Genomic DNA, 44078 nt, shown 5'->3' on the forward strand with positions numbered 1-44078 from the left:
AATATGGATGGAAGATTACAATAAGTATCGTCCCCATGACTCACTGGGCAAAATAGCACCAGTGCAATACGCAAAACTTCATTCTCTTGGGGCTAGCCCCAAGAGAATGAATAACAATAATTTTAAACCAGTTTTGGAAAATTAAGCAGTTCTAACCGGGGGAAGCTTACACGTCTACAACAAATTTCTGCTCTTTTGTAAGTCCAGTATTTACATTTTTGACATTCGAAGACATCAAAAAATTCAAAATCTCTTATTATTTTAATACTTTTTGACTTACACTCTTTATTGAAACATTCTATCATTTAAACTTTTTTTATATATAATTTTGAGATCACAAATAAATAAATTTGATAGATCCAAATTGAAAATCTAAAAAAGTGTAATCTTCAAAATTTAAACTCTATAAAAGACAATAAACATTACTCGTCTCGGTTTTTGTACCAGACAATAGGATTGAAATGATTTTTTTTTTAATAAATCAAACACTAATTGTTAGCCCACCGCCACAAACTGGCGACTTTAGAGGTCCTTAAAACCGGAATATTCAGTTATGAATTTTAAATACTATTTTATCGAGATAAAAGCTCTATATAATCAGGTAAATCATTTGGAACGCAATTAACTGTAAACAAGTAAGTCCCTCCTTGGGGAAACGGGTCGTAATCTGTATGCCTTATACCTAGCACCTTCATTTGCCCAAGTGGAGATATTTTAACTCCGGCCTCCGTAGCTCTTTTTTCGTAGTATTTGAGAATCATCTATTCTAATTTTATATCAGTAACAAAATTTAATTCAATAAATCGGACATATTTTTTTCAGTCACCAGTCACAGACTGGCGGGAGCGGGGTACCGTGGGCATATGCTCACGGCCGCCTACTCGATTAGCGATTGTTATTTTATACATTCTGGTGCGTATTGATAGAATAATTCGGTGCATTCACATCTTCCTTTCTTAGGATAAGTAGCACTTTTTGATAATGATGATTTGTTAATCAGTTCAAACCAATTTGCAATAATTTCTGCTTCTCCATCATATTTTTCGTTTTGAGAACCTTGGCAAAGTTCCATATGCCGTCGTAGGAAATAACAAATAAAATCTGCTAATTGAATAAGTCCAACATCTCTACTATCAACAAAATGTGGTACATCTATTAATTGGTTAAATTTTTCTTGTTTTTTTTCATTCCTGTTGTAATAACTATCCGTCCAATCTGGTGAATTAAGTAGTAAGTCCGTAAATCTCTTTTCTTCTCTTTCCTCGTTATCAAAAATCATTAAGAAATTCCCTTTGTTTTTCTTCTGTTTTTGATATTCTTTTTGCATTGATAATGCTAAATGCGTTGCCATAAATCTCCAAAGAGTAGAAATATCAACTGCTCTTTTGTCTTCTTTAAATTCATTGTGAAACTTTTCCTTATCAACTCCTACAAATACAATCGGGTGTTTTCGTTCTTGAAGCCAATTAAAAATTAATTCTATGATTTCTTTTCTTTGATTACCGTCCATTCCTCTAAAAGCACCATTACCTGCATAAAAATCTCTAGTGTGAATTTCTGCAATTTCTTTTCCGATAATCTTTTCGATATCATTTATAAGTTTAGACCAATGTTCTTTGGTCAAACGCATTCGATAAGAGTCAGCAATTACTCCTACCATTACAGCAAATGGTTCATCTCCTGTTCCGCTTTCATCTATGTAACAGAATTTCATTGTTTGTAGTTGTTTTTCATAATAAATGCTAACTGATTATATCAACATAAAAAGTACAGATATCCCCTCAAAATCTACAGGATATCAAACCTTTAGCGTTGCATTTATAAAAATAGAACTTTGTCTTAAAAAAAGTTTACTGAATCCTGTAATCCCTGATTTAAACTAAAAAAAGGGGATAAATCCCCTTAAAACACCCTTTTGTTCGAGTGTACTTCCAGTTTTCTTCGGATGTTGTTCGAGAAACACCCCCTTTTACCGAAGCGCTCTCGAAGGATCCCCGAACAAGACTCGAAGCAAACCCTCTAAAAACCGAATCTCCATGCCGGAGTAGTCTATAGTATGTAAAGGGATGCTGCAGTATGCGAGACCGTGCAAGTTCCTGCAAGTACAGCCATTTAAAGCAGCTTATTATATTGGGAATTTTAGGAATTGTGTTTCTTGAAAAGGTTGAACTGCATCCATAACTAGTGCTTGCGAACCGCTACCCTGTCGTTCCCATAGTGTTAGTATACCGTTACCCTGCCTTTGCTATGCGCTATCCCCGGGTGAACCGTGGGTGAACCTCGGGTGAACTGCGGATGAACCTTGGGTGAAAGTGGTTCTGGAATATTTAAAATGGAATACTTGCAGCACGAAATGCTCGGAAAAGGTAATTGACTAGGCTTCTCTTAAAGAATTAACCTGCCAACTGTAAAAGAGCCTTTCCCCTATCCTATTATGTGCTGGTTTGGCGAAAGACATCTTTACCTTACCTTAGTAAACATAAAGTATTTATAAGGCTTTGTCAAGAGGTATAGCCCATAGGCTAAATATATTTTTAACTATCAGCGTTAACTCAAACGCTGCAACTCTGCCGGAGCGTTAGGGTTCCCGTTATGCAACGGGACCGGCTGTACCGACCGCACGAACGCTAGTTATTACCCAACGTTTTTTATTTCGCCATATCTTCTATCAACATCTTTAATTAGCTTATTGAAAAAAGTTTTAATTAAATTCAAAATTTCAGTCACATACTCATCATTATTTATTTCAAGAATATTATCATTTCCGAATTTTCTTATTGATAGTCCATTTGTCTGTTCAACAAATTGTAATTTATTTTTATCAATTTCGGAATTGCTGTGAGCAATTTTATTCCGAACGTATTTGTGCTGTCTTATCAGATTATATTCGTCTTGAACATTCGCTGGATTTAATTCGAAAACCTTTGTCAGATATAACCAATATTTATGAATATAATCACCTCCCGTAATATGTTTTGTTTTTACCCTGAAATCAAATTCATCTTCAACTAATTTTGAAATAAGCTTTAACTGTCCTTCCAAAATTGAAAAAATAGAAAGCAATGACGCTTTTCTATAATTCTGTAGTATTTGATTATTTATCTTTTCAGTATCACCGTAATAATGCCCATAGTATTGTGCTTGTCTTGAGCCTTCCTCATAATTTTTAGGCTTAGCTTGTAATTCAGCATCATTTGCAACTTTAGCTCGAAACTCTGCAATCAATGTTTTACTATATTTTTCGGAATTTGATATAAGTTTCTTTTCCGCTATTAGCAGATTGTCAAGGTCATCATCATAGTAGTATAATATTCCCCAATGATTAATTTTAAAATCATCACTATTTAAGTTTATCATTTTTTTTGGTCAAATGTTGGGTAATGTCAGTCGGTCTCAAAACTACCTGTTTATGTTTTTAAAAGTAGTAGAAGTGGCTGCGATATCCAACATAAATATCATAAGAGGTATTTTAAGTTGTGAGGTTATTACTTGAGGTTTGAGGCTTTCTAAGCTCTATAATAGCTTTAAAATGGGCAAGAAGCTGTGTTTTGTTCTGTTTTTATCTGATACCTTAAGCCTGAACAACTTTTAAAATTAAATACCCTAAAGTAATAACAGCTCTCCGCCATTGCCTACAACCTCAAAACCTGCCTGCGGCAGGCAGGAATACCTTAAGTTCACCCAAAAACGAGTGAAAAGCGGAGCAGGAATGCTCGCTTCCTTTTTTTTGCTGAAAAACAGACTAACAAACATCGATACATCGGTTTTAAGAGTTCTGAATTTGGTCTAAAACCAAGTTAATCAAAAAAAGAAAAACCGCTTAGAGCGGCTTATTTATGTTCATAATATTGCGTTTTACAGTCTTGTGCAACGGTTATCATTGTTGTGCGCTGGCTTTTATTTGTTCAAATTATAAAAGAAATCTTTAGTCTTTTCGTCATCAACAAGCAATTCTAAAAACTCTTTCGTATCATCTCTGATTTCAGGTTTGTTTAGAAGAATATTTGCTAAACTTCTTAATCTATTCAGTTGATTTTTATAAGTTATTCTTTGTTTTAGTTTTGCGTCAGTTTTGATTGCTTTTACAAAAGATTCAGCAGAATTATTGTCAAAATCCTCAAACATTTCTGAAATTCTTGGTGCAGCAGAATTTGAGTAAAATTCAGTTCTTGAATAATAATGACTACCACCTTTATAACCAACATAAGTTTTAGTCAGTGCGCAAACATATCTGTCAATTATGTCTTCTGGAATGTTTGAACCTAACCTTTGTAATTTTTTTACAACAACTCCCTCTTCAGACCATTTATCTAAGCTATCCTCAAGTTCTGTTACTAGTGGTTCATAAATTATACGTCTGCTTGCTAAAGAAACATATCGGAAACCATCAATAAGTGAAAAAATATCACTGGCTTTTTCTATTACTGTTGAATTCCCAGCAACCATTAATTTGTCAAATCTTTTTCCAATTTCCTGTCTTATCTCTTTGGAAATAACTTTCCATAAAACAGGATAACTAAATTCAATATTACTTTTAAGTCTTGTTGAAGCACTATCTCCAGTATATAGAGTAAAAAGTCTGTTTGCTGTCTCTTTCTTATATATATCTGGTAAATCTGAAAATGCTTGCTCCACAGCAATATCACTTTTACTAAAATCATCACTATCCATAGTCAAGATGTATTCATTTACATCTATGATTGGAATTGGATAAGGTTGTGATAGAACATAACGATTACAATCGGAAATCATATCAAATACCTTAAATAATGTTGGGTCTGAACTGTCTGGATGACCATCAAAAATATTCCTTGTTTCTCTTGCCTGATGAAGAAGTTTTTTTGCTTCCCAGCCAATAGCTCCTATTTGATAAGCACCATCTATCAATTCAAAATCTGTTAAGTAGTTTTGAAAATCTTCGTAAGTTTTTATTGTCTTTTTGGGTGAAACTTCTTTGTTGAATAAATCAACACTTCTATGAATTACTTTTCTTCTTAAATCATCTACAACAGCATTCCAATAACTACCAATTGTACTTCGAAGTCCGCCAGCGGCAAGAACTTTTCTTGCTTCAATGATGTACTTGTTATCAGCAAATTCATCTCGAACATTGGTCAATTCCTTTTGTAAGTAATCGATTTTGTCTAAAGGAATTAGAACTTCGGCATTTGTTTTTGATGGTAAATTATCTCCCATATTCGGTTTTTTTCAGCTTGCGCACAACGGCTCGGGTATGAAACGTAGGGCATTTCGAAGCACTTAACTGTCCGCCCGAAACCAAGCTAACTAAGAACCCGAAACTTGCGGAAACCACTGTCCGCCCTATGTTTTATACCCATTGTTGCCTTCAGTACTTTTCTTTCTACGCGAAAAGTTTGTCGAAAAATGCACTATGTCTATTTTGGGCTATATCTAATAATTTTCTAAATGTCATAACTTCAATATGCATATTCAATTCAGACTGAATTTTGTAATAAGTACCAAATGGCGTTTTCTTCCATCCTTTTCCTTCGTTGAATTTCGCTAAAAGTGGCGGAATTACGTCTAAAACTATGAATCCGAATTTTGGGGTATTTTCCGTTATTATAACGTGATTTCCTTTATAATTTTTTTTGTCTTGCTTGTAAAGAAATTCATCAAAATAGGGTTCCACTAAATCAGAGAATTGCCATCTATAATCTCCTTTGTTTTTCTGATGAGCAATTTCTCCTGGACGCTTAAACTCAAAAATCACCATTGAATTGACTTCTCCTGCACTTCTATTTCCAAAACTAATTGGATTGTCAAACATTTCAGGGTTATCTGTTAAAAGTAAATCAGGTTCTTTACTACTTTTCTTTTGTGAAAATGATGTTATAGATTTATCTGAAGCGATAAACTTATAATTAATAAACCTTTCGTCCAATAACCATAGATTATGGTTCTCGTATGAGATTTGGTCTTTAGTTAAACCCATAGGGAAAATTATATTGTGAACATCTTCCTCTAATTTATATCTACCTTCTTCATCAGCATCTAAAAATTTCTCAAACAATTGGATTATTGCTTTACGTCTTGTCATATAATCCGCTAAACTGTCAATGTCGTATGCAGTTTTTTCTCTTATGTCATCTTTTATTTCCTCAATTGATTCTTCACTAATATGTTTTTCCGAAATGAATTTTTCAATATGATTTTCAACCTTTTTACGTGCCGAATATGAAATCTTATATAGATGTTCCTCTAGTTTATCTTCCGAAAGATTTGGTGGAATAGAATCTAAAATTGCAGGATTTTTTAAAAAACTCCTGTATCTAGGCGCATTATTAATTATGTAGTTTTCTATTTGCTTTTGACTTTTAATTTTAGAGTCTTTTACAAATTGGTCATATTCATCTTCTAAAACATCTGTTAGTTTTTCTTCAATATCTTGAAATGTAACCTGTTCTGAATTGTTAAAAAGTAGATTTTCGTTTTCTTTTGGAATATTAAATCCGTTTCTAGTGCTAAATGCTTTTTGATTTAAAAATTCCGACACTACATAAACATCTAAAAAATATAAATTTCCGTTTTTAGAAATAGGATAATTGAATAGGCTATTGAAATTCTTAATGTTTTTTGGATTACCAACTACTCGTGAATTTGCACAATAATAAACGTAATTGTTCTTTCTGTTTCCTTCTTTTGGTGTTTTAGTAATGTAAATTTTAAAAGGATGATTTTTTACAGTAAATGTTCTTTCTTTTTCTTTTGATACTCTTGCAAAAAGGTCATTTATATATTCTGCTTCTTTGCCTTCTTCATCATAAACGACAATACTTGGTAAGGAATCATTGAGGTAATAAATTAAACAATGTTCCATAATTTTTTCTGAAATCTGAATTAATGATAAGGCAGATTTTTCTTTAATAATTTCATTAAAGCAATTACTTAATTCAACAGTTGTTTTTGATTCTGGTTTGTCAGAAATCTCAAATTTTATTGGTTTGAGTTCGTCATTTGGGTTAAATTCAAATTCTCTATAATGCCAATCTCCATTTTCAAAATAGTTACTTCTTGCTTTTAAATTTTCAAATGCGGCTAAAACTGTAAATCTACCAATGCCTTTACATCCGAATTCTTTATTTATTTTTGAGAAAGGTGTTTCAAATGATTTGTAATTTTTCTCGTTGAATCCAATTCCATTATCAGTAATGACAATGCTATCAATAGTTCTTATATTGTCGAAGTTTGCTTGCTTGGGTGAACTACCTCGAATGATTTTTACTTGAATAATTTTTTCATCATTTGGCTTGTCCGATTGTTGTAAGCTAATAACAGAATTTACTATACATTCCATCATTGGTAATAAAACATCATCAGCTGTTAAATCAACAGTTTCAACAATATTTTCGACAGGTACAATCATTCTTTATAGTTCGTTTTTCAGTATTGTAGGCAACTCGTTATATCAGGATAAATATACCTATTATCCCTTTATAAGTATCGGGATAACAGGAACTATTGTTCCGGTTTATCAATAAATGAAATCAAGTTATTCTTTTCTATATATATCTGTACACAGAAAACTACAAGCTCTTTGCATAAGGTAGGTAATTAAGGATTTATTAAACTGTATAGCTAATTTAGGACGGGTCAACAGGATAGGATCCTCTAGGCAAAGCCCAGGCAAAGGCCATGTTAGAATATGAAGAATTATAAATTATCTAGAGTTTAATTAATTGATTTTAAAAAAGTAATCGTCTGTTAAGAATTTGGAATATTTACTTTCAACAATTTTAAAAAAATCAGAAAGTTTAATTCCGTGATTAAAACACATAGTAGTTAAAGTAGATAGCGGTAAGTTATATCCATCTTCTTGTTGGATTTTTTCAATTACGTGATAGTTAACTCCATACTTTTTACCATACTTTCTGGAGCTTATATCTTCATCTACTAACCATTCATCATTTATATACTTGCAGACATATTTATCTACTGTATAGATCTTCTTTTTTTTTATAGTGCTACCATCCGCCATTAGCACAAATGAAAAAAATGTATATATTTTTATTGAGAGCGTACGCTCTCATATTGAATTTTTATTTATATTTACTTCATAATTATATATTTGCGAAACTTCTGTAAATAACATAATAGAAGCATTCGCTTTGAATCTTGGTTCGAAAACTGGTAATTTTAGACAACAAGAGGATAAGCAAGGATGTTCACGACCCGGGCGTGGCATCTCTCTTATCATTGTCAGGTATACCAGTACCCCGAACAGGTAAGCAGAGGCCCGCCCTTTTTTGTATTTAGGGTTTTGTAATCTTCAACCTACTTTTCAAAGTCGTTTTCTTCTCTTTATAAAGCTTCGCATCCCTTTTTCCCCCTAAACTTCAATACGACCATCATGGTCAACATCCCGCACGGGGTGAGGTGTTTAATTTTTAAAGTGATTTTTGCCTATGGTGTATATACGGCTTTCTTTTTCTTGATCGAGCATATTTCTTTAAAAGGATTTGAGAGTAGAGTAAACCCTTTGGGTTTGAATGCTTAGAGGTTCTATTGGATGTTCTTTACTTTTCTTTGCTCGTCCAAAGAAAAGTAACAAAAGAAAGGACACTTTTTCTTAGGTATTTTTCGCCTCAGGGCGAAAACCACAAGAAGTACCCTAAATTTTCTCCAAGGCTTCGAAAATTTTTAACGGGATCTTCTTGCTATACTGAAGAAAAAGAGGGCTAAAGAACAGTATATATTGATCTTAAAGCTACTATATCGCTAAGAACGAGATTTCTCAAATCAGTCAGTTTGATAACTCCTGAATCACAGAGCTTCCTGCGGCTATTCTGAACCGAGGGAAGACAATGGTTTAACCCTTTGGCTATGAGAGCTAAGAATTTAGATTTTAAAATTTATAAAGTAAAAATGTATTAATAATTTAAAAACAAAGAGCATATGACAAACGTGCGAACGGGAGCACACCATCTTGCTAAAGCACCCGTGGGTTACCGGTCATTCCCTAAGTTTAATCGGTAGTTGGGTTGGGGTTGCATGCTACGCGTGCAGCACGGGCTTATACAGTTCCTGTACAAGCACAGGTGAATTAGCCATAAAAAATGCCTATGAAAAAGTAAGAAACACGCGTTAATACGGGTGTTAAGCAAAAGAGCCTTCCCGGTGAGATTGGAGTCCGGCGGGAAGGCGTGAGCTTAAATAAAACTATTGTTTCATTTTAACACGACGAAGTTATGAAAATTTTGACTACGCGCCTTACGGGGGCCGCGTGGATACTTGTTTGCCTATTTTGGGCAACAGGAAATCTACTTTGGGCCACGCCCCAACAAACAGTATCCGGTACCGTTACCGATACACAAGACAATCCCATCCCGGGTGTAAGCATTCGCCTGTTGAACAGCAACACGGGTACGCAAACCGATCTGGACGGGGCCTTTAGCATTCAAGCACAACCTGGCGATACTTTAAGTATCAGCTATCTTGGGTTTAAAACGCTACGCATACCGATAGGGAATCAAACCACGTTTACTATAGCATTGCAACAAGACGTTACCGCTTTAGGCGAAGTGACCATCAACGCGGGCTATTACAACACCACCCGCCGCAAGCAGACGGGTAGTATCGCCCGGGTCACCGCCGACGAGATCGAGCGCCAACCGGTGACCAATCCTTTAGCCGCTTTACAGGGCAGAATGCCGGGGGTGTTTATTACCCAAAATACAGGAGTTCCCGGAGGGGGTTTTCAAATACAAATACGCGGGCAAAATAGTTTGCGGGATGACGGAAACCAACCCTTATATATCATTGATGGAGTGCCCTACTCCTCTGAAAGCATTGGAGATGCCTCAACAAACGCAGCGATTGCGGGCGGCATTAGTCCTTTAAATACGATAGACCCCGCCAGTATAGCCAGTATTGTGGTGCTTAAAGATGCCGATGCAACGGCTATATACGGGTCACGAGGCGCTAATGGTGTGGTTCTTATTACTACCAAAAAAGGAAGTGCAGGAGACACCCGCTTTCAGGTAGGTTATCGATATGGAGTTGCACAGGTGACCAGCCATCTTGATTTGCTCAATACCCAGCAGTATCTCGAAGTACGCCGAGAGGCTTTTGCCAATGATGGCATTACCGATTATCCTGCCAATGCTTATGATATAAACGGTACTTGGGATGAAAACCGGTATACTGATTGGCAGAAGGTATTTATAGGGGGGAGTGCTGCTTACACCGATGTAGATGCTTCTGTTTCCGGAGGTTCAGAACAAACCCGGTTTAGGCTGGGAGGAAATTACCATCGAGAAACTACCGTATATCCGGGAGATTTTGCATATCAAAAACTAGGCATTCAATCGCATGTGGGCCACACAGGTTTAGATGGTAAGTTCAGCTTAGATCTCAGCAACAGCTTTAGTTATCAACGTAATAGTCTGCCCGGTACCAGTCTGCTCAGCAACATTCTCCGGTTGGCTCCTAATGCTCCGCAGTTATACACTGAAGAGGGGAATTTAAACTGGGAAAATTCCACTTGGACCAATCCGCTAAGTCAATTTGAAAAGACCTATTTATCGGACACCTATAACCTCATCACCAATTTGAAAATATCCTATCAAATCCTGCCTGGTTTACTATTGAGCAGCAGTTTTGGTTATACTGATATCCGATTTAACGATGAACTGGCCCAGCCCCATACGCAATATGATCCTGCACTTGGGTATGACAGTTCCAGGTCTATGATAACCAAAAGCCAGAACTTTCGAAAATCCTGGATTGCAGAACCTCAATTGAATTACACGAAACAAATTAAAGATTTTAAGCTGGATGTACTTGCGGGTACTACTTTACAGAATCAAACCTCACATGCTTCACAATACGCGGGTCTTGGATTTTCTAACAACAATCTCATCAGCAATTTAGGCAGTGCCAATGCTGTTGCCATAGGTAATGACACCCAAACTCAGTATAAGTATAGCGCTTTATATGGGAGGATAAATCTTGCTTTTGAGGATCGTTATTACCTCAACCTTACCGGACGAAGAGACGGTTCAAGCCGCTTTGGCCCGGGCAAACAATTCTCCAACTTTGGAGCTGTGGGTGCCGCTTGGATATTCTCCGCAGAAGAAGCTCTTGCAGAATCAGAAATTCTGAGCTTTGGTAAATTGAGAGGGAGCTATGGAAGTACCGGTAATGATCAAATAGGAAATTATCAATATCTGGACACCTATACCTTAACCGGTAGTACGTATGGAGGCGTTTCGGTAGTTGAGCCCTCCCGTTTGTTCAATCCAGATTTCAGTTGGGAAACAACCCGAAAACTGGAACTGGCACTGGAAACCGGATTCTTTAACGATCGACTTCTTTTTACGGCAGCCTGGTTCCGCAACCGCTCTTCCAATCAGTTGGTAGGTATCCCGCTACCGGGTACTACGGGTTTTTCATCTGTGCAAGCAAACCTAGATGCTACCGTTGAGAACCGGGGTTGGGAATTTAGCTTAACAGGAATCCCCATAAATACCGAAAAACTGCATTGGGAAACCAACTTGAACCTGAGTATTTCCCGTAACGAACTCTTAGCGTTTCCCGATCTGGAAGGCTCTACCTATGCCAACCAATATGTTATTGGCGAGCCCTTAAACATTCGAAAGACCTATCGTTATGAAGGTATTGATACAGAAACCGGTCTGTTTCAGTTTACAGACTTTAACGAAGACGGAAATCTTACTGCTCAGGATGACCGGGAATCTATAAAAGACCTGAATCCGGTATTTTTTGGTGGCATACAAAACAGCCTACGCTATAAAAACTTCAGTCTGGATTTTTTGGTTCAGGTTGTCAAGCAAGACAACTACCGAGGAATGTACCTGACGGGTTATCCGGGTTCGCTAGGCGGTCAGACTCCCAATGTTTTAGATCGCTGGCAACAACCCGGGGATGAAGCCAGCTACCAGAAGTATACCAGCGGTAGAGATATTGATTTTGTACTCAGCTACCTGAGGTACAACCAAAGTGATGCGATGATCACTGACGCCTCTTATATACGGCTTAAAAACATCTCCCTGAGCTATAGCTTACCTCAAGACATTCTGCCGGGTATTACCGGCGAATTTTTTCTTCAAGGGCAAAACCTGCTAACCATTACCTCTTATAAAGGCTTTGACCCGGAATCTATTTACATCAGCAGTCTCCCTCCTCTACAGGTATTTACTACCGGAGTGCGCTTTAATTTCTAAATGTATAAACCGATGAAAACACACTATTTAAAATTTGCACCATTAGGTGCGTCTAGAATACTATCAGTTGTAGCGCTAAGTTTAGTCGTATTTACTGCAAGTTGTGAGTCTTTTCTGAAAGTAGACTTACCGGCGTCTCAGTTAACTGCAACCGCGGTATTTGAAGATGAACAAACAGCTACGGCTGCCTTGCTGGGTGTTTATGCTGATATGCGGGCAGCAGGAATTTTAAGTAACCTATACTACCAGATGAGTCTCTATAGCGACGATCTGGATTATTACGGTTCTGCATCTTCTGCTGAGGAGCAATTTTACACCAACAGCCTGATCCCCTCCCATCCTACAGTGAGCAGCTGGTGGAACGCCTCCTATTCTCAGATTTATGCGGCCAACGCGGTATTGGAAGGTCTGGAAACATCAGACTTTAATGAGGCTTTTACCAACCAACTGGAAGGCGAGGCCTTATTGGTACGGGGTCTGGTGCATTTTTACCTGAGTGCGCTGTATGGGGATGTGCCCTATGTACGTACTGCAGATTACCAGCAAAATACGACGGTGGGCAAAACACCCGCTGCCCAAGTACAGGAAGATGCACTGGTCGATTTAAGTCGGGCTGCATCGCTACTGCCTTGGGAATATGCTACAGCAGACCGTACCCGGCCTAATAAAGGCGCTGCTTTAGGTTTCTTAGCGCGGGTAGCCCTGTATGCAGGGGACTGGCAACAGGCGCTGGATGCTGCTAATCTCCTAATAAACCGCAGCGATCTTTATGTCTGGCAGAACGATTTGAACCAGGTATTTCTAAAAGAAAGTGAGTCTACACTCTGGCAATGGTATCCTGCATTTTCTAATCGGAATACGACTGAGGCAAGTGTTTTAGGTTTTACAACAGCTCCTCCGCCCCGCGTTGCCTTGACACCGGGTTTGGTAAGTAGTTTTGATCCTGTAGATGCCCGACTGAGCAACTGGATCAACCCTGTGTCTAATGCTAGCGATACGTTTTATCAGGCCTATAAATATCAAACCCGTAGTAATACTCCTGTTGCCGTAGAATATTCGATTGTGATGCGTCTGGCGGAAGTCTATCTCATACGCAGTGAAGCCTATGCGCGTCTAGATCAACTGGGGCTTGCAGCTCAAGATTTGAATAAGGTACGTGGGCGTGCGGGATTAATCGATGTAGCGTATACCGAGAAAGAAGGCTTAATAGATCAGATACTAATCGAACGCAGACACGAACTCTTTACAGAGGCTGGACATCGCTTTTTTGACCTAAAAAGAACCCATCAACTGGACGCGGTACTCAGTCCTTTAAAAGTGGGATGGAAAACTACTGATGAGCGGTTGCCACTTCCAGAGTCTGAATTGTTAATCAACCCGAATCTGGCGCCTCAAAACCCAGGCTATCAGTCTGAAAACTAATATCCCGCTATGCGATTAAATAATTTAATACATAATGTGCTAGTGGAGTTATCAGTAGTACTAATGCTTTTTGTTTCAGGTGTTCCCTTATGGTCGCAGCAAGCCAAAACGGCTATTCCACGGGAAGACTACAAGCATTGGTACAGGTTGAGTACCACGAAACTTTCAGAGACCGGGGAATGGGTTGGGTTTACCAAACATTATGATGAGCAGGAAGATACTCTTGTAATACAACATACCCGAAATCAAAAGAGCTATAGCTTTGCTGCTGCATCTCTGAATGGATTTATAAGCCCCAATGAGGTATTGATTCATCGTGACAGTATTTCCGAAAGGTATAATCTCAAAACTGGAAAGACGTACGCGCTTTCCGATAAAGCCCAGCTCGTGGAGGATATGCCTAAGGGTTGGTATGCATATTATTATAAGAATATAAAACAATTGCTCATTAGGGGTGCTGCAAAGATTGATAGCTTGAGTATTGACGGGGTTCTCAATTATGAATATGCTCCCGCTGCCCGAGCTTTTTTGATTACCCGGCAAGTAGACAGCTCCCGGGTGCTGGAATTGATTTCACTAGATGGATTGCAGAAAGCAGTACCGGTTCAAGACCTGAAAGGGTATAAGCTCATTGAAACCAGTTGGCAGGAAAGCGGAGCGCGACTGGCTTATACCCTCATACCTGAAATCGAGGATTCTCCAGTTGTAGCTTTTGGAAAACTGGCTGTCTATGATTTGAAAACTCAAGAACATCGCTGGTTGCCACAGGGATTGGTTATGGAAAAGTTTAAAGGATATCAACTCAAGCTGGAGTGGCAGAATCCTTTAGAATTGGATATTGATGGTAGTAAAGTAGTTTTTAGTTACCGGCGACAGCCTTTACTGCAATCAGATGAAATTCCGGAGATCTGGCACAGTACAGATCCTTATTTAGGGCCGGTCATGCGGTACCGTATGGAAGGCGCTAACTTACACCGGGTAGCCTTGTGGGATTTAGTAACCCATGAAATTACAGCAGTTACGGATGAACGCTTTACAGAAGTGGTTTGTGATCCCCAATTAAACTATGCTGTAGTTTACGACCCTTCCTCCTACCGCCCCAGTGCGTTACACAAACCACCTGTTGATTTGTATTTAAAAAACCTTAAGACTGGAAAGATCCAGTTGCTTGAGACTGCTTATACCGGACATAAACTGGATATTGTATTTAGTCCTCAGGGAAGATATCTGGCATACCCCAGAAAGGGACACGTGATTCTCTATGATCTTTTTGAACAAAAGGACGAACTACCGGTGCCCTGGATTGCCACTGGGCAAGCTGATCTAGAAACCAGTAATTTGGTCGCCTGGTATCAGGATGAAGCAGCTGTGCTTTTACAGGGCAAGTACGATCTTTGGGAACTTAAACTGAAATCCAAAAAACTCACTGCACTAACTCAGGGAAGAACCTCCGGTATTGTTCATAAACTGATTAAACCCAGTCGGGACTGGATGCCGAAGCGAAAAGATGCGCTCTTTGTAGAAATGAGTCAGGAATATCCTGAGGGTTATGCGGTTATTGAACCGGGTAAAGAGCAGAAGCTGATCACTTTTGGAACAGATTATTTGAAATGGCCTAAGGTATCAGCAGATTCTAAAACCCTGATATATTCGTCTGAGGCCTATGACCGACCTCCGGCGCTGGAGGTATTTCATTTAGGAGATGCTAAGTCGCAGCGTATCTTTCAAAGCAATTCGCAGTATCAGGAGTATGAGCTTCCCCGGCAGGAATGCATTCACTATACAAATACTAAAGGTGACAGTCTTAAAGGGATTTTACGCTATCCAGTAGGATATGACCCTGATAAGCGCTATCCTATGGTGGTTTACGTCTATGAAAAGCAGAGCCATACCTTTAATCACTATACCAACCCGGGCTTGTATCCCCACGGTGGATTTAACTCAACAAATCTGGTCAACCGTGGCTATTTTGTGTTACATCCTGATATAACCTACCAGTCCGGGGAACCCGCTTTCTCCGCAACGGATTGTATTCTCGCAGGTACTCAAAAAGCCTTACAACAGGTAGATGCTATCGACCCCAAACGTTTAGGACTTATCGGACACTCTTTCGGTGGGTTTGAAACCGGGTTTACCATTACGCAAACCGATCTGTTCGCCACGGCGGTTGCCGGTTCGGGAATCTATGATAACGCTTCCTTTTACCTTTATATTCAGGATGAAGGGGATCCCGCTTATTTTCAATATGAAGAAAACCAGTTGCGAATACCTCAAAATCTATTTCTCGATTATCAGGGTTATCTGGATAACTCAGCCCTTTATCACACCTCAACTATGAATACACCCTTACTCTTATGGTCCGGTAAAGATGATCATCATGTAGATTTCAACCAGACTCTGGATTTTTACATGGGGCTTAAGAGGTTGCAAAAGCCGGTGACTATGTTGTTATATGCTGGAATGCATCATTCTGCATATAAACATTTTCAACAAATAGATCTTTGTCTAAAAGTGGAGCACTGGCTTGATCATTACCTGAAAGGTGTTCCTGCAGAATCTTGGGTAAAATAATTACATCATTTCAAAGCAAAAGGGTGAACCTGATGGTTCACCCTTTCTTCATCTGCCTAATCAAAGTTTATGGCAATGGGCGGTACAACACCTCAGTACAATTTCCAAACTGATCCAGACCCAAAATCTGAGCTTTAGCGGGATCATAGTCTACAGTACAGAGTATGGTTGTATTAACTTCTGTACACATCTCCCGAGGTTCACAATTGATTTCATTGCCATTCTCAACGCGTTCATAGCCTTGTACTTCAGTTGCGCTTTTAGCACGTTCAGCCATTGCCTGTGTGGCAAAGGCACCGGTTAAGGCCACTGCTACAGCTAAGGCTCCTAAGCGGTTTTTTACTAGATTTTTCATAATATTAAAATATTAAATGACGATCTACTCTATATTTTAGCAGGTTTTCGATCTTACCCCTGCAACCATGATTATCGTTAGTGGGTGACATTTAGTAAGAGATTGAGATCGTAAACGACCAGGTGGTTTCCAGCAAAGCCGTAAAAGCGCTTATCGCTTACAAAAAAGTGGGTGAGTCGCTGGTCTTCTTCAGGGTAGACATAAAAGCTGCTGCGGTAACTGCCGTCTTCAAGACTATAGACATCAATAGTCTCGGTCCGCTCCCAGGTTTTGGCAGGTTCATAGCGTCCTTTTACTTTAGAGTGTACATATAAGAGAGCTTTATGACTATAGGTACCTGCATTGACCAATACGGAGCCCGTAAGTTTATGCTGCCTGGGTTTAGAGATCGAGTCGATACGTAATTGCGCGCGCGCTATGGTATCGAGGGTATGACCGGTATACATCAGTTTTAATTCGGGATCCAGTAACCGGAAACTGTTGCGGTAGTTATAGGTATACACCCATTGTTTAGTATGGTAATCATGACTCAAATGGCCATCTACATCAAAATAGCCGTCTACCTGTTTTTGTAAAATTCCGGTTAAGGAGCGGGAGCTTAGAGAATCTCCTAATTTGATTTGTACCAATTCCAGCTGGCCGGTATGCGGATCAAAAGCCCTTGCTATTAAGTGAATAGTATCTCTTAACGCATAGTTGCTAAAAGCACGGGGTCCGTCCCAGCGTTTGTTGGTGTTCCATTTCCCAAGGTTTCCTCGTAGTACCCGGGAAATTTGACCATCAATCAGGTAGAAATATGGGGAACTTACGCGTAGCTGCACTGCCGTAGAAGGTAAATCAGCTTCGGAGACCTCTAGATTCTGCACGAACAAGCTGTCCTTCTGCAAGTCTAGCACGCCCATTTTAAGTGGTGTATTGTAATTGCCTAAATACACCACATTACCATCCAACCCGGCCAGATAATACGAGGAGCTTTGTAAATCGACTCTTTTGATTTTTTGAACTCCGTGGGAATATCTTCTGATAAACGGATTCTCATTATGAATCAACTGTTCAGAATTCCAGTACAGCAAGACTACCGCTAGAGTGGAAAAGAATACGATACCTCCAGATATCAGACCTGTACGGATCGTTAATTTATCTGATTGCCGATGAGTCTCAAAGATCAAAGCACTGGCAGCCAACAGCACACAAACCCCATTAAAAATCAGATGTTCCGTCCATCCCAGAGATTCCAGAATCCCACCACAAGAGCACGGCACAAAATCGGCGTAGTTGAGAATGATGATGATATAGGTCGTAAAAGCTGTCATCAGACTCAGGCTACCCAACAAACCGGCTTTACGGGTTTTTGGAAACATCAAGAGTCCGCTTAGTACATATTCACTCAACGGAACCAACCAAACCAATACTCCGGCATACGCACTCAATAAAGGGGATTGCCCTAGCTGGACGCTAAAGGCTTCGAAATCCAAGAGCTTTGCGGTGGCGGCATAAACCCATAAGAGTATAAAAAAGAAACCTATACCCTGAACTGTATGATGTACTACGCGATTCTTACTATTCTGCATCTTTAAACTTTATACCCTAAAGTTCTAAAGGATTTCTACATATGCTGTTGTCTTAGCAGCAGGTTAATTTGTTTAAAGTGGCGGACTATAAAAAAGATTTGCGGTAATAACTAGGCGCCATATTGTACTTTTCTTTAAACATCCTTGAGAAATGCGCCAGATCTTTATAGCCACATTGCTGGGCGATCTCATAGATGGGTTGTTCGGTGGTTTTTAATAACATGGAGGCGTGCTCCAGGCGTTTTTCATTATGAAATCTATGGATGGTAGTCCCGTAGGCTTTTTTAAACTCAGTTTTGAGCTTGGTCTGGTTGGTTTTATGCAGCAAACCTATTTGTTTCAGGGGCGGCAGGGGACGGTTTAGATTCTGCAACACATACAATTTGACCGTGCGGGTCAATATGCGGTTGGATGAACTCTTGGAGCGCAGTCTGCGATTCGCAGTAGATTCAACTGCCGGATCTTTCTTGATCTGCTCTTGATTTGCTTGGTGTTTAAGGGTGAGTAGATACCCTGCCTTATTGTTATTTTTTTGCATTAAACGCAGACAGCAGGAAACCCGAATAATGCGCTTATCGGGAACATTGAAGTCCAAATAAAAAGAAGAACGCGGCCTGTGGGGATGTTCTTGGAGTACTTGCAGCTCATCCTCAAGAATACTGAAAGTTTCTGTAGACAACAAGTGTTTTAGATTTTTGGGAAGCTTAGAACTATCATATCCTAAAAAAGACTCGAATTGTGTAGAACAAAATTTGATCTTATACCTAGGATCAAAAAGCAAGATTTGCAGATTGGCCGGGGTTGGGGTTTGCGGGATGAGTTCGTAACTGAAGGAAGCGATCTCTTCTGACATCATATTGAGTAGTTCGGCTAAGGTATCCAGATGGTCTCTCCTACCCGATAGTTTATTGCGGTAAGCAAAATTACCCGATGCAATCTCATAGATCTGCTGAAATAATTGTTCAAAGCGTTCTGTATCTCCCCGTTCCATAAGCTTTAGCATTATTTATTGGCCTCCAAAAACTCAAGCGCTTGCTCCCGATCGGTAAAAATTTGAGTGGGATAGTTTCCTTTAGCCATATGCACATACATTTTAGAGATGGCAAAAGCGTGCGGATCGGCGACCAAAAGCGCCAGGGCTTTGGTCATCCAAGCCCCTTCGTGCGCGAGGTAATCCCGAGCCTCTTTCACCGAATACTGCACCCCGCGCAAGTCGCAAAAAATAGGATACTTCACCTGATTTTGAACCACAAAGCGTTCCTGCACGATTTTTTTAGCCTTGGGTAAGTCGAGTATGGGTATAGGCTTATAGATGAAGTAAAAAATCCCATCTGCGATCCACATTTTAGCATACGTTCCATCCACGACCATCCCGTATAAGTTTTGGAATACTTGAAATTAGGGAAATACAAGTACTATCAATTTGATTGAAAAGTCAATAAATTTTAATAAAAACGCGTAAATCAAACCATTATCCATCCCGTTTACTTGTACTAAAAGGTGAAATATTTGTCTCAAAAGACTAACCTTAAGTACCTCCCCTACTACCTGAGCATATATTGGCTAGTTTCAAGTATGAATTAAAATCTTAGGGAATGGCGAAAATTAAACACAACAATTTTTTGGATACGGTAGACCAAGTGATTACCGAGGCCAAGGCTGAAGGCATCTTGCATTTGAGAGCAGAAGATGCGTATCTTACAGGCAGGCAGATTACCGTGAATGGTATAGCCTGTTATCATTTTGGAAATACCGGATATTTAGGTTTAGAACAGGATGAACGTTTAAAAATTGGAGCTATGGAAGCCATCTCGCGCTATGGCACCCAATTTCCGCTATCAAAGACCTACCTCGCTCACCCGTTGTATGAAGAGCTAGAAGAAAAACTAGAACTACTTTTTGAAAACCCAGTGATCATCACTAAAAACAGTACCTTGGGACATTTGGCAGTGATCCCTACCGTGGTACGTGATGAAGATGCCGTATTGCTGGATCATCAGGTACATTGGAGTGTACAAAATGCAGCACAACTTCTAAAAGTAAGAGGGGTTCCGGTACAGCTGATACGGCACAATAATCTGGAAATGCTGGAAAGCCAAATCCAAAAACTAAGTTCTAAGGCAGCTAAAATTTGGTATATGGCCGATGGCGTGTATTCTATGTATGGGGACTATGCACCTGTTAAGGAATTGATCGAACTCTCCAAGAAATACCCACAACTCCATCTGTATTTTGACGATGTACATGGGATGAGTTGGCGTGGCAAAAACGGCATGGGCTACGTCATGAGTCAATTAGAACGTCTACCTGAAAATGTACTGGTTTTTGGCACCCTGAGTAAAACCTTTGGGGCATCGGGCTCCGTTCTGGTCTGTTCCAATAAAAAGTTTTACGATCAGATTAAAAACTTTGGTGGTCCCCTAACCTTCTCTGCCCAATTAGAACCCAGTGCTGTAGGTGCCGCTATAGCCTCAGCCAACATTCATTTATCAGATGAGATCTACTCCCTGCAAAAAGCACTCAACTATCGCATCAACTATTTCAATCAACGATTGGCAAACACCCGTTTACCACTGATTGCTCGCAACAGTTCTCCCGTCTTTTATATCGGTACGGGCTTGCCGGCCACGGGTTATTTGCTCGTAAACTGGTTGATGCAGCAAGGCATCTATGTCAACTTAGGTTTATTTCCTGCGGTTCCTTCCAAAAATACCGGGCTTCGCATCACCATATCGAATCATAATACCTTAGGTGATATTGACTACTTGATCCAAGAATTGATCGCGCATCACGAAAAAGCGCGTATCATAAGTAATAATTCCCTTGAACGTATAGGGAAAGCCTTTCGGATGGATTTTAAAGATGCTAAACCTTTTGCGATCAACAATCAGGATTTTCAGCTACAAGAATATAAATCAATAATCGGAACTGATTCTTCACTTTGGGATTCTACCATAGGAAAGAACAATATGCTGTCACAAAATGGTCTCATTCTTTTAGAAAAGACCTTTAAGCATGCTAAAGAACAGGAGCACCAATGGCGCTTTAGGTATGTACAAATCGTGGATGATGCCAACTGCCCGATCCTGATGACCTTTTTAACCGAGAGCCTTTGGAAAAATGATATGCTTGCTCCGGCATCGGTATCCCAAAAACTAGAACAGCAACGCAAATCAGACCCCTATTTACAAACCGCTCGGGTGCTGTCTCTAGGCTGCTTATTTACCGAAGGCAATCACCTCTACGTGAATGAAGAGCATCCACAGGTTGAAAAAGCGCTAAAACAATTGCTGGAGTATATTGAAAACCTGGGGCATACCTGGAAGGTCGATATGACCGTTCTTCGGGATTTTGATATGAATTATAAATGGTCTAAACTATTTCAAGATCAGGGATACTTCCCAATGGACATGCCTGAATCCTGCGTGCTACAAAACTTGAATCATAAAATGGAAAAGGATTATACACAATACCTTTCCAAACGATCCCAAAAGCATTTTAAAAAGGATATTGAACCCTATATGCATTTGGTTAAAGCGAACATTGTGAAGCGCGTCAGTAGCAAAAACATGAAGATGTACTACGACCTCTATCTACAAGTAAAGGCCAAAAATTATGGTCTGAATACCTTTACCTACCCCTTTGACGTGTTTGAAGCGATGTGCGCCCATCCCAATTGGGAGTGCATCCTGCTCAAGGCGGTTGAAGATCAGCGCGTGTTGGGCGTTATGTTTTGCTATAAAAATTATTCTGGTACCTACGTTCCCAGTCTAATCGGTATGGATTACCGGTATCTCGAGGAGTTTCAAACCTATAGACAGCTTTTGTATCAAACTATTTTAAGAGCCCGGAAACTGCATATGAATCAGATCGATTTTGGTATGAGTGCTAATTTTGAAAAGCGCAAACTAGGAGCTACAGTTATACCCAAGCAAGCCTTTGTGCAAACCGATGACAATTACCTTCTGGAGCAATTAGAAATGATGCGCACAAACGCTTAGGCCATGTACTGTTTCAATCCTTATTAAGATCCCTACACCTAATCTATACCTTCGTTGAACGTACGTCTTCCGCATTACCTGTTAACCAGTTTAGTTCATAACCCCATGTTCACTACTGTAATACATAATTTTCATCAGGACCTTAGCACTAAGGTCTTGTGTCAACTAGAGCCGCTTCACAAAGCAGACTCGGGGATTGAACTGGCCAATGCTACCTTATCCAAACTTAAGGAATTAGTAGAACAGGAAGATTTTGAAACGCCTGCAGAGGAGATTGACTTTTTTAAAAATATCAAACCGGGACCGATGAGCTACCTCATCTATTTTTCAGAAATGCGCTCTTGTGAATCCCATAAGCCCAAAGCAGGGGTGGGTTTTCAGACGCAGTATTTCAAAAAAGAACTGCGCAAGATCAACAAATTCTTTTACCGTAATACTGACTTTGTGCAGTATATGGAACAGGGACATACCTATCTCGACCATCAATTGTTTACCAGGAACCACCGCAAAAACTTTCCCTTTACCCCTACCATCAATTACTATCAATATCCTGATTTTTCAAGTTCGCATGATATGCTCTGGGCTAAAATCCAGGCGATGTATCGGTTGATCCATTACATCCGTGAAGCCTTAGAGGCATTAAAGCCAGGTAGTATGGATCTACTGCAGGCTCAAAAACATCCTATACTGCTGTGGTCAGGATCTAAAACAGCACTGATCGAACTTATCTATGCGCTTTATGCCATGGGCGATCTCAATCACGGTACTGCAGACATCAGTACGATTACTCACGCTTTTGAGGACTTTTTCAATATCAAACTCGATAATAACTACAAAACCTACTCCGAGATCAAAGCCCGTAAAGGTCAGCGTACAAAGTATTTGGAGGCACTTACTGTGGCACTGGAAGCCAAAATGAAAAAGGACGATCAATAAGTCTATTTACTTTCCCACCTCTTCGTAACTACGAAATATCAAAAATATGCTTTTGCAAGTGTGTAGCTTCAGTTGTTGTACTACTACCGCATATCAAAATGCTTTAAAATCCAACAAATTGCTGCTGTTTTTCTAAATGTTAAACTTTCTCGTAGTACCGAAGGTCCTTGTGAATAATTCCCATCAAACCTATTCAAATTCGTAGAACGAAAGTCAAACCCAGATAGGGGCTGTCAACAAAAACAGATAAACCCGATGGCCCCTTTCTATTAAAAACTACACTATGTCAGCAACACTTATTACCACCGAAGACCTGTATTATTTTAAGATGGAACTCTTAGAAGAATTCAAAAAACTACTACAGCACCAACAACAAGGCAGCATAAAGAAGTACTTAAAATCTTCAGAAGTGATGGAGCTTTTACAAATAAGTCCCGGGACCTTACAAAACCTTAGAGCCAACGGGGTATTGCCCTTTCACAAAGTGGGCGGTATTATCTTCTATGATGCGGAAGATATCCAAAAAGTAATGGACTCCAGCAAAGTACAATAACGGCGCGTATGAATTATATCAAACATTTGAATACGCTGTTCCAGAAAGTGTATAGCGATGATCGATTGAACACTTCGCATATCAGTTTGTATATGGCTGCCTTTCAATTTTGGAATGTCAGCAGATTCTCCTCTCAATTTTATGTCAACCGGGAAGAATTATGCAGGATGTCTAAGATAGGTTCCAACAGAACCTACCAGAAATGCATGAACGACTTGCACAAATGGAAATATCTTAGCTATAAACCCTCGCATAATCCATTTAAAGGGAGCCAAATCAAGATGTTCATTTTTGCACCAACTGCTACACCAAGTAATGCACAAACCACTGCACCAACCGGTAGTACACTAGTGCACCAAGCAGTGAATCGTTATATAAAACATGATAAAACAATATCAAACAAACCTAAACATGCCATGGCGGTTTTTGAATTCTTTAAAGCTAAAAAGTTTCCTGAGGAGGAAGCTGCCGCATTTTTACTGCATTACGATCAGGCCGATTGGCTGACCTCCAACGGGGAAGCCATTCAAGATTGGCAAGCTATTGCAGAACACTGGATGCAGTTGAGTATTGCTGCGGGTGAAAAAAGAAAAACACGCAAAGCGCAAAAGTTCAAAGATCCGTTACAAGTTGAAAATCAGAAAAACTATGGAGAACCCCTGTAAACTTATCGAAGGTGATACGGTCTACGAGATCGGTACGATGCAGGGACGTAAGGCCGTGTACGATTTCGAAAAGATGCTTGCTTATCTGGAAGTCAAAGGCAAAATGTTGCTGGGAAGTCATTTTAAAATCTATGAGGAAGACCGCCCGTTGCTGTTCAAGCTGTGCAATTATTTTATCGCTGATCCCAAAAACTGCCAGGAAATGCACATTGATCCCAAAAAAGGATTGCTGTTAACCGGTCCGGTAGGCTGTGGTAAAACCAGTTTAATGAAACTGCTACGAAACCTCGTACCGCATCAGCGAAAGTATGAGATCCTTCCCTGTCGCAACATCACCTTCAGTTTTAATCATCTGGGATATAAAGTCATCCAAGAACACGGGAATACCCATTATTACTGCTTTGATGACTTGGGCACAGAAGCCATAGGCAGGCATTACGGCAAAGACTGTAATGTGATGGGAGAAATCATTTGCAGTCGCTATGAGCTGTTTTTAAAGTCCAGAATCAAAACGCACATTACCACCAACCTCAATGCCAGCGAACTCGAAGAGCGCTATGGCTTGCGCGTGCGAAGTAGAATGCGCGAGTTGTTCAATCTGGTGGGGTTTGATAAAGGAACGGGAGATAAGAGAAAATGATACTCGATACCACCGAGTATTCCATATCAGTGATTCAGGGAATAAGCTGAACATAAAATTTCTAGTGTCAACATATATTCATACCATTCTTAAAATATTTTATAGGAGTAATGCTTTTCGTATTGTAATACCGTTTAGACTAATTCGCCTTTTTAAAATTGTTTTCCAATTGTTCCTTTAAGCGGTACAAATCCTTTAAATTATCATTTTTCTTTGCCAAAAACAATTGTTTTGCAGATTGTGTAAAGTAATGATGTTCAATTAAAAATTCTATATTTAAATGAACCCAGTCCAGATCATCACAGGATAATAATCCTAAAAGTTTCCACTCTTCTCTTAGCTTTTCATTCTTTGATTTAAATGAGGCTAAACCCAAGTGTGCCAAATCTGCATCGCGAAGAATCTGCTGCACCTTATTATCAGGTTTTTCTAATAATGAGGTCGCTTTAATTGTTTGACTAACTTCTTCAATAATATCATAACGTACATCAAGGGCTTGTAAAAAATTTCTTGCACAATGAGCACTTCTATCTTCGTGACCCGAAGGCCCCTTTATTTGACCAACATCGTGAAAATATGCGGCAATACTAACCACCAACATATCGTCGTAGTTAAGGTTCTCAAGACTCCCTAACTCCCTTACACTTTGGTATACTTCCTGTGTGTGTTGCCAATTGTGAAACGGTAAATCATTGCAAATATTTTGTTTTATGAGTGATTCACAATAATTTTTTGAAGCAGTTAATATCTCTGTAGCTCTCATAAATACTTAAAATTCATAGGTAAACCCCAGCATATGATTTCCATCAAAACTCGTATAGCTCAGTTCCATATGCTTTTGCTGATATTCTGTTGTGGATAGTAAATTACTTCCTAATCCTATGGCTGTTCCCGCAAGAACATCTACTATGTCGTGTTTTTTAGAGTCTATTCTACTTGCTGCAGTAAATCCTGCTAGAGCATAAGCAGGAATACTGTATTTAAATCCATAACGCCTATGTATATATCCTGCACTATGGAAAACAGTAGAGGTATGTCCCGATGGAAACGCATTGTCATTACTTAAGTCAGGTCTAGTTTTATTAATACTTAATTTTAGTCCATAGGTTAATGCCTCTGTCATTACAAAACCTTTGGTAAACTGCCATACTCCTTGATTATCTCCTTTTATCAAGCTGGTTCCTGCAGTTGCGACGGGTAAAACAAAAAGTATAACATCTCCAATCTTTTGCGTGGTTCCTACCTGTGGTAACGTCTCGCTAGTGTCTTGTGCAATCAGCTTAAATGTTTGGATACCTAGAAATAAAATCAAGAAAGAACTTCTAATTATATTATGATGAAAAGGTATTTTCATAAACAAGTATTAAAATCAAAGATTGAATTAGCTGTGGTATAAAATGATCCACTTTGCAGTGGTTTTCTTCGAGTTGAAAGACTTCTTTAGGAAGGATAAATCTTCACTAAGTCCTCTTTTTTTTCGAATCAATAAAAATGTATTTTGCTGGTTGGCCAGTATTTTAAGATCATCTAAGTTATCTTGATTATGCACATCTAATAGAGTTTTTTTCCATTCTAATCCATTTTGAAACTGTATCTCCCGGTCTGTTGTATTATGCGAATCTTTGAGGGTCACTTGATAGGTTCCACTGTAAAACGGAATTGAAGAAAGTAGATAATCATAAACAATTATTTGAGGTTTTTTTCCTAATGATTTAGCTTCGATAAAACTCACTTCATCACGCATTGCATTAATCAAATCATTATTGTGATTTAATGCTCCATTTGCTGTAGTAAGAAGTACTAGACTAAAGCAGGTAGCAAGTACTGGAGTTCTTAATGACGTTTTATTTTTTAAAAGGTAAAAAATAGCAAAGACAATACAGGTTGCGCAGAAATTAAGGAATACGTCTATTTGCGTGATATTTAGAAAATCATATTCGAGATACCAACAAAAAAAGATCCCTATCATTAATGTTAATAGTTGAAAAAAATAGGTGAACTCAATCACCTTACGCGTCTTTAATGAAGCTGTACTTAGCGTAAAAGCAATAAGGATCGCTAGCATCCAAAAAGCTGGCAAAATGTACATAATCAATTTTGTGGTAAATGCCGAAAAAATAGCTAAAAGGAGAAGTACAGAAATCCACAAAACCTGTAGTTCTTTAGGATGTTTGAAGGGTCTTTTTAATTTCCGCCTCAAACTAGGTAGAAGTCCTACCAACCAAGGAAGTAACAATCCAAAAACAATGGGTAAATAATACCAAAAAGGTTTAGAGCGATTGAAAGCATCTGCATTTATTCTACTTAATACTTGCTTATGAACAAAATAGTCCCACAATTTTGGATTTTGATAAGCAACAAGGAAATACCAACTCGCTCCTAAAGCAAAACACAAAATAAAGCCTATACAATGATGTAGGGTAATCCTTAATCCAGACTTCATAAGCAATTTGAACACTACAATATAGATAACTATAAATAGTAAAGCTACTGGGCCTTTAGTAAGTAAAGCTACGCCTACAAGAATATAAAATAGATACAGAAAAAGAATTTTTCCTTTATTGGTATAGAACTGCCAACTGGTAAGCGCGGCTAAAATAAAAGTGGTTAGGTAGGCATCTGTTGTAAGGTTTCTACTCGATATAAGTACCAAGGGCATTGAAAAATAAATCAGACCAGCAGTGAAACTCAATTTCTTATTCTTAAGTAAAAGATTAGTGAGCAAGTAGACCATAATTAGTTGGATGACCACCGCTAGCTGCATAAAGAAACGAGCTCCAAATTCATTAATTCCAAATAGATGATATCCTAAAGCGGTGATATAGTAGGTTATAGGGGGTTTATGAAAATGGAAAATGCCCAGCAATGTAGGATTTATATAATCTTTAGATAGGTACATTTCCCTTGCGATTTCTGCATAACGGGCTTCACTCGTCTCTGCAAGTCCATATGTTCCTAAATCCCACAATAAAAAAGACATTACCGCCACTAAGAAAAGTGCATATTTTAAATCTATCGAGATACTTACCTTCACCTTTTACAAATGTTTTATCAAAGATCAAACTCAATTCTTTGGAAAATCTAAAGTTGATTTTTGAAAGCCAGATAAATAAAAAAAACGGCTGAAACTACTTGTGTTTCAGCCGTTTTTCTCAATTAACAACTGTAAAGGAACTAATCTTCTTCTTCAACAACTTCTTCTTTAAGCTTTTTCCCGTCTAAATTAAAAACGACCTCCAGTGTTTTTTCACCTTTTTCAAGTTCAAATTCGTAAACACTTCCCGCAGCAGTTTCTGAAATTTCGGCTTCCTCAATTTTATAAGTTTTGAATTCGCTATCCAAAGCTGCTTTAATTTTCTGTGGAATTTGATTTTTTGAAATCTCATGTTCCGTTTCAAGCCATTTCCCATCCGTAGTGAAATTTGCAGAATACTCAATTCTATTCATTTTAAATACTGCTTCCCACTCTGAGTCAGACTCTTTTTCCCAATCAACCTTTTTTACTGAAGGAAATTTTTTAGTAAAGGCGGTTTTAACTATTTCTGGAATTGCCTTTGTTTGTGGCGTTGTAAAACTTACAATCCCTGCTGAAATAAATGCGATACTGATAGATGCAATTAAAGTTTTCATATTTATATTTTTTTAATTCAATATTAAAACTACAAGTCAATTCTAAAGAGGGGTTTAAGGAAATCTAAAGTTCCCTATTCTTTTAAAAGTTTAAGAATTGTAGGCAACACAATGAGTAAAAGAGGTAATGCAAATACCAAACCGCCTATGACGGCTATGGCTAGAGGTTGGTGTAACTGTGCACCTGCACCGATACCCAATGCCAGTGGGGTAAGAGCCATTATTGCAGCAAGTGCAGTCATTAATTTGGGACGTAAACGCGCTGCAATAGCATATTCGATTTATTGATAGTGGGTCAAATTTTCATGAGTATTCCTATGTTTTTGATGAGCAAAATGAAGTTTAACGTAAAACACTAACAATCAGTTCATTTTTAAAACTTATAATTAAACCCTATACGCACAACCTGAGTCTCATAGTAATTTTCGTAAACTGCGGTAAAACCCTCACCGGTTAGTCTTTGTCTTAGACCAAAACGGTTAAATATATCTGTTGCAGAAAGTGTGAGTTCCCCACGCTTTTCCAAGATGGACTTTTTAAACCCAAAATCTACCGAGTACCGCGCCAATTGCTCACCTTGAGGAATATTCTTTTTTGAATAATATAAACCGGTAAGTTGAGCTTCCATCTGAATCGGAAGCTGAACGGTATTGGTGATTTTAAAATCTCCGGCAAGATCACGGGATTGTTCTACAAAAAAAGGTCGCTCGTATGGAAACAACAATGTTCCCTGATAGGCATCAATTGCATTTTGATACACATTAAAACTGGAAGTTAGTTTCCAGTAATCTGTTAAATCCTGACTGAATAACACTTCTACACCTGTATTTGTGCTGTGCCCCGTATTCTGATAAATACGATTTACAATATCATATTGCGGGTTACTATCATCTATACTAAAAATTCGCTGATACGCTCCATCAATATTGCGATGATAAATTGCAGAAAATAATGAGCCATTATCCCAGGAATACCGATGTGCCAATTCAACTGTATTGGTAAATTGTGGTCTTAAATAGGGGTTACCAACCTTCAGTAATTCAGGATCATCATATTTCGGAAAAATTCGTAGTTCGGGTTCTCCAGGGCGATCTACTCTTCGGTTGTAAAAAACCGAAAGTTTATTTTCTGTATTCAACTTATAAGTAAATCGAACGCTTGGAAACAGTTCAAAATAATCATAAGCATCGTTAGTATTATAATAGGTATTTTGAGGATCTAAAGTGTACGCGACTTCGGTTTGCTCGGCACGCAGGCCGGCTTCAATGTCAAATTTTTCCTTTTCCATCAAGTAATTAACGTAAGCGCCGAAAAGGTTTTCGCTCCACTTGGAATAATCCCCCAAATTGGGATAAATAATAGACTGATTACCACGCATAATCGTATAATCTACAGGCAATCTTCTAAACCTGCCTTTTGCTCCCAATTCAATCTTACCGCTGCTTAGAGCACGTGTATAATCTACTGAGCCACTAGTAGTATACTCTATAGCCCTAATATTCGTTTTATCTCGTCCAACGCGTACAGCAGAGCTGTCGTTCAAGAAATAACTTTCATCTTCTAAACCACGGGTATATTGAAGATTTGCAGATAAAGAATGACCGGCCTGTTCAAAATTATGTTTGTAATTAACTGCTGCATTTATGAAACTAGTGATCTCCTCTTCCTGCCAGGTGTAGAGTCTATTTCTGGTATTTTGATTGAGATTGATAAATGCAACCTGTGAGGTATCAATATGCTTTTCCCGGTCGAACATCCCTGAAAATGTAAGCATATCGCTTTCGCTCAATTGATAATCTACTCCTCCGGAAATAATAGAACGAAACTGCTTTCGGTTTTCGGGAATCTGGGAAATTATATTACGGCCATCGTCGTAAAAACGTGTTGTAAATTCATTATTAGGTAAAGCCTCCTGAATAATAAACTGGCTTTGTAAAAAGCAATTCAGTTTACCCGTCCTGTAATTTAAATTAACACTAGGTATCAATTTAGGATTAACAGAATAACTTCCAAAATCTGTAGGTGTATCTGACTTACGCTTACCTAAAGCCCCAAGACCAAAAGAAAGACCTGCATCTCCATTAAAACCGGTCTGTTTTTCCTTTTTGTAAATAATATTTACGATCCCGGCAAAACCATTTGCATCATATTTCGCTGAAGGATTATTTATGATCTCTATACGCTCAATATTTGCTGCCGGAATATTTGAAAGTCCCTTTTGATTACCAAAACCAGTAAGACTTGATTGTTTTCCATCTATAAGAATAACCACTTTATCACTCCCTCGTAAAACTACTTTTCCTTCCTGATCAAAGGCTACACCGGGCATCGTTTTCATAACATCCATAACCGAACCGCCAGCTTGCGCCAGATTCTCATCAAGACTGAACGATTTCTTAGCCAGATCTGCACTTACTGCAGCTTGTTTTGCAAGGATTTGAACTTCAGTTAATGCTTCCGCCGAAGGCATCATCTGGATTTTTCCTAAGTCGAAAATGGGATTGAGACCGCCAGCAGTAATTTTTTTCTGTATGGTCTCATAGCCTATAAATGAAAACTCTAGAATATAATTTCCTATTGGAATTTTACTTAAGCTAAACGCTCCAAACTCATCAGTTATGGTTCCACTAATGGTTTCACCTTGCGGATTTTTTAAAATAACATTTACAAAGGGTAAAGGTTGCGCTGATTCTTCGGTCACACTTCCTTCAATCAAAACGGTTTCTTGCGCTTCTCCAATATATGGAGTAAATAGAATTAGGAAAAATAATTTGAGACTTGCTAGTACCCTCATAGTATAAAATTTTAACTAAAATAGTACTGCTTTCTAAAGAGAGTTTAAAGTTGAAGTTTTTAGAATTGTATTTTAAAACAATGATACCCAAATATTGAGGCTTTGGTTTCTGGTGCTTTGAACATATACGATGGTAAATATCCGTATTGCTCACAAACCTTTTTTACAATAGATAATCCCAATCCACTAGAATCTTTATTTCTACTTTCTCTATAGAATCTATTAAATATATGTTCTGGATGATTAATAGGAGCTTTCCCTTGGTTTAACACCTGTACGTTATCTACTTCTATTTCGACTAGTATTTCATTATCTTTATAATTGTGCTTTATCGCATTTGACAACAAATTGTTGCATAAGACAACTGCCAATGTAGGATCTATTCTTAGAAGTGGATCAGCATTAGATTTTAATTTAAATGTTGCTGAACTAAGTTCTGTCATATTTTCAATTGCCTCTTCAAATATTTGTTTTAGAGAGATAATCTGATCATTAACAAATTGATTGTTATCTATTTTGGCAAGCAATATCAAACGCTTATTGAGATTTTTCAATTTTCTAATGTCATTTTCTAAAGATGTAAATTGTTGATATTGCTCTTGATTTATTGGTGTTGCGTTAACCAGCGTATCGATTTTAGCTTGCATTACTGCTAATGGAGTCTGAATTTCATGGGAAATATCTTCTGTAAACTGTTTGAGATTTTGATAATCTGAATATACTTTAGCTGTTAGCGCTTTCAATTCTTTATTTAGTTCATCAAATTCAATGATTCCAGAATCAATCAAGTTTAAATCGGTTCTTTCTTTTATAGAAAACGATTTGATCTTATTTAAATTTATAAAAAAAGGCTCCCATAATTTTTTATTACGATTGGTATTAAAATAAAAAAGGAATAAAAACGCCAACAGGATTATTATCAAAAAAGTAGAGACAATGGCGACTAATATATTTTCAGACTCGATCACCATCGCTCTAACTGTAATTTTATAATGCTGACCATTAATTAGTTTGGTTTGTGATAATTGTCTAAAAAGTTCAATCTCATCTTGTAAGGGATCATATATCAATGTATCATTTAAAACACGTTGTTGGTCTCTGTTTACCTTTTCAACCTCTATTACCGGTGGTATACCTTGATGCTCTGGATCTGATTCAAGTATGAGTTCCACTCTATTCTTATTCGAGTAGAGCTCCTCCTCAATCTCACTCTCAAGCAATATTTTGATTGAAAAAAACAAAACCACGCCCGAAATCACCATTATGATAATTCCATTTTTAAGAAAAGTTTCTGTTGCTTTTTGTAATAAATGTGTACCGTTCTTTTTCAATTCAATTAGCTATAAATTTGTACCCGGAACCATAGGCTGTTTGAATATATTTAGCTCCTTCCGCGGTTAACTTTTTTCGAAGATTATTTATATGAACATATATAAAGTCAAAACTATCAAGCATATCACTATCGTCCCCCCACAAATGTTCTGCAATAATTGATTTGCTCAAAACACGCCCTTGATTTGTAATGAAAAATAATAATAAATCATATTCTTTGCGAGTCAAGGTAATCGGTTTTTCATTGAGGAAAGCTGTTCGCGAGTTTGTATCAAGTCTTATTTCTTGAAAAACAAGCACATCTTCACCATCAAATTTTCCACGCCTAAGCACAGCTTTAATACGAGAATTTAGTTCGGCCAGATGGAAGGGTTTGGTTAAATAATCATCAGCACCTAAGTCTAGACCTTCGAGTTTGTTTTCTAGAGAATTATTTGCTGAAATAATAATCACCCCTGTTCTATTATGATTTTTTTTAAGTTGCTTTAATAAATCTAAGCCACTGCCTGTAACTAAATTGAGATCTAAGATAATTAGATCATACTCATATAAATCGATCTTTTCCGATGCCTCGATATAATCAGAAGCTGATTCACATATATTTCCTTCTTGACTTAAATATTTAATAATAGCCTGCTGTAAGTCGTATTCGTCCTCGGCAACTAGAAATTTCATATCAAAATTATTTGACTATAAATTTAAGGTTTCATTCTAAAGATATTCTAAAGGAGTCTTTAATGAAACAGGTTTTGCTTTTAAAAATTTAGCGTCAAATACATCCTATTTTAATTTAAAACCTTTCTATAACAACCTTTAATATTATTTAATTGTTTCCAATATTTACAAAAATTCTATTTATAAACCCCAACTCCACGAGAACTGCCGGGCAACTATCGCTTAAATCCCGTAACACCTGAAAGTCGGCAAACTTCACCCCTCTTTTCTTTTGCCGAGTAATGGCTGCAAGTTTTTCCTGAATGGTATAGGCCAACCAAACAGATTCCCACCGGTATTCACTTGGACCATCGTAAACATAGACTTCAATTCCTTGGGCGTTTGCATTAGGAGCATCATTAATATGCAAGGATATAAAGAGATCGGCCTTCAGTCGTTTGACTAGATCTGTACGATCCCTATGACTGATCAACGTATCAGCATACCGTGTTAAATAATATTGTGCCGGTTTGTGATCAAAACTGCTAGCCTTACGTGTCAACTGTTTCGCTATCTGCAACACAAGATCCTTCTCCAGTACTCCATTTTTTCCTACTGCACCAGAATCTTTCCCACCATGTCCAGGGTCAATTACAATTTGTAATGGGTGCTGAACGGACTGCGCAAAACACACACAACTTTTAACCAGCAAGCAGAGTATTATGACGTTTTGGAGCTTCATTTTAAAAATTGGTTTTCAAGTTATTAACAGGATGTAGGGCAAACTCAATAGGATTTGATAGCAATTGAACGCATTTAAAACCAGCGGATTATAAATAATATTTTATTCACAATTATTTGATTTACAGTGTTTTAAATACAAAAATAAGTAATTTTCAACATCATCAAATCATCACAAATCAAAAACGAACTCTTATGAAAAAATCAAGTTATCTATTCGCTGTTTTAGCCTTAATCTCCACGACTGCTTTTGCGCAGATTGGAGGAATTGAAGATTCTGTCAATGATGTTTCCGACACCATCCGTGCTGTATTCCCGATTATTCTGGGCGTTATTTTCTTAGTAGGCTTCTTATTTAACGCCGGTCATTTCTTTGGAGAGAATGCCGATCTCAAAAAAGGAATTACCCGGGTTTTAGTCTTTGTACTGATAGCCGGTGGTGTCGTGGGCATCTTCTCCTACCTCATAGGTATTGTAGTCTAAGTCATTAAACGTGATCAAGCACCGCTTTATGAAAAAGTATGAAGTCTATAAAAACATCAGGAAACGGGCGGTACTCTTTGGCCTCCCGCTTTCCTTGTTTGCCCTTATGATGTGTAGCATCCTTTGTTCGCTAATGATCATCATCTTTTCCTTTAGTCTTCTTATGGTCATTGGAGTACCGGTATTAAATGCCGGACTCTATGTAGTGCTGCTCAATCTGGAGCGCATCAAGTCGATCTTTTTTTTGGGATCCCGGTTCCCGAAGCATTTAAGCAACAAACCCAAGTCTAACTTCACCTATAACACCTTGTAATATGCAGTCCATTCAACCCATAGTAGCCCTGGAGCAACACCTCCTTTTTAGTAGTAATGGCGATGTGGTATTCTGCTATCAAGGGGAATTGCCCGAGCTGTATTCGTTGTCGGAAAAGGACTATGAAGCCCTACATGCGTGTTGGTTTCAAGCCTTAAAAACCTTACCTGCAGGAACCATCATTCACAAACAGGATGTGTATCAAAAGGGATCCTATTCAGCAGATGCGCTTCCGAATTCCAGCTTTTTAGAGCAAGCCACCAAAAAGCATTTTGAAGGACGCCAGCAACTCACCCACCGCTGTTACTTATTCTTCATTCTCACCAAAAACAAATCCATTTCAAATGCGCGATATCTTAATCCCTTCCAAAAAGCACCTAAAAACACGCCCCAGCAGCTGGACGATGCTCTACTCCATTTTAAAGCGGCTGTTGAAGATGCTATTGCCTTTATCAATAACAGCCGTAAAATGGTTTTTGAACCGCTTGAGGAAACTGCTATTACGGCGATGACCCAAGCCTATTTCAATGGTTTTAATAAAGAGGTGATCACCGACATTTTATTAGCCAACAATCAAGTGGTGATTGGTGATCATTATTTTGATGCGCTGGCCGTCAATAGTGAGCTGTGTTTTGGAGAAGGGGTACAAACCAGTATCATCAATGACACGTTTACCTCAGATGATTTTGTATTTCATCAAGGCTTTATTGAGGGGCTTGGCCTCGGATTGAATGAAAATCATATTGTCAATCAAATCATAGTGCTTGATGATAAGCATAAGTGGCGTAAACTTCTGGATAAAAAGGTAGATGAGCTCAAGAAGAGCTCCAACTTCGGGTCACAAAACAAAGTAGTACTAACTAAGATCGAGAACATTTTGCAGCAGATCAATACCGATGAAACCTCACGCGTTATCCGGGGGCAGCTCAACGTGATCTTTTGGGCTAAACATTTAAAATCTTTAGATGCAATAAAAGCTAAAATCAAGACGGAGTTTAAAGAACTGGACCTACTCCCCTATTATCCGAAAGGCGATGCATTGAAGCATTATATCCTCAACAGTTATTGTGGTTTTGTTTCGCATTTTTCCGATCAGGATCTCTATGTGACCGATTTAAAGCACGCGCTATGTCTGCTGAATCACACCACCAACTACAAGAGCGATTCACAGGGTATTCTTTTCAATGATCGCTTGCACAATTTGCCGGTACTTAAAGATGTTTGGGACGCCCGTAAAAAGCGAATCAAAGCACGGAATTTTGCCATATTTGCCCCTACAGGCGAGGGAAAATCCTTCCTGGCCAATAATATTCTTAGACAGTTTTTTGAGCAAGGGGTACGCCTGGTCATCATTGACCTTGGAGGCTCGTATACGAAGTTCGCTAAACTTTATCCCGAGGATCATATCGTTTTGCGGTATGAAGCCGGTTCTAATCTAGGGATCAATCCCTTCTTTATTGAACATAAAGAGGATCTCACCTCAGAACGCTTAGAAGATCTATGTGCTTTTCTTTTTGAGTTGTATGCTTCCGCTACCGCTATAGGCAAATCTCAAGCAGTAGCCCTAAAAAAATTATTGTTACACTATTATGAAGTGGTTCCACAGCAGCATTCCCTCTCCGGATTTTACACATTTCTGGAAGACCAGGGCGTATCCATAATGAAAGCGCTCAGCATTCATCCTGAGTATTTTGATCTTCAGGGCTTTCTACATGTGATGTCTGAATATGTAGGTGACGGACTTTACAGTTACCTCTTTAAAATCACGGAAGACCAAACCTATAAAATTGAAGATAAGCGTCTGATCATCTTTGAACTGGACGAAGTCAAGGATAACAAAGAAATCCTTTCGGTGATGCTCAAGCTTATTAAAACGGCTGTGCAACGTACCATATGGCAGAACAAAGCAGAACGCGGAATCATCTTATTTGACGAGTTTGCCAAACAGCTCAAGTTTGAGAATGTCCTGGAAAGTGTGGAGTTCTATTATCAGGCTATTCGAAAGCAAAATGGAGCTATTGGTATCATTCTACAATCTATCAATCAACTACCTGCCAATGCCACTTCGGCAAGTATATTAGAAAACACACAGGTCCTCTATAGCCTAAATAACGAAAAAGGCTACGAAGAATTGATCAAACGCCTGAATCTATCCAGTCACGATCGCAACCAGTTGCATTCGATCAAAAACAATTTGAAAGGCGCTCGTAAATACACCGAGATCTTTATCAAAATTGGAAAATCGAGTAACATCTTCCGTCTTGAAGTACCTCCGGAAGTCTATGCAGCCTATCTCACGGATGGGGAAGAACACGAAGCGATTATGAGTATTTATACGCGTACGCAGAATATGGAACTGGCCATACAAGAATTCATCAATCAAAAACACGAGTTATGAAAATAGAATATCCATTAAAATTCTCGATGCTAATAGTAATAGTGCTTTTTCTTTTGCCTGGCCGTGCTACGGCTCAGGGGATGCCGGTATATGATAACACCAATTTTGTAAGCCTGGTTAAATCCCTGGTAGAATCTGCCAAGCAAACCAGTCAGTTATTAAAAACGGTGGAGTTTTTAAAGCAACAGAAAGAGAATTTGGAAAAAGTAAATTCGGTCGTACGCCAACTCAAAGCCGTACGAGAGATCGGACGCAATAATGCGCGACTGATCAAGGTTATGCAAAACGAGTTGCACAGTATCCTAAACTCACCCTACATCAAAGCTGAAGAAGTCACACGCATTACCAACTCCTTCAATCAGATCGTAGACAACTCTTTAGAGACGATGGACTTTATCGATCAGATTCTATCCAGCAACTACTTAAAAATGTCTGATGGCGAGCGTGCGCAGATCCTTAAGGAAAAAGAAGAAGAATCTCAGGAAATGGTGGCCGAGATCGACATCAAGACCAAACGCTATCGAGCTATTATTTCCTTTCGCCAAATGCAGGATAAAATCAATAACCGTAAAACCGATTACTAAAGATGAACGCGCTGCTAATTTTAGGAATTGGATTGGAGTATGTGGATACCATTTTTGAAACCATTCAAAACAGTCCCTTCTCTCAATTCACCATAACAGGAATTAAAACCTTGGCTGTACTCTTCTTTTTGATCAACATCCTAAAGCAATACAACGAAGGAATTGCTGATAAGGAAGGATATACGTGGGGATTGCGTCCTCAGGAATTGGCTAAGAATTTTGCTATAGTCCTACTAGTCATTTTCTCTACACAGATCTTGGGTTTCTTTGACAGTATATTGCTTGCAGTTGAATCTCAATACCGAGATACCGCTCCTGCCCTTTTGCCTTTGCAAATGCAGGATATCCCTATTGAAGAAGAGGTAGGTATGTTAGAAGCCACCAAGGCGGCCATGTCATTACTTTATGAAGCATTAGTCACGCCTTTGTTTGGATTTAAAATCTTCGCATTCATCGGGAGTATCATCCTTTGGATTTTGGACCTGTTTATCTACCCTTTATTTCTAGCAGAGCGCTTTTTCCTTCTCGGTATTATGCAAGCCTTTTTCCCCTTGGTATTGAGTCTGTCGGTGTTTGAAAAATTTCGGTCATTAGCCTACGGCTTTTTTAAACTCTATGCTGCAGTATATATGTTGGTTCCCGCCTTCTTCTTGGTGAACATCTTTATCAATGCGATATACACAGAGATCAATGAAAATTTCTGGGAGCAGCTCTTTGGAACTGATTATATGGAAGGCTTTTTTGCTCCGGTAGTGCAATTCGGTTCCGTGGGTTTTATCGTATTTCTCAAGTTTAAACTCTACCGGCGTGCCACCTCCTTCACCCTGCGTCTGTTCACACAATAACACTCGTACTATGAAAACACCCTATGCTCAAATTTATGCCGTCTTAAAGATCAACCGCATCATTGTATTAAGCTGTATGATCTCGGCCACGCTTTGTGTACTGTTCTCTGGATGGATGCTCTATACTAGCTATCAAAAGTTTGCATCCTCAGCTTTTGCCATCAGTACTTCGGGAGAGGTTATCCCTTTAAAGTTGATTGCTCAAAAAGAGTATCTGGAAGTAGAGGCGCTTGCACATTTAGATCTGTTTCACCGCTACTTCTATAATATCGATGCCAGTAATTACAAACAGAATTTAGACAAAGCCTTATGGCTGGGCAATAGCAGTGTAGACCAGGTATATCAACAAAAACGTGCCGATGGGGTGTACAATAGACTCATCCAATATTCCTTGGTGCAACGCGTACTTCAAGTAGATTCACAACTCAATCTCAACGCCAGTCCTATACAGTTCACCACCACGCTTACTTTCGAGATCAATCGGGGAACCGTAACCGATACCTATCAATTGGTGACTACAGGGAGCTTGATCAATGTGGCGCGTAATTTCCCCAATAATCCCCACGGCTTACTGATCACTGATTATTTTGAACAACGCCTGCAAAAGATCGATTCCCAAGAGTAATTCTTAAAACCAAGTTTATGAAAATTGAAAAAAACAAAGTTGTATTTGCCGCTATACTTGCAGTGATCGTGATTTTCCTGATATGCTATGGAATACTGCTTACAGAGCCTGATCCTGAAGAACAGCAACTGCTTCACACGGAGATTCCTGCTTTAGAGCAGGAACAAATAGAATACGATTCAAAACTCGATGCATTAAACGATCTCAAAGAAGTCAAAGCACAAACTGCACCGAGTATCTATGATGAAAACCTATTGGATTCTTTGGGGTATTATGATCCGGAATATGCTGAAAAAGAAAAAGAGCGCGTAGTGGATAGCATCTACCGCGCCAATCAAAAGGTCTATGGGGATCAAGAATCCAAGACCTATGCAAGGACTTCAAATCAAAAGCATATACCCGCTGAACCAAGTCCCGAAGTACAGCAACAAGAACGCCAGGTGGTCCGTCAGGAATTGGGGTTAGAGCACCAACTCTTTTTTGCTGCAGCAACCTCGACAAGCCTTAAAACTACACCAATCAATACAAGCAGTACTCATGTGGTTCAGGCCGTTGTAGATGGAGATCAAGTGGTTAAAGCCAATTCCAGGATACGATTACGCCTTACAGCATCGGTAAGCCTACAGGGAAGGAAGATCCCCAAGAACACCCTGGTATTTGGTACGATCAGCTTTCAGCCCAATCGAGCCCTTATAACTATTGAGCAAATCCATCACCACCCGGTTACCTTGGTAGCCTATGACTTGCAAGACGGTTTAGAGGGAATTTATGTAGAAAACAATTTCAGAGCACAGGCAAGCCGGGAAGTTATGGATGATGTACTTCAGGACATCAACATTCCCAGCCTGCCGCAAGTCAGCGGAATTTCTCAATTACTGCGACGCGATAACCGCAATGTCAAAGTTACCGTTCTCAACAACTACCGCATGCTTTTAAAAATCAAATAAACAGTTCCTATGAAAACGCTCAACACCTATATTTCCGTCTGTATCTTCGCACTCTTTAGCCTGTCTGGACACAGCAAAAGCCTTCTCGACGAGTCCCCCATTGTATTGGATACGCTGTATGCCAATGAAACCAAAAATGTAGCCTTGTTTTTCCCGTCACCCATCCGACAAGGAATTGTAGGTTCAGATTTTTTTGTGTTCAGTTTTAACCGGGATATCCCGCAATATTTCGGTTTACTTCAAGCTCAACCCGGTAAGGAGAGTAACCTTTTGGTGATCACTACGGATGGAAGTATCTACTCCTACATCATAAAATATAAAGCCGAGCTTACCCGAGTGAATTATTTTGTAGAACCGCAGCAGCGCATTGGACAAGAAGTCCAAAATAGAGCCGCTTCTGCGCCAATTACATTAAAACCAACTGCAGCAATACCCCTATCCCATATGAAAGCGGTAAGTGCACAACTGCTTAAACGCAAACAACGCTTAGGACATCTTACCAAACGTAATTACGGTATCAAACTTACCACCAAAAACATCGTGTTTAATAAGGAACATCTGTATTTTGTTTTTGAGATTGAAAACAAATCCGGATTGGATTATGATGTGGACTTCTTAGAGGTAGCTGTGCAATCACGTGCTAAAGGAAAACGAAAATCATCCCAGCGCATTGTAAAACAGCCGCTGTACAAACATCAGTTTCCCAGCAAGGTAAAAAAAGGAGAACGCGTCCGGTTTGTCTACGTGTTACCCAAGTTTTCCTTGAGTAACAATAACCGGGTGGTTATACAATTGCACGAGGCCCAAGGCGAACGGGATCTGGAAATAAAAATCGCACATCGATTTATCAATAATCCGAATTGATCTTAAATCTATATTGATAATCAATTACTGTTAGCTTGAATTTTACGGTTAATCAAATTTACTTAAAATCCAAAACCATATTTCAGCTTAAAACCAAAAGATAGCGTTTTAATAGCGTCAATACTCCTAATTGGACTGGTCAAAATACTGTTTGCTATAAGACTAACTTTTTCATCTGCAATATAGTCGAGCAAACGTTTGTTTGCATAATTTTCGTAGCGTAAATTGGTTAAACCATAATCTATATATGCACTAACATAAAATGAACTCGCTTCTGAGATTAAGAATTTCATACCTGTTTCTAAACTAAGTATCATATTCGTTTGTAACCCCAAGTCGTTTGACTCCCATGCATATTTTCCGAAATCACCAAAACCAGCAAACTCGGGAGCTTGTAATAAAACATCATATTGTTCATAATAACCCGCCGTGTTCAATTCTTCAGCTTCTGTTTTATAATTGCTATCGGTCAAAAAACCTAACCTAACGCCAACCGTAGCAAAAAAACGACTAAAACCATTACCTTCATATTGAAGCAACAGCGGGATTTGAATATATTTAGCTCGTTGTTCTTCTCGATAATTATCAAATTGATATCGAAACTCAAAAGATATTGCTTCTGAATCTTGAGTAGCATACGCTCCTTCTATAATATCAAGCCCTGCATTACCTCTATAGGTTTGTAATGCAGCACCTGATCTAAGGCTCCAGTGATCCGAAAGATATCTACCATAGGCCAGCTCCAGTCCTATGCCATCATTCAAAGCGGTTTTATGATTTATATTATCATACTTCAAAATTGCCATCGGACCACTAACCGCCAAAGTAAATTCATTGATGCTTTGTGCATTCAAGGATATTGTACTAAGCGAGATCAAAAGACTTATTATTTTTAGGCTGTTAAGTGTTTCCCTTTTTTTACATTTCAAACTTTTCATCTTAATTGTTGGTTTAGTATACAATAAATTGAATGGATTGTGTTTGTTTAGAAGTTTCACAAACTAACAGGTAAACCCCGGCCTGAATATTGACAGGCATTTGAATCGTAGATCTTGAAGTACTTGTGTAAAATGTATCTATTAAAGTCCCTCCTATACTCAAGATAGACACTTTCATATCTTTCAATTCTTCCTTGTCGAAATCTGCAAACAGCGTTGCAGATCCCGTTGCTTGTACCGGATTTGGAGCCAAATATATCTTACCACTGGTTTTTAACTCTACATGGAATAGACATGTACTTAATACATCCCCATCTATTGTAGTAAGTTCTACACGATAATTTGCTGAAGGATCTAATAAATCTGTAACGGCGTCCCCTTCTGAGAAATATTGCCCATCACCTATTATTTGCCCATTTTTATACCAAGTATAGGAAACAAAACGGTAACCTCCATTGGTCTCAGGATTGTTATTAACTAATAGCGTATTGTTAAATTTCTGAACCACGATATCTTCAAAAAAGAAATGTTTAATAATTTCAATCTTATAAGTTCGTGATGTTTTACCATCCTCTGAGGTAACTACTATAGTCGCATGGTATACTCCGGGTCTAGAAACATCTAATGTAAATGTATTAGGCATATTGCCAGTTACATTAGCTTCCGTTTCGTATGAGATTTTCAATTCGTCTACGTAATATCCGCAATCAAGTGTATGAACTGTCAATGGTTCTGGATCAGTATATTCTGTTTCTCCAATAGTCAGAGAGGTTATGCGAGCATCACCACTTGTTACAACTAAATCCTGAGTAATTTCGGCTGCCGGAAGGTAGTTTTCATTACCGGCCTGAGTAGCTGTTATACTAATACGACCTGATTGTACCAAACTCACAAACCCAGTTGGAGTAACTAATGCTGCAGGAACACTTGTAGAGTATGTATAGCTAAAAATTATAGGCAGGCCTGAGGATGTTGTAGCTTCTAACTGAAAGTCAGCACTTGAATCTAAGCTTACTGGATCAAGTGAAGGAAACGTAATTTCCTGAGGTGCTTTTTCTATTGTAAGTACTGCAGTAAAGGTTTGATTAGGACAGGTTTTATTTGGTAATGAAACAAGAGCAGAGACTTCATAAACGCCGGCTTCAGTTTGCTCATTATTTGAGTAGGTTACTATAGCCCCGTCAGGTAAATTATATAGTTCTAATGATTTGGAAGTTCCATCATAAACATAAGCCTGATCTTCAAAAGTTACTTGTGCTAAAGGTGAATCAAGAATGACCACCTGCTGAGTTTGCGTACTGGTATTTCCACTGGCATCTGCATACGTCCAGGTGATCGTAGTGCTCTCCGTGATCGGTAAGGTAGCGTTATGGGTAACACTTACTTTAGCAGAACAATTGTCTGTAGCTGTGGGTGGGGTTAGACTCACTACTTCACATTCCGCAGTGATATTAGCCAATGTAGCCACATCAGGAATCGGAGCAGTCATATCCTCGATCACTACATCCTGAGTTTGCGTACTCGTGTTGCCACTGGCATCTGCATAGGTCCAGGTGATGGTCGTACTTTCCGTGATCGGTAAGGTAGTGTTATGGGTAACACTTACTGTAGCAGAACAATTGTCTGTAGCTGTGGGTGGGGTTAGACTCACTACTTCACATTCCGCAGTGATGTCCGTTAATACCGATACATCCGCCACTGGAGCAGTCACATCCTCGATCACTATATCCTGAGTTTGCGTACTGGTATTTCCACTGGCATCTGCATACGTCCAGGTGATGGTCGTACTTTCCGTGATCGGTAAGGTAGTGTTATGGGCAACACTTACTGTAGCCGAACAATTGTCTGTAGCTGTGGGTGGCGTTAGACTCACTACTTCACATTCCGCAGTGATATTAGCCAATGTAGCCACATCAGGAATCGGAGCAGTCACATCCTCGATCACTATATCCTGAGTTTGCGTACTCGTGTTGCCACTGGCATCTGCATACGTCCACGTGATGGTCGTAC

At 38.8% G+C, this 44078-nt stretch carries 36 protein-coding genes and 1 pseudogene; 17 read left to right on the forward strand and 20 right to left on the reverse strand.

The window, feature by feature from the left end:
* Positions 1-145: pseudogene (locus tag WA338_RS18900) on the forward strand (IS3-like element ISLbl2 family transposase); the annotation flags it as partial.
* Positions 146-895: 750 nt separating this feature from the next.
* Here WA338_RS18900 and WA338_RS10730 read toward each other — a convergent pair.
* The 5 genes from WA338_RS10730 to WA338_RS10750 form a co-directional block, all read right to left on the reverse strand.
* On the reverse strand, positions 896-1714 hold the full coding sequence (locus WA338_RS10730) for a DUF3800 domain-containing protein (RefSeq protein ID WP_273016556.1): 819 nt from the start codon (positions 1712-1714) through the stop codon (positions 896-898).
* A gap of 920 nt (positions 1715-2634) precedes the next feature.
* Entirely contained in the window at positions 2635-3357 is a 723-nt protein-coding gene (locus WA338_RS10735; protein WP_273016558.1) for a hypothetical protein, read from the reverse strand.
* A 540-nt stretch (positions 3358-3897) separates the two neighbouring features.
* Positions 3898-5196, reverse strand: coding sequence for a hypothetical protein (locus WA338_RS10740; RefSeq protein ID WP_272984565.1), 1299 nt, complete (start codon positions 5194-5196; stop codon positions 3898-3900).
* Between the two features lie 166 nt (positions 5197-5362).
* Positions 5363-7387, reverse strand: a complete 2025-nt coding sequence (locus WA338_RS10745; RefSeq protein WP_272984564.1) for a hypothetical protein — start codon at positions 7385-7387, stop codon at positions 5363-5365.
* 309 nt (positions 7388-7696) lie between these two features.
* Positions 7697-7999, reverse strand: a complete 303-nt coding sequence (locus WA338_RS10750; RefSeq protein WP_272984563.1) for a hypothetical protein — start codon at positions 7997-7999, stop codon at positions 7697-7699.
* A gap of 1210 nt (positions 8000-9209) precedes the next feature.
* On the opposite strand from WA338_RS10750, the gene WA338_RS10755 reads away from it, so the two are divergent.
* The 3 genes from WA338_RS10755 to WA338_RS10765 are packed head-to-tail and all read left to right on the forward strand — an operon-like array spanning position 9210 to position 16199.
* Positions 9210-12206: a SusC/RagA family TonB-linked outer membrane protein gene (locus WA338_RS10755; RefSeq protein WP_272984562.1), complete on the forward strand. Its 2997-nt coding sequence runs from the start codon at positions 9210-9212 to the stop codon at positions 12204-12206.
* A gap of 12 nt (positions 12207-12218) precedes the next feature.
* The gene (locus WA338_RS10760; protein ID WP_272984561.1) at positions 12219-13628 is read left to right on the forward strand and encodes a RagB/SusD family nutrient uptake outer membrane protein; all 1410 of its coding nucleotides are present in this window, start codon (positions 12219-12221) and stop codon (positions 13626-13628) included.
* Positions 13629-13637: 9 nt separating this feature from the next.
* The gene (locus WA338_RS10765; protein ID WP_272984560.1) at positions 13638-16199 is read left to right on the forward strand and encodes a S9 family peptidase; all 2562 of its coding nucleotides are present in this window, start codon (positions 13638-13640) and stop codon (positions 16197-16199) included.
* Positions 16200-16266: 67 nt separating this feature from the next.
* On the opposite strand, the gene WA338_RS10770 is transcribed toward WA338_RS10765, so the two are convergent.
* The 4 genes from WA338_RS10770 to WA338_RS10785 all read right to left on the reverse strand — a co-directional run bounded on the left by WA338_RS10770 (position 16267) and on the right by WA338_RS10785 (position 19496).
* Positions 16267-16554: a hypothetical protein gene (locus WA338_RS10770; protein ID WP_272984559.1), complete on the reverse strand. Its 288-nt coding sequence runs from the start codon at positions 16552-16554 to the stop codon at positions 16267-16269.
* A gap of 77 nt (positions 16555-16631) precedes the next feature.
* Positions 16632-18125 carry a MauE/DoxX family redox-associated membrane protein gene (locus tag WA338_RS10775; protein ID WP_272984558.1) on the reverse strand — a complete coding sequence of 498 codons (1494 nt, stop codon included), beginning with the start codon at positions 18123-18125 and terminating at the stop codon, positions 16632-16634.
* Positions 18126-18210: 85 nt separating this feature from the next.
* Entirely contained in the window at positions 18211-19116 is a 906-nt protein-coding gene (locus WA338_RS10780; protein ID WP_272984557.1) for a helix-turn-helix domain-containing protein, read from the reverse strand.
* Between the two features lie 11 nt (positions 19117-19127).
* Positions 19128-19496, reverse strand: a complete 369-nt coding sequence (locus tag WA338_RS10785; protein ID WP_272984556.1) for a DUF7793 family protein — start codon at positions 19494-19496, stop codon at positions 19128-19130.
* Positions 19497-19720: 224 nt separating this feature from the next.
* On the opposite strand from WA338_RS10785, the gene WA338_RS10790 reads away from it, so the two are divergent.
* The 5 genes from WA338_RS10790 to WA338_RS10810 all read left to right on the forward strand — a co-directional run bounded on the left by WA338_RS10790 (position 19721) and on the right by WA338_RS10810 (position 24920).
* On the forward strand, positions 19721-22126 hold the full coding sequence (locus tag WA338_RS10790) for an aminotransferase class I/II-fold pyridoxal phosphate-dependent enzyme (RefSeq protein ID WP_272984555.1): 2406 nt from the start codon (positions 19721-19723) through the stop codon (positions 22124-22126).
* A gap of 105 nt (positions 22127-22231) precedes the next feature.
* Positions 22232-23062, forward strand: coding sequence for an RteC domain-containing protein (locus WA338_RS10795; protein WP_272984554.1), 831 nt, complete (start codon positions 22232-22234; stop codon positions 23060-23062).
* Between the two features lie 283 nt (positions 23063-23345).
* Positions 23346-23615, forward strand: a complete 270-nt coding sequence (locus WA338_RS10800; RefSeq protein WP_272984553.1) for a helix-turn-helix domain-containing protein — start codon at positions 23346-23348, stop codon at positions 23613-23615.
* An 8-nt stretch (positions 23616-23623) separates the two neighbouring features.
* Positions 23624-24280 carry a hypothetical protein gene (locus WA338_RS10805; RefSeq protein ID WP_272984552.1) on the forward strand — a complete coding sequence of 219 codons (657 nt, stop codon included), beginning with the start codon at positions 23624-23626 and terminating at the stop codon, positions 24278-24280.
* The gene (locus tag WA338_RS10810; RefSeq protein WP_272984551.1) at positions 24264-24920 is read left to right on the forward strand and encodes an ATPase; all 657 of its coding nucleotides are present in this window, start codon (positions 24264-24266) and stop codon (positions 24918-24920) included. Before WA338_RS10805 ends, WA338_RS10810 begins: the two co-directional genes overlap by 17 nt.
* Positions 24921-25059: 139 nt before the next feature.
* Here the strand turns inward: WA338_RS10810 and WA338_RS10815 are convergent, their stop codons facing one another.
* The 9 genes from WA338_RS10815 to WA338_RS10855 all read right to left on the reverse strand — a co-directional run bounded on the left by WA338_RS10815 (position 25060) and on the right by WA338_RS10855 (position 34072).
* Complete coding sequence (locus WA338_RS10815; RefSeq protein WP_272984550.1) at positions 25060-25683, reverse strand: HD domain-containing protein; 624 nt, start codon at positions 25681-25683, stop codon at positions 25060-25062.
* 6 nt (positions 25684-25689) lie between these two features.
* Complete coding sequence (locus WA338_RS10820; RefSeq protein WP_272984549.1) at positions 25690-26274, reverse strand: phosphatase PAP2 family protein; 585 nt, start codon at positions 26272-26274, stop codon at positions 25690-25692.
* Between the two features lie 27 nt (positions 26275-26301).
* A complete protein-coding gene (locus WA338_RS10825) occupies positions 26302-27954 on the reverse strand; it encodes an ArnT family glycosyltransferase (RefSeq protein ID WP_272984548.1) in 1653 nt (550 codons plus the stop codon).
* A 140-nt stretch (positions 27955-28094) separates the two neighbouring features.
* Positions 28095-28550 (reverse strand): PepSY-like domain-containing protein, encoded by a 456-nt coding sequence (locus WA338_RS10830; protein WP_272984547.1) that lies wholly within the window; start codon positions 28548-28550, stop codon positions 28095-28097.
* Between the two features lie 74 nt (positions 28551-28624).
* On the reverse strand, positions 28625-28792 hold the full coding sequence (locus WA338_RS10835) for an efflux RND transporter permease subunit (protein ID WP_336093321.1): 168 nt from the start codon (positions 28790-28792) through the stop codon (positions 28625-28627).
* 131 nt (positions 28793-28923) lie between these two features.
* Positions 28924-31344, reverse strand: a complete 2421-nt coding sequence (locus WA338_RS10840) for a TonB-dependent receptor domain-containing protein (RefSeq protein WP_272984546.1) — start codon at positions 31342-31344, stop codon at positions 28924-28926.
* Positions 31345-31403: 59 nt separating this feature from the next.
* Entirely contained in the window at positions 31404-32675 is a 1272-nt protein-coding gene (gene porY, locus WA338_RS10845; RefSeq protein WP_272984545.1) for a sensor histidine kinase, read from the reverse strand.
* Position 32676: 1 nt separating this feature from the next.
* Positions 32677-33351 (reverse strand): response regulator transcription factor, encoded by a 675-nt coding sequence (locus WA338_RS10850; protein WP_272984544.1) that lies wholly within the window; start codon positions 33349-33351, stop codon positions 32677-32679.
* 148 nt (positions 33352-33499) lie between these two features.
* Positions 33500-34072: an N-acetylmuramoyl-L-alanine amidase family protein gene (locus tag WA338_RS10855; protein ID WP_272984543.1), complete on the reverse strand. Its 573-nt coding sequence runs from the start codon at positions 34070-34072 to the stop codon at positions 33500-33502.
* A 194-nt stretch (positions 34073-34266) separates the two neighbouring features.
* Here WA338_RS10855 and WA338_RS10860 point away from each other — a divergent pair, with 194 nt between their 5' ends.
* From WA338_RS10860 to WA338_RS10895, 8 genes are read left to right on the forward strand one after another with little or no spacing between them, the layout of a single operon-like run.
* Positions 34267-34554, forward strand: coding sequence for a hypothetical protein (locus WA338_RS10860; RefSeq protein WP_272984542.1), 288 nt, complete (start codon positions 34267-34269; stop codon positions 34552-34554).
* 28 nt (positions 34555-34582) lie between these two features.
* Complete coding sequence (locus tag WA338_RS10865) at positions 34583-34867, forward strand: hypothetical protein (RefSeq protein WP_272984541.1); 285 nt, start codon at positions 34583-34585, stop codon at positions 34865-34867.
* Positions 34854-37265 carry a TraG family conjugative transposon ATPase gene (locus WA338_RS10870; RefSeq protein ID WP_272984566.1) on the forward strand — a complete coding sequence of 804 codons (2412 nt, stop codon included), beginning with the start codon at positions 34854-34856 and terminating at the stop codon, positions 37263-37265. The genes WA338_RS10865 and WA338_RS10870 overlap by 14 nt, the downstream gene beginning before the upstream one ends.
* A gap of 26 nt (positions 37266-37291) precedes the next feature.
* On the forward strand, positions 37292-37849 hold the full coding sequence (locus WA338_RS10875; protein ID WP_414671887.1) for a conjugal transfer protein: 558 nt from the start codon (positions 37292-37294) through the stop codon (positions 37847-37849).
* A 2-nt stretch (positions 37850-37851) separates the two neighbouring features.
* A complete protein-coding gene (locus WA338_RS10880) occupies positions 37852-38694 on the forward strand; it encodes a hypothetical protein (RefSeq protein WP_272984539.1) in 843 nt (280 codons plus the stop codon).
* A 10-nt stretch (positions 38695-38704) separates the two neighbouring features.
* Positions 38705-39319 (forward strand): conjugal transfer protein TraK, encoded by a 615-nt coding sequence (locus WA338_RS10885; protein WP_272984538.1) that lies wholly within the window; start codon positions 38705-38707, stop codon positions 39317-39319.
* Positions 39320-39336: 17 nt separating this feature from the next.
* Positions 39337-40266: a conjugative transposon protein TraM gene (gene traM / locus WA338_RS10890; protein WP_272984537.1), complete on the forward strand. Its 930-nt coding sequence runs from the start codon at positions 39337-39339 to the stop codon at positions 40264-40266.
* A 9-nt stretch (positions 40267-40275) separates the two neighbouring features.
* Entirely contained in the window at positions 40276-41130 is an 855-nt protein-coding gene (locus WA338_RS10895; protein WP_272984536.1) for a DUF4138 domain-containing protein, read from the forward strand.
* 62 nt (positions 41131-41192) lie between these two features.
* Here the strand turns inward: WA338_RS10895 and WA338_RS10900 are convergent, their stop codons facing one another.
* On the reverse strand, positions 41193-42068 hold the full coding sequence (locus WA338_RS10900; RefSeq protein WP_272984535.1) for an outer membrane beta-barrel protein: 876 nt from the start codon (positions 42066-42068) through the stop codon (positions 41193-41195).
* Positions 42069-42081: 13 nt separating this feature from the next.
* On the reverse strand, positions 42082-44078 hold a 1997-nt coding region (locus WA338_RS10905), incomplete at its 5' end, for an HYR-like domain-containing protein (RefSeq protein WP_336093323.1).

Origin of the sequence: Leeuwenhoekiella sp. CH_XMU1409-2 (genome assembly GCF_037029365.1) — a bacterium.
In the GTDB taxonomy this organism is placed as follows: domain Bacteria; phylum Bacteroidota; class Bacteroidia; order Flavobacteriales; family Flavobacteriaceae; genus Leeuwenhoekiella; species Leeuwenhoekiella blandensis.

Excerpts from the sequence above, each read along its gene's own strand:
- WA338_RS10730 (WP_273016556.1), bottom strand. The coding sequence starts at position 1,714 with ATGAAATTCTGTTACATAGATGAAAGCGGAACAGGAGATGAACCATTT.
- WA338_RS10735 (WP_273016558.1), bottom strand. The coding sequence starts at position 3,357 with ATGATAAACTTAAATAGTGATGATTTTAAAATTAATCATTGGGGAATA.
- WA338_RS10740 (WP_272984565.1), bottom strand. The coding sequence starts at position 5,196 with ATGGGAGATAATTTACCATCAAAAACAAATGCCGAAGTTCTAATTCCT.
- WA338_RS10745 (WP_272984564.1), bottom strand. The coding sequence starts at position 7,387 with ATGATTGTACCTGTCGAAAATATTGTTGAAACTGTTGATTTAACAGCT.
- WA338_RS10750 (WP_272984563.1), bottom strand. The coding sequence starts at position 7,999 with ATGGCGGATGGTAGCACTATAAAAAAAAAGAAGATCTATACAGTAGAT.
- WA338_RS10755 (WP_272984562.1), top strand. The coding sequence starts at position 9,210 with ATGAAAATTTTGACTACGCGCCTTACGGGGGCCGCGTGGATACTTGTT.
- WA338_RS10760 (WP_272984561.1), top strand. The coding sequence starts at position 12,219 with ATGAAAACACACTATTTAAAATTTGCACCATTAGGTGCGTCTAGAATA.
- WA338_RS10765 (WP_272984560.1), top strand. The coding sequence starts at position 13,638 with ATGCGATTAAATAATTTAATACATAATGTGCTAGTGGAGTTATCAGTA.
- WA338_RS10770 (WP_272984559.1), bottom strand. The coding sequence starts at position 16,554 with ATGAAAAATCTAGTAAAAAACCGCTTAGGAGCCTTAGCTGTAGCAGTG.
- WA338_RS10775 (WP_272984558.1), bottom strand. The coding sequence starts at position 18,125 with ATGCAGAATAGTAAGAATCGCGTAGTACATCATACAGTTCAGGGTATA.
- WA338_RS10780 (WP_272984557.1), bottom strand. The coding sequence starts at position 19,116 with ATGGAACGGGGAGATACAGAACGCTTTGAACAATTATTTCAGCAGATC.
- WA338_RS10785 (WP_272984556.1), bottom strand. The coding sequence starts at position 19,496 with ATGGTCGTGGATGGAACGTATGCTAAAATGTGGATCGCAGATGGGATT.
- WA338_RS10790 (WP_272984555.1), top strand. The coding sequence starts at position 19,721 with ATGGCGAAAATTAAACACAACAATTTTTTGGATACGGTAGACCAAGTG.
- WA338_RS10795 (WP_272984554.1), top strand. The coding sequence starts at position 22,232 with ATGTTCACTACTGTAATACATAATTTTCATCAGGACCTTAGCACTAAG.
- WA338_RS10800 (WP_272984553.1), top strand. The coding sequence starts at position 23,346 with ATGTCAGCAACACTTATTACCACCGAAGACCTGTATTATTTTAAGATG.
- WA338_RS10805 (WP_272984552.1), top strand. The coding sequence starts at position 23,624 with ATGAATTATATCAAACATTTGAATACGCTGTTCCAGAAAGTGTATAGC.
- WA338_RS10810 (WP_272984551.1), top strand. The coding sequence starts at position 24,264 with ATGGAGAACCCCTGTAAACTTATCGAAGGTGATACGGTCTACGAGATC.
- WA338_RS10815 (WP_272984550.1), bottom strand. The coding sequence starts at position 25,683 with ATGAGAGCTACAGAGATATTAACTGCTTCAAAAAATTATTGTGAATCA.
- WA338_RS10820 (WP_272984549.1), bottom strand. The coding sequence starts at position 26,274 with ATGAAAATACCTTTTCATCATAATATAATTAGAAGTTCTTTCTTGATT.
- WA338_RS10830 (WP_272984547.1), bottom strand. The coding sequence starts at position 28,550 with ATGAAAACTTTAATTGCATCTATCAGTATCGCATTTATTTCAGCAGGG.
- WA338_RS10835 (WP_336093321.1), bottom strand. The coding sequence starts at position 28,792 with ATGACTGCACTTGCTGCAATAATGGCTCTTACCCCACTGGCATTGGGT.
- WA338_RS10840 (WP_272984546.1), bottom strand. The coding sequence starts at position 31,344 with ATGAGGGTACTAGCAAGTCTCAAATTATTTTTCCTAATTCTATTTACT.
- WA338_RS10850 (WP_272984544.1), bottom strand. The coding sequence starts at position 33,351 with ATGAAATTTCTAGTTGCCGAGGACGAATACGACTTACAGCAGGCTATT.
- WA338_RS10855 (WP_272984543.1), bottom strand. The coding sequence starts at position 34,072 with ATGAAGCTCCAAAACGTCATAATACTCTGCTTGCTGGTTAAAAGTTGT.
- WA338_RS10860 (WP_272984542.1), top strand. The coding sequence starts at position 34,267 with ATGAAAAAATCAAGTTATCTATTCGCTGTTTTAGCCTTAATCTCCACG.
- WA338_RS10865 (WP_272984541.1), top strand. The coding sequence starts at position 34,583 with ATGAAAAAGTATGAAGTCTATAAAAACATCAGGAAACGGGCGGTACTC.
- WA338_RS10875 (WP_414671887.1), top strand. The coding sequence starts at position 37,292 with ATGCTAATAGTAATAGTGCTTTTTCTTTTGCCTGGCCGTGCTACGGCT.
- WA338_RS10880 (WP_272984539.1), top strand. The coding sequence starts at position 37,852 with ATGAACGCGCTGCTAATTTTAGGAATTGGATTGGAGTATGTGGATACC.
- WA338_RS10885 (WP_272984538.1), top strand. The coding sequence starts at position 38,705 with ATGAAAACACCCTATGCTCAAATTTATGCCGTCTTAAAGATCAACCGC.
- traM (WP_272984537.1), top strand. The coding sequence starts at position 39,337 with ATGAAAATTGAAAAAAACAAAGTTGTATTTGCCGCTATACTTGCAGTG.
- WA338_RS10895 (WP_272984536.1), top strand. The coding sequence starts at position 40,276 with ATGAAAACGCTCAACACCTATATTTCCGTCTGTATCTTCGCACTCTTT.
- WA338_RS10900 (WP_272984535.1), bottom strand. The coding sequence starts at position 42,068 with ATGAAAAGTTTGAAATGTAAAAAAAGGGAAACACTTAACAGCCTAAAA.